Annotated in this window: 54 protein-coding genes (1 of these 54 running past the window's edge); 25 read left to right on the top strand and 29 right to left on the bottom strand. The window is 69.8% G+C overall.

What is annotated here, in order from left to right; genetic code table 11:
* Window positions 1–773, bottom strand: partial view of an acyl-CoA dehydrogenase family protein gene (locus EMA17_RS25080; protein ID WP_126639355.1) — the 5' portion only. Its footprint begins 256 nt before the window's first position; 773 of the gene's 1,029 nt are visible here — the first part of the coding sequence; the start codon lies at window positions 771–773; the stop codon falls past the left edge of the window.
* A gap of 13 nt (window positions 774–786) precedes the next feature.
* Entirely contained in the window at window positions 787–1,929 is a 1,143-nt protein-coding gene (locus EMA17_RS25075; RefSeq protein ID WP_126639354.1) for an acyl-CoA dehydrogenase family protein, read from the bottom strand.
* Window positions 1,930–2,121: 192 nt separating this feature from the next.
* Between EMA17_RS25075 and EMA17_RS25070 the strand changes: the two genes are divergently transcribed.
* A complete protein-coding gene (locus EMA17_RS25070; RefSeq protein WP_126639353.1) occupies window positions 2,122–3,288 on the top strand; it encodes an acetyl-CoA C-acetyltransferase in 1,167 nt (388 codons plus the stop codon).
* Between the two features lie 83 nt (window positions 3,289–3,371).
* On the opposite strand, the gene EMA17_RS25065 is transcribed toward EMA17_RS25070, so the two are convergent.
* The 5 genes from EMA17_RS25065 to EMA17_RS25045 all read right to left on the bottom strand — a co-directional run bounded on the left by EMA17_RS25065 (window position 3,372) and on the right by EMA17_RS25045 (window position 9,355).
* Window positions 3,372–5,573: an MMPL family transporter gene (locus EMA17_RS25065; protein WP_126639352.1), complete on the bottom strand. Its 2,202-nt coding sequence runs from the start codon at window positions 5,571–5,573 to the stop codon at window positions 3,372–3,374.
* A 242-nt stretch (window positions 5,574–5,815) separates the two neighbouring features.
* Complete coding sequence (locus EMA17_RS25060) at window positions 5,816–6,925, bottom strand: NAD(P)H-dependent flavin oxidoreductase (RefSeq protein WP_371863038.1); 1,110 nt, start codon at window positions 6,923–6,925, stop codon at window positions 5,816–5,818.
* Entirely contained in the window at window positions 6,922–7,695 is a 774-nt protein-coding gene (locus EMA17_RS25055) for a CoA-transferase subunit beta (protein WP_126639351.1), read from the bottom strand. The genes EMA17_RS25060 and EMA17_RS25055 overlap by 4 nt, the downstream gene beginning before the upstream one ends.
* Complete coding sequence (locus EMA17_RS25050) at window positions 7,692–8,561, bottom strand: CoA transferase subunit A (RefSeq protein ID WP_126639350.1); 870 nt, start codon at window positions 8,559–8,561, stop codon at window positions 7,692–7,694. Before EMA17_RS25050 ends, EMA17_RS25055 begins: the two co-directional genes overlap by 4 nt.
* A 35-nt stretch (window positions 8,562–8,596) precedes the next feature.
* Complete coding sequence (locus tag EMA17_RS25045; RefSeq protein ID WP_246126873.1) at window positions 8,597–9,355, bottom strand: enoyl-CoA hydratase family protein; 759 nt, start codon at window positions 9,353–9,355, stop codon at window positions 8,597–8,599.
* A 214-nt stretch (window positions 9,356–9,569) separates the two neighbouring features.
* On the opposite strand from EMA17_RS25045, the gene EMA17_RS25040 reads away from it, so the two are divergent.
* Together EMA17_RS25040 and EMA17_RS25035 are read left to right on the top strand one after the other, a co-directional pair.
* On the top strand, window positions 9,570–10,373 hold the full coding sequence (locus tag EMA17_RS25040) for an SDR family oxidoreductase (RefSeq protein WP_126639348.1): 804 nt from the start codon (window positions 9,570–9,572) through the stop codon (window positions 10,371–10,373).
* 4 nt (window positions 10,374–10,377) lie between these two features.
* Entirely contained in the window at window positions 10,378–11,028 is a 651-nt protein-coding gene (locus EMA17_RS25035; protein WP_078976670.1) for a TetR/AcrR family transcriptional regulator, read from the top strand.
* A 600-nt stretch (window positions 11,029–11,628) separates the two neighbouring features.
* Here the strand turns inward: EMA17_RS25035 and EMA17_RS25030 are convergent.
* A complete protein-coding gene (locus tag EMA17_RS25030) occupies window positions 11,629–12,834 on the bottom strand; it encodes an acyl-CoA dehydrogenase family protein (RefSeq protein ID WP_246126872.1) in 1,206 nt (401 codons plus the stop codon).
* Between the two features lie 218 nt (window positions 12,835–13,052).
* On the opposite strand from EMA17_RS25030, the gene EMA17_RS25025 reads away from it, so the two are divergent.
* The 4 genes from EMA17_RS25025 (at window position 13,053) to EMA17_RS25010 (ending at window position 19,032) form a co-directional block, all read left to right on the top strand.
* Window positions 13,053–14,570 carry a class I adenylate-forming enzyme family protein gene (locus EMA17_RS25025; RefSeq protein WP_126639347.1) on the top strand — a complete coding sequence of 506 codons (1,518 nt, stop codon included), beginning with the start codon at window positions 13,053–13,055 and terminating at the stop codon, window positions 14,568–14,570.
* 221 nt (window positions 14,571–14,791) lie between these two features.
* Window positions 14,792–16,987, top strand: a complete 2,196-nt coding sequence (locus tag EMA17_RS25020) for an acetate--CoA ligase family protein (protein ID WP_126639390.1) — start codon at window positions 14,792–14,794, stop codon at window positions 16,985–16,987.
* Window positions 16,988–17,418: 431 nt separating this feature from the next.
* Window positions 17,419–18,288, top strand: coding sequence for an enoyl-CoA hydratase/isomerase family protein (locus tag EMA17_RS25015; protein WP_126639346.1), 870 nt, complete (start codon window positions 17,419–17,421; stop codon window positions 18,286–18,288).
* A gap of 189 nt (window positions 18,289–18,477) precedes the next feature.
* Entirely contained in the window at window positions 18,478–19,032 is a 555-nt protein-coding gene (locus EMA17_RS25010) for a flavin reductase family protein (RefSeq protein WP_126639345.1), read from the top strand.
* A gap of 63 nt (window positions 19,033–19,095) precedes the next feature.
* Here EMA17_RS25010 and EMA17_RS25005 read toward each other — a convergent pair whose 3' ends face one another.
* The 3 genes from EMA17_RS25005 to EMA17_RS24995 form a co-directional block, all read right to left on the bottom strand.
* The gene (locus EMA17_RS25005; protein ID WP_246126879.1) at window positions 19,096–20,757 is read right to left on the bottom strand and encodes a monocarboxylic acid transporter; all 1,662 of its coding nucleotides are present in this window, start codon (window positions 20,755–20,757) and stop codon (window positions 19,096–19,098) included.
* Between the two features lie 53 nt (window positions 20,758–20,810).
* Entirely contained in the window at window positions 20,811–21,236 is a 426-nt protein-coding gene (locus EMA17_RS25000; protein ID WP_246126871.1) for a DUF485 domain-containing protein, read from the bottom strand.
* A 365-nt stretch (window positions 21,237–21,601) separates the two neighbouring features.
* Window positions 21,602–22,027 carry an ATP-binding protein gene (locus tag EMA17_RS24995; protein WP_126639343.1) on the bottom strand — a complete coding sequence of 142 codons (426 nt, stop codon included), beginning with the start codon at window positions 22,025–22,027 and terminating at the stop codon, window positions 21,602–21,604.
* Between the two features lie 285 nt (window positions 22,028–22,312).
* On the opposite strand from EMA17_RS24995, the gene EMA17_RS24990 reads away from it, so the two are divergent.
* Window positions 22,313–23,164 carry a helix-turn-helix domain-containing protein gene (locus EMA17_RS24990; protein WP_126639342.1) on the top strand — a complete coding sequence of 284 codons (852 nt, stop codon included), beginning with the start codon at window positions 22,313–22,315 and terminating at the stop codon, window positions 23,162–23,164.
* Between the two features lie 11 nt (window positions 23,165–23,175).
* A complete protein-coding gene (locus EMA17_RS24985) occupies window positions 23,176–23,367 on the top strand; it encodes a hypothetical protein (protein WP_126639341.1) in 192 nt (63 codons plus the stop codon).
* A 165-nt stretch (window positions 23,368–23,532) separates the two neighbouring features.
* Here EMA17_RS24985 and EMA17_RS24980 read toward each other — a convergent pair whose 3' ends face one another.
* Complete coding sequence (locus EMA17_RS24980; protein ID WP_246126870.1) at window positions 23,533–24,243, bottom strand: DinB family protein; 711 nt, start codon at window positions 24,241–24,243, stop codon at window positions 23,533–23,535.
* A gap of 239 nt (window positions 24,244–24,482) precedes the next feature.
* Here EMA17_RS24980 and EMA17_RS24975 point away from each other — a divergent pair, with 239 nt between their 5' ends.
* Window positions 24,483–25,418 (top strand): ABC transporter ATP-binding protein, encoded by a 936-nt coding sequence (locus EMA17_RS24975; protein ID WP_126639339.1) that lies wholly within the window; start codon window positions 24,483–24,485, stop codon window positions 25,416–25,418.
* Between the two features lie 86 nt (window positions 25,419–25,504).
* A complete protein-coding gene (locus EMA17_RS24970) occupies window positions 25,505–26,368 on the top strand; it encodes an ABC transporter permease (RefSeq protein WP_126639338.1) in 864 nt (287 codons plus the stop codon).
* Window positions 26,369–26,556: 188 nt separating this feature from the next.
* Here EMA17_RS24970 and EMA17_RS24965 read toward each other — a convergent pair whose 3' ends face one another.
* The 9 genes from EMA17_RS24965 to EMA17_RS24925 form a co-directional block, all read right to left on the bottom strand.
* The gene (locus EMA17_RS24965) at window positions 26,557–27,024 is read right to left on the bottom strand and encodes a winged helix DNA-binding protein (protein WP_126639337.1); all 468 of its coding nucleotides are present in this window, start codon (window positions 27,022–27,024) and stop codon (window positions 26,557–26,559) included.
* 134 nt (window positions 27,025–27,158) lie between these two features.
* The gene (locus EMA17_RS24960) at window positions 27,159–27,686 is read right to left on the bottom strand and encodes a hypothetical protein (RefSeq protein ID WP_126639336.1); all 528 of its coding nucleotides are present in this window, start codon (window positions 27,684–27,686) and stop codon (window positions 27,159–27,161) included.
* Window positions 27,683–28,927, bottom strand: a complete 1,245-nt coding sequence (locus tag EMA17_RS24955) for a spectrin repeat-containing protein (RefSeq protein WP_126639335.1) — start codon at window positions 28,925–28,927, stop codon at window positions 27,683–27,685. The genes EMA17_RS24960 and EMA17_RS24955 overlap by 4 nt, the downstream gene beginning before the upstream one ends.
* Window positions 28,924–29,301, bottom strand: a complete 378-nt coding sequence (locus EMA17_RS24950) for a hypothetical protein (RefSeq protein WP_126639334.1) — start codon at window positions 29,299–29,301, stop codon at window positions 28,924–28,926. Before EMA17_RS24950 ends, EMA17_RS24955 begins: the two co-directional genes overlap by 4 nt.
* 184 nt (window positions 29,302–29,485) lie before the next feature.
* Complete coding sequence (locus EMA17_RS24945; RefSeq protein ID WP_126639333.1) at window positions 29,486–30,553, bottom strand: Zn-dependent alcohol dehydrogenase; 1,068 nt, start codon at window positions 30,551–30,553, stop codon at window positions 29,486–29,488.
* A 246-nt stretch (window positions 30,554–30,799) separates the two neighbouring features.
* Entirely contained in the window at window positions 30,800–32,197 is a 1,398-nt protein-coding gene (locus EMA17_RS24940; protein WP_126639332.1) for a hypothetical protein, read from the bottom strand.
* Between the two features lie 114 nt (window positions 32,198–32,311).
* Window positions 32,312–32,644, bottom strand: coding sequence for a helix-turn-helix domain-containing protein (locus EMA17_RS24935; protein ID WP_126639331.1), 333 nt, complete (start codon window positions 32,642–32,644; stop codon window positions 32,312–32,314).
* A complete protein-coding gene (locus tag EMA17_RS24930) occupies window positions 32,641–33,012 on the bottom strand; it encodes a type II toxin-antitoxin system RelE/ParE family toxin (RefSeq protein WP_126639330.1) in 372 nt (123 codons plus the stop codon). Before EMA17_RS24930 ends, EMA17_RS24935 begins: the two co-directional genes overlap by 4 nt.
* A gap of 530 nt (window positions 33,013–33,542) precedes the next feature.
* A complete protein-coding gene (locus EMA17_RS24925; protein WP_126639329.1) occupies window positions 33,543–34,469 on the bottom strand; it encodes a cyclase family protein in 927 nt (308 codons plus the stop codon).
* A gap of 335 nt (window positions 34,470–34,804) precedes the next feature.
* Between EMA17_RS24925 and EMA17_RS24920 the strand changes: the two genes are divergently transcribed.
* From EMA17_RS24920 to EMA17_RS24910, 3 genes are all read left to right on the top strand, one after another.
* Entirely contained in the window at window positions 34,805–35,725 is a 921-nt protein-coding gene (locus EMA17_RS24920; RefSeq protein WP_126639328.1) for an SDR family oxidoreductase, read from the top strand.
* 118 nt (window positions 35,726–35,843) lie between these two features.
* Window positions 35,844–37,028 carry an acyl-CoA dehydrogenase family protein gene (locus EMA17_RS24915; RefSeq protein ID WP_126639327.1) on the top strand — a complete coding sequence of 395 codons (1,185 nt, stop codon included), beginning with the start codon at window positions 35,844–35,846 and terminating at the stop codon, window positions 37,026–37,028.
* A complete protein-coding gene (locus tag EMA17_RS24910) occupies window positions 37,025–37,810 on the top strand; it encodes an SDR family oxidoreductase (protein ID WP_126639326.1) in 786 nt (261 codons plus the stop codon). Before EMA17_RS24915 ends, EMA17_RS24910 begins: the two co-directional genes overlap by 4 nt.
* 152 nt (window positions 37,811–37,962) lie before the next feature.
* Here the strand turns inward: EMA17_RS24910 and EMA17_RS24905 are convergent, their stop codons facing one another.
* Complete coding sequence (locus EMA17_RS24905) at window positions 37,963–38,226, bottom strand: hypothetical protein (RefSeq protein WP_126639325.1); 264 nt, start codon at window positions 38,224–38,226, stop codon at window positions 37,963–37,965.
* A gap of 386 nt (window positions 38,227–38,612) precedes the next feature.
* On the opposite strand from EMA17_RS24905, the gene EMA17_RS24900 reads away from it, so the two are divergent.
* The 5 genes from EMA17_RS24900 to EMA17_RS24880 are packed head-to-tail and all read left to right on the top strand — an operon-like array spanning window position 38,613 to window position 43,120.
* Window positions 38,613–39,794: an acyl-CoA dehydrogenase family protein gene (locus tag EMA17_RS24900; RefSeq protein ID WP_126639324.1), complete on the top strand. Its 1,182-nt coding sequence runs from the start codon at window positions 38,613–38,615 to the stop codon at window positions 39,792–39,794.
* A gap of 13 nt (window positions 39,795–39,807) precedes the next feature.
* Window positions 39,808–40,974, top strand: a complete 1,167-nt coding sequence (locus EMA17_RS24895) for a CaiB/BaiF CoA transferase family protein (protein WP_126639323.1) — start codon at window positions 39,808–39,810, stop codon at window positions 40,972–40,974.
* Window positions 40,971–41,498: an FAS1-like dehydratase domain-containing protein gene (locus EMA17_RS24890; RefSeq protein ID WP_126639322.1), complete on the top strand. Its 528-nt coding sequence runs from the start codon at window positions 40,971–40,973 to the stop codon at window positions 41,496–41,498. The genes EMA17_RS24895 and EMA17_RS24890 overlap by 4 nt, the downstream gene beginning before the upstream one ends.
* Entirely contained in the window at window positions 41,495–41,968 is a 474-nt protein-coding gene (locus EMA17_RS24885; RefSeq protein ID WP_126639321.1) for a hotdog family protein, read from the top strand. Before EMA17_RS24890 ends, EMA17_RS24885 begins: the two co-directional genes overlap by 4 nt.
* Before the next feature lie 12 nt (window positions 41,969–41,980).
* On the top strand, window positions 41,981–43,120 hold the full coding sequence (locus EMA17_RS24880) for an acyl-CoA dehydrogenase family protein (RefSeq protein WP_126639320.1): 1,140 nt from the start codon (window positions 41,981–41,983) through the stop codon (window positions 43,118–43,120).
* 67 nt (window positions 43,121–43,187) lie between these two features.
* On the opposite strand, the gene EMA17_RS24875 is transcribed toward EMA17_RS24880, so the two are convergent.
* The 5 genes from EMA17_RS24875 to EMA17_RS24855 all read right to left on the bottom strand — a co-directional run bounded on the left by EMA17_RS24875 (window position 43,188) and on the right by EMA17_RS24855 (window position 48,356).
* Window positions 43,188–43,868 carry a hypothetical protein gene (locus EMA17_RS24875; protein WP_126639319.1) on the bottom strand — a complete coding sequence of 227 codons (681 nt, stop codon included), beginning with the start codon at window positions 43,866–43,868 and terminating at the stop codon, window positions 43,188–43,190.
* A 30-nt stretch (window positions 43,869–43,898) separates the two neighbouring features.
* On the bottom strand, window positions 43,899–44,993 hold the full coding sequence (locus EMA17_RS24870; RefSeq protein WP_126639318.1) for a S66 peptidase family protein: 1,095 nt from the start codon (window positions 44,991–44,993) through the stop codon (window positions 43,899–43,901).
* Between the two features lie 1,496 nt (window positions 44,994–46,489).
* Window positions 46,490–47,035: an AAA family ATPase gene (locus EMA17_RS24865; RefSeq protein ID WP_126639317.1), complete on the bottom strand. Its 546-nt coding sequence runs from the start codon at window positions 47,033–47,035 to the stop codon at window positions 46,490–46,492.
* Window positions 47,036–47,136: 101 nt separating this feature from the next.
* Window positions 47,137–47,709 carry a GNAT family N-acetyltransferase gene (locus tag EMA17_RS24860; protein ID WP_246126869.1) on the bottom strand — a complete coding sequence of 191 codons (573 nt, stop codon included), beginning with the start codon at window positions 47,707–47,709 and terminating at the stop codon, window positions 47,137–47,139.
* Between the two features lie 86 nt (window positions 47,710–47,795).
* A complete protein-coding gene (locus EMA17_RS24855; protein ID WP_126639316.1) occupies window positions 47,796–48,356 on the bottom strand; it encodes a dihydrofolate reductase family protein in 561 nt (186 codons plus the stop codon).
* A gap of 310 nt (window positions 48,357–48,666) precedes the next feature.
* On the opposite strand from EMA17_RS24855, the gene EMA17_RS24850 reads away from it, so the two are divergent.
* Complete coding sequence (locus EMA17_RS24850) at window positions 48,667–49,533, top strand: AraC family transcriptional regulator (RefSeq protein ID WP_126639315.1); 867 nt, start codon at window positions 48,667–48,669, stop codon at window positions 49,531–49,533.
* Between the two features lie 7 nt (window positions 49,534–49,540).
* Here EMA17_RS24850 and EMA17_RS24845 read toward each other — a convergent pair whose 3' ends face one another.
* Together EMA17_RS24845 and EMA17_RS24840 are read right to left on the bottom strand one after the other, a co-directional pair.
* Window positions 49,541–50,860, bottom strand: a complete 1,320-nt coding sequence (locus EMA17_RS24845; protein ID WP_126639314.1) for a DUF4419 domain-containing protein — start codon at window positions 50,858–50,860, stop codon at window positions 49,541–49,543.
* A gap of 44 nt (window positions 50,861–50,904) precedes the next feature.
* Window positions 50,905–51,684: an SDR family NAD(P)-dependent oxidoreductase gene (locus EMA17_RS24840; RefSeq protein ID WP_126639313.1), complete on the bottom strand. Its 780-nt coding sequence runs from the start codon at window positions 51,682–51,684 to the stop codon at window positions 50,905–50,907.
* A 199-nt stretch (window positions 51,685–51,883) separates the two neighbouring features.
* On the opposite strand from EMA17_RS24840, the gene EMA17_RS24835 reads away from it, so the two are divergent.
* The 5 genes from EMA17_RS24835 (at window position 51,884) to EMA17_RS24815 (ending at window position 56,908) form a co-directional block, all read left to right on the top strand.
* Complete coding sequence (locus EMA17_RS24835; protein WP_126639312.1) at window positions 51,884–52,609, top strand: hypothetical protein; 726 nt, start codon at window positions 51,884–51,886, stop codon at window positions 52,607–52,609.
* 108 nt (window positions 52,610–52,717) lie between these two features.
* On the top strand, window positions 52,718–53,374 hold the full coding sequence (locus tag EMA17_RS24830) for an ArsR/SmtB family transcription factor (protein ID WP_126639311.1): 657 nt from the start codon (window positions 52,718–52,720) through the stop codon (window positions 53,372–53,374).
* A gap of 204 nt (window positions 53,375–53,578) precedes the next feature.
* The gene (locus EMA17_RS24825) at window positions 53,579–55,723 is read left to right on the top strand and encodes an MMPL family transporter (RefSeq protein ID WP_160161537.1); all 2,145 of its coding nucleotides are present in this window, start codon (window positions 53,579–53,581) and stop codon (window positions 55,721–55,723) included.
* Between the two features lie 72 nt (window positions 55,724–55,795).
* Window positions 55,796–56,602, top strand: a complete 807-nt coding sequence (locus EMA17_RS24820; RefSeq protein ID WP_126639309.1) for a class I SAM-dependent methyltransferase — start codon at window positions 55,796–55,798, stop codon at window positions 56,600–56,602.
* Between the two features lie 129 nt (window positions 56,603–56,731).
* Window positions 56,732–56,908, top strand: a complete 177-nt coding sequence (locus EMA17_RS24815) for an e9imm peptide (protein ID WP_307721561.1) — start codon at window positions 56,732–56,734, stop codon at window positions 56,906–56,908.
* Window positions 56,909–57,408 lie beyond the last annotated feature (500 nt).

Below are 57,408 nucleotides of genomic sequence, written 5' to 3'. Positions count from 1 at the left end.
AGCGAGTAGGCCGCGCGCAGCACCACCGGGCGGGCGAACTCCAATTTGATCAGCACATTGGCCAGGTGGTGCTGGACCGACTGGTGCGAACCGATCGGCACACCGCGCTGGACCCGCTGTTTGGCGTACTCGACGGTGATGTCCAGCATCCGCCGGGTCAGGCCGAGCAGTTGCGCCGCGGCGCCGAGCGCGCCCCGATCCGCCGCGCGGGCCAGCGCCCGCCGGGTGTCCGAGGCCACCAGGGTCCGCGCGGTCGGCGTGAAGTCGACCGTGAAGAGCTTGCGGCTGCGGTCGACCGAGCGCCGCGCGGTCAGTACGCAGTCGGCCGGCGTCGCCACGTGCAGGTCGCCGTCGGCCAGGCCGATCACCAGGACGTCGGCGGCCGCGGCCTCGACCGCGAGGCGCTGCCCGGGCAGCAGCACGGAGGCCGCCGCCCGACCGGCCGCGATCTCGGCCAACCACCCGGCGTCGGGCGCGAACTCGGCCAGCAGGCCGGCCGCGACCGCCGATTCCAGCAGCGGCTCGGGCAGCGCGGCCCGGCCGGCCTCGACCAGCACGGCGGCCAGTTCCTCGTCGCCCATGCCCAGGCCGTCGTGCTCCTCCGGGATCACGATGCCGGTCACGCCGACCTTGGCGAGTTCGACCCAGCGCGCGGAGATCGCGGTGTCGGCGGCCCACGCTGCGCGCACGTCGGCCGTGGTGCACCGGTCGGCGAGGAAGTCGCGGACCGTGTCGCGGAACAGTTCCTGGTCTTCGGTGTATGCGAGGCGCATCGTCGGGACCCTTCTACTTCGCTCGGGGCAGGCCGAGGATGCGCTCGGCGATCGTGTTGCGCTGGATCTCGTTGGTGCCGGCGTAGATCGGCCCGCCGAGTGCGAACAGGAAGCCGTCCAGCCAGCCGCCGTCGCCGTCGTCCAGCTCGCCCGCCTCGCCGAGCAGGCGCAGCGCGGTCGCGTGCAGCTCGACGTCCATCTCGGACCAGAAGACCTTGTTGATCGAGGAGTCGGCGCCGATCGCGCCGCCCGCCTGGAGCTTGGTGACCGTGCCGAAGGTGAACAGCCGGTACGCGTCGGCGTCCATCCAGGCCCGCACCACCGCGTCCCGCTCGGCCGGGCGCGGGTCACGCCGGTACAGCTCGATCAGCCGGTTCGCCGGCGCCACGAAGCGGCCCGGGCTGCGCAGGTTGAGCCCGCGCTCGCTGCCGGTGGTGGCGATCATGATCTTCCAGCCCTCGTCCACCCCGCCGAGCACGTCGGCGTCGGGGACGAAGACGTCGTCCAGGAAGACCTCGGCGAAGCCCGGCTCGCCGTCGAGCTGCGGGATCGGTCGCACCGTCACGCCCTCGGCGGCGAGGTCGACCATGAAGTAGGTCAGCCCGCGGTGCCGCTGCGCGCCGGGGTCGGTACGGAACAGGCCGAACAGGCGGTGTCCGTAGGTACCGCGCGAGCTCCAGATCTTCTGGCCGCTGAGCCGCCAGCCGCCGCGCTCCTCGTCCCGCTCCGCGCGCGAGCGCACGTTGGCCAGGTCGGACCCGGCCTCGGGTTCGGACCAGCCCTGGACCCAGATCTCCTCGCCCGCGGCCATCGCGGGCAGGTAGCGGTCCTGCTGCTCCCGGGTGCCGAACTCGAAGAGCGTCGGGGCGAACAGGAAGATGCCGTTCTGGCTGACCCGGCCGGGGGCACCGGCGCGGTAGTACTCCTCCTCGAAGATCAGCCACTCGGTCAGACCCGCCTCGCGGCCGCCGTACTCCCGGGGCCAGGACACCACCGCCCAGCGCGCGTCGAAGAGCTTGCGCTCCCACGCGCGGTGGGCCAGGAAGCCCTCGCGGGTGTCCATCGACGGCAGTGGCTCGGCGGGCACGTTGGCGGTCAGCCACGCGCGCGCCTCCCGGCGGAACTCCTGCTCCTGCTCGGTGAATTCGAGATCCACTGGGCGACTCCCTCGACGGGTGTGAGACCGAGGACACACAGGTCGAAACCCGGTCGGACACGGGTAGCATAACTGACGGGTCGTCAGGTTAGCTGCTGTACGCGGTGTGGCGACAGCGTGCGCGGCGTGTGATCGGACACGCGGACCGAGGCAGGTCGTCCGTGGAAACAACGAGGATCAAAGGAGGCCCCAGTGGCCGAGGCATACATCGTCGACGCGGTCCGTACGCCGGTCGGTCGCAAGAAGGGCAGCCTGTCCGGGGTGCATCCGGCCGATCTGGGCGCGCACGCGCTCACCGCGCTGGTCGAGCGCAGCGGCATCGACCCCGACGTGGTCGAGGACGTGGTCTTCGGCTGCGTGGACACCATCGGCCCGCAGGCGGGCGACATCGCCCGTACCGCGTGGCTCGCCGCCGGCTACAGCGAGGCGGTGCCCGGGGTCACCATCGACCGGCAGTGCGGCTCCTCGCAGCAGGCGATCCACTTCGCCGCGCAGGGTGTGCTCTCCGGCACCCAGGACGTGGTGATCGCCGGCGGCGTGCAGAACATGAACCAGATCCCCATCGGCGCGGCGATGACCTCGGCGAAGCCGCTCGGCTTCACCGACCCGTTCTCCGGCTCCAAGGGCTGGGTGGCGCGCTACGGCGACGAGCCGGTCGACCAGTTCCACGGCGCCGAGCTGATCGCGAAGCGCTGGGACATCTCCCGCGAGGAGATGGAGCACTTCGCGCTCGCGTCGCACGAGCGGGCGATCCACGCGATCGACAACGGGTGGTTCGAGAAGGAGATCGCGCCGATCGACGTGGACGGCACCGTGGTCTCGGTCGACGAGCCGCCGCGCCGGGGCACCACCCTGGAGAAGATGGCGGAGCTGAAGGTGCTGATGGAGGGCGGCCGGATGACCGCCGCCGTCGCGTCGCAGATCTCCGACGGCGCGGCGGCGCTGCTGATCGTCTCGGAGCGGGCGCTGAAGCGGCACGGCCTCACCCCGCGCGCCCGGATCCACCACATGAGCGTGCGCGGCGCGTCCCCGATCGAGATGTTGTCCGCGCCGATCCCGGCCACGGAGTACGCCTTCGCCAGGTGCGGCCTGGGCATCGACGACATCGACGCGGTCGAGATCAACGAGGCGTTCGCCCCGGTGGTGCTGTCCTGGATGAAGGACATCAAGGCGCCGCACGAGAAGGTCAACCCCAACGGCGGCGCGATCGCCCTCGGCCACCCGCTCGGCGCCACCGGCGCCCGCCTGATGACCACCCTGCTCCACCACCTGGAGCGCACCGGAGGCCGCTACGGCCTGCAGACCATGTGCGAGGGCGGCGGCCAGGCCAACGTCACCATCATCGAACGCCTGGGCTGAGCCCCGGGCACGACGAACCCGAAGGGCGCGAGTACCGGGTCCGGTACTCGCGCCCTTCGGGGTTCGCGGGAAGCGCCTGGCGATCAGTAGCGCTGCTGGTACACCTGGGGCTCGTAGGTGGACGGGCGCTGCGGGACGTACTGCTGGGGGGCCTGGACGCGGGGGACGCGGCTGGGCCACCAGTTGGCGCGGCCCAGGATGGTCATCAGCGAGGGCAGGATCACGATCCGGACCACGATCGCGTCGATCAGGACCGCGGCGGCCAGGCCGACGCCCATCTGCTTCATGTCGAGCATGCTCAGCGTGCCGAAGACCCCGAAGACCGAGACCATCACGATCGCCGCGCTGGTGATCACGCCGGCCGAGCTGGTGATGCCGCGCTCGACCGCCGCCTTGGTGGACATCCCCTGCATGGCCGCCTCGCGGATCCGGCTGACCACGAAGACGTGGTAGTCCATCGACAGGCCGAACAGGACCACGAACAGGAACAGCGGCAACCAGGAGATGATCGCGCCGCTGGAGTGGAAGTCCAGGTACTTCTCGGCCCAGGTGTGCTGGAAGACCACGACCAGGAAGCCGAAGGAGGCCAGCGCGGAGAGCAGGTTGATCGCGATCGCGGTGAGCGCGACCACCACCGAGCGGAACGTCACCGACATCATCACGAAGGTCAGCAGCAGCACGAAGCCGATCACCAGCGGCAGCTTGTCCTGCACGTGGTCGGCGAAGTCCTTGTTCAGCGCCGTCTCACCGGAGACCGCGAACTCGGCGCCCGCCACCGTGCCGACGGTGTTCGGCAGCACGCTCGAGCGCAGTTGCTTCAACGCCGTCTTGGCTTCCTTGGAGCTGGAGATGTGCGGCACGATCACGTCGGCCTTGAACGCGCGGCCGTCCTCGGAGACCAGCACCTCGACCGGGTCCTTGGCGAACAGCGGGTTGGTGCGGGTCTGCGCGATCGCCTTGTCCAGCGCGGCGCGGGTCTCCTTCTCCTTGCCGGCCGGGGCGAGGGCGATCAGGTTGTACGGGCTGTGCTTGCTCGGGTAGGCCTCGGTCATCCGGTCGTAGGTCTGCATCGTGGCCATCGAGCGGGGGAAGTCGTCGTCGGAGGTGTTCTGCAGCTTCATGTCGAAGGTCGGCAGGGCCAGCGCGCCGAGGGCGATCACCGACACGAGCAAAGTGGTCTTGGGGTGGTTCAGCGCCGGGCGCAGCATGGCCTTCCACACACGCGGCTCGCGGTCCGCGCGGGCGGTCAGCCGCCACAGGATCGGCACCCGGGGCCGGTCGATCTTGTTGCCCAGCTTGGCGAGCAGCGCGGGCAGCACGGTGAGCGAGCCGACCATGGCGACCGCGACCACGATGATGCCGCCGGTGGCCAGGCTGGAGAAGATCGCGTCGTCGGCGATGTACATGCCGGCCATCGAGACGATCACCGCGATCGCGGAGACCACCACGGCGTGTCCGGAGGTGGCGGCGGCGATCTCGATCGCGTCGATCCGGCCGCGGCCCTTGGCCCGCTCCTCACGCTCGCGCTTGACGTAGAAGAGCGAGTAGTCGACGCCGACCGCCATGCCCATCATCAGGATGATGCTGGACACCGAGCCCGCGTCGGGGAAGACCGTGGAGGCGAGGCCGTACAGGCCGATCGAGGCGCCCACCGCGGAGATGGCCAGCAGCACCGGCACCGCGGCGGCGATCATCGCGCCGAACGCGACCATCAAAATGACCAACGTGATCGGCAGGCTGAACAGTTCGGCTTTGCCGAGGTCCTCGGCGATCTGGTCCTGGATGCCCTTGCCGAGCGAGGCGTCACCGATCTCCTCGACCCGCAGGTCGGGGTGTTCCTTCTGGACGCTCGCCGTCGCCTTCAGCAACGGGTCGATGTGGTCCTTGGCCTTCTCGGCGTCACCCTTCATGGTGAGCGGCACAAGGAGCGCCTTGCCGTTCGTGGCCGGGATCGGCTCGGAGACCTCGGCGACCTCGGGCAGTGCCTTCAGCTTGGTGGTGACCTCGGCCGCGATCTTGTTCGCCGCGGTCCGGTCCAGCGCGCCGCTCTTCGCGGTGATCAGCACGTTCTCGCTCGCCGCGCCGTCCAGGCCGTACTGCTTGGCGATCGCGTCGGCCCGGCCGGACTGGCCGGTGCGCATGTCGGCCTTGGTGGTCTTCTCGGTACCCGCCGCGCCGCCGACGACCAGGCAGATGGCGACGAAGGCGATCCACATCGTGATCGCCCGCCACGGGTGGGTGGCGCTCCATCGTGCGACGCGAACGGTCGCCGGCTGCTTGGCCATTGTCAGGTCCCCTCGGTATCTCGCTCTGCTTCCCGCTGACAGTTCGAGTCTGTCGGCGGACCGCTCGCGGAACACTGCGCCGGGACCCCGAGCAGGGGTGGGTCCAGACCCACCCCCCGGATCGACGAGGGGCGTCGGCGGGGCGGGGGCATCCCCGGCGAACACGGCCGAATACGGCCGGAAATGCCGCCGGCACCGCCCACGGGGGGGGCGGTGCCGGCGAGGAGGTTCGAGGCGTCGGGTCAGACCCGGGCGGCCTCCAGGTCGTACAGGATCGTGCTCGCCTGCGCGGTGATCCGGTCGATCAACTCCGCGCACGAGGGCAGGTCTTCGATCACCCCGACCACCTGGCCGGAGGCCATCACGCCCAGGTCCGGTCGGCCGTCCACCATCGCGGCCTTGAGCAACATCGGCGTGTTGGCCGCCATCAACACCTGCGGCCAGCTCAATCCCTGCGACTTCTTCATCGCCAGGCCCTCGCGGGCCATGTCGGTGAGCCTGGCGCCGCTGAGCCTGCGGAACCGCAGCGCGTTGGCGATCGAGCGCGGATAGCGGGCGATCACCGAGCGCTGTTCGAGTCGCTTGACGAAGTCGGTGGCCAGCACCCGGTGCGGGACGCCGTCCACCTCCTTGGACACCACCGTGCCGTTGACGTCGGTGGCCAGGTAGACGTCCTTGACCGCGTTGCCCACGGGGCTGTCCGAGGTGAGCAGGAAGCGGGTGCCCATCGCGATCGCGTCGGCGCCGTACGCGAGCGCGGCGACCAGGCCGCGCCCGTCGAAGAAGCCGCCGGCCGCGATGACCGTGACCTCGCTGCCCCGGAGCACGTCGGTGACCTGCGGCAGGAGCAGGGTGGTCGGGATCGAGCCGGTGTGCCCGCCGCCCTCGCCGCCCTGCACGATCACCCCGTCGACGCCCCACTCGGCGACCTTCTGCGCGTGCCGCTTGGCCCCGATCGAGGGCACCACCAGCATGCCGAGGTCGTGTGCCCGTGCGATCAGGTCCTTCTTCGGCGCCTGCGCGAACGACGCGACCTTGATGCCCTCGCGACCCATCAGGTCGATCCGCTCGGCCGCGTCCGGCGCGTCCGCGCGCAGGTTGACCGCGAACGGCTTGGCGGTGCGCTTCTTCACCGCCGCGATCGCCGCGACCAACTCCTCGTAGGTCATCGTGGCGGAGGCCAGGATGCCCAGGCCGCCCGCCTCGGCGGTGGCCGCGACCAGGCTCGGGTAGGACACGTAGCCCATGCCGGTCTGCACGATCGGATGCTCGACGCCGAACTTCGCGGTGAAGCCGTTGCGCAGGGCCGGGTGCGGACCGGCCGCCCCGCTCACGCCGTTCGCCCCGCTCACGCCGGCACCTCGCGAAGGCGCATCCCGCGCGGGTCCAACACCTCGCGCACGATCCGCAGTTCCTCGTCCGACGGCACCCGGGAGGTGGGCACCTCGGCCGGGACCACCAGTTCGAAACCGGTCGCCTCGACCACCTCGTCGACGCTCACCCCGGGGTGCAGCGAACGCAGCCGCATGACCTTGGTGTCGGTCTCGAAGTCGAGCACGCACAGGTTGGTGACGACCCGTCGGATCTCGTGGAAACGACCCGCCGAACCCGTCGCCGCGGCCCGGTCGTAGCCGACGCAGGAGACCATGTCCACCTTCGGCGTCAGCACCCGCGCCGAGTGCCTGGGGATCCAGTAACTGGTGGTGTGGTTGATCGTGTTGCCCGGTCCGCCGCGCGAACCGAGCACCTGACGCTTGGGCCTGGCCCAGTCGCCGATCGCGGAGATGTTGGCGTTGCCGTGCGCGTCGATCTGCACCGGGCCCATCATCACGTGCCGGCGCCCGGAGGCGAGCACGTCGAGCACCTGGCGGTACGGGATCCAGCCGACCACGGCGAACTCGTCGGGCTTGGCGCCCAGTCGGGCGTCGCCCTCGAAGAAGTACGACTCGCCGTTGGACAACATCAGGTCCGGCTCGAAGGTCGCCCGGGCCAGTCGGGCGCCGATGGTGGGGATGGTGCCCATCGGGCTGCCGATGATCTCGCCGTCGCCGCGGAAGCAGTCCGCCACGGCGGCCACGCACACGTCCGCGCGCGTCGCCTCGGTCAGGGTGTCGGTGCTCACTTGGCGTTCTCCTTCGCGAATTCCGCGACGGCGGCCTGATACGCCGCTTCGCTCTCGACCTTCAGGAAGCGCCGCTCGAACGCGGCCCACGCCTCGGGGTCGGCGGCGGCCGTCGCGTACGCCTTCTGGAACGCCTCGTCGCGGCCGTACTCCGGCGGACACTCGGTGAAGTGCGCCCCGTTCGGCGCCTCGACCACGCCGTGCGTCATGTAGCGGTGCACGGTCAGGGTGTGTACGCAGCCCGCCGCCTTGAGCAGTTCCTCGCTCGGCACCACGCGCTCGGCCGAGACGTACGCCTTTTCCGCCGCGAGGCAGAACAGGTCGTCCATGAACTGGTCCGGGCCGGTCAGCGCGGCGTTGCCGCGCTCGTCGGCGACGTTGGCGTGGATCAGCGCGACGTCCAGGTTCAGTGCGGGCATCGCGACCAACGTCTCGTCGCCGTACGGCGATTCGATGGTCTTCAGGTGCGGCGAGACGGTGAGGATGTCCGAGCCCAGACCCGCGCGGGTGGGCAGGAACGGCAGGCGCTGCGCGGCGGCGCGCAACCCGGTGAGGAACATGCCCTCGTCGTACTCGACCGCCTCGACCAGACCGTTCTCCCGGACGTGGCGGAAGTTGGGCTCCAGCGGGATCGAGTCGAGCGAGACGAACGCGTAGACGAGCTTGCGCGCCTTGCCGGCGCGGGCGAGCAGTCCGACGTCGGGACCGCCGTACGAGACGACGGTCAGGTCCTTGAGGTCGGATCGCAGGATCGCCCGGACCAGGGCCATCGGCTTGCGCCGCGACCCCCAGCCGCCGATCCCGACGGTCATCCCGTCGGAGAGTTGTGCGACGACCTGATCGGGCGTCATGCGCTTGTCGGCCATGGATGGTTGCTCCCGTCTCTGATGCGAGGTCCGCGTCACTTGGAGGTGTCCGCTTCGCGGCCCTCGGTGAAGGCGTCGCGCAGTTCGTCCGACACGCCGGTCAGGTTCAGCTCGAACGTGAAGCCCTGCTCGTAGCGGTACGAGCGCTTGACGTCGACCGGGTCGATGCCGTTCAGCGACGCCTTCGCGGCGCGGATCACGGTCGGGCTCTTGGCCGCGATCGTGCGGGCCACCTCGAACGCGGTCTCGACCAGCTTGTCCCGGTCGACCAGCTTGTGGATGGAGCCGTACGCGTGCAGTTCGGCCGCCGGGGCGTTCTCGGACGTGTAGACCATCTGCCGCATGCGGTGCTGCGGGACCAGCCGGGCCAGGTGGGTGGCCGCGCCGAGCGCGCCGCGGTCGACCTCGGGCAGGCCGAAGAACGCGTCGTGCGAGGCGACCACGATGTCCGCGTTGCCGACCAGGCCGATGCCGCCGCCGACGCAGAAACCGTGCACGGCGGCGATCACCGGCACCTCGCAGTCGTACACCGCCGCGAACGCGTCGTAGCAGCCCTTGTTGGCGCCCACGAGCGCGTCGAAGCCCTCGGCGTTCGACATTTCCTTGATGTCGACGCCGGCGTTGAAGCCGCGTCCCTCGGCCCGGAGCACCACGACCCGGACCTGCCGGTCGCGGCTCGCCTCGCGGAGCCGGTCCGCGAGTTCGAACCAGCCGGCGACGGTGAGCGCGTTGACGGGGGGTGCGTCGAGCACCACCTCGGCGATGCCCTCACGCACCTCGTAACGGATAGCCATGGCAACCAGATCCATTCGGCCGCGTGCGTCGGATCGGCCGGTCATGCGCCCGGTACCGGCGGGTGCGGCCGACGCGGCCGTCCGGTCGTGAGAGGCACATCACCACCCGATCTGACTGATCGTCAGATTTCTGCCACCATAGTTGACCCCGAGCGACCCACGCCAGACGAACCGAGCGTGGCGCCCACGACACCGCAGACCTCCGGGAGCCGCCATGACCTCCGCCACCGACCCGCTCGACATGGGCGGACGCGTCGTCCTCGTCACCGGTGGCGGCAAGGGCATCGGACGGGGCATCAGCGAACGTTTCCTGGCCGCCGGCGCGGACGTGGTGGTGTGTTCGCGCCAGGCGCCGGACACGCTGCCGAGCGTCGGCGGGCGCGGCGCCGTGTTCACCCCGGCCGACGTGCGCGACCCCGACACCGCGTTCGCGGCGGTCGCGTTCGCCGAGGAACGGTTCGGCCGGCTCGACGTACTGGTGAACAACGCGGGCGGCGCGCCGCAGACCGACGCGGCCACCGCGTCGCCGCGTTTCTCCCGCGCGATCATCGAGTTGAACCTGCTCGGTCCGCTGTATTTCGCCCAGGCCGCCCACCGCTTGATGCACCGTCAGGAAACCGGCGGGGTGATCGTGAACATCTCCAGCGTGAGCGGCGTACGCCCCTCGCCGGGCACCGCGGCCTACGGCGCGGCCAAGGCCGGGATGAATTCGCTCACCCGCTCGCTCGCCGTCGAGTGGGCGCCGAAGATCCGCCTCAACTCGGTGATCGTGGGCCTGGTCCGGACCGAACAGGCCCACCTGCACTACGGGGACGAGGCCGGCGTGCAACGCGTCGCGGACACCATCCCGCTCGGACGTATGGCCGATCCGAGCGATGTGGCGGACGTATGTCTGTTCCTCGCGTCGCCGATGTCACGGTACGTCAGCGGAGCGGAACTGCTCATGCACGGCGGCGGGGAAATGCCCGCTTTCCTCCGTGCGGCGGACAGCGGTACGGATCATGCGCCCGTAAACTGACGGCATGACAGGACAAGTTCGCACCGTCGACGGCCGCGTCGCCGGGCGACGCGGACAGGCGACGCGGCAAAAGCTGCTCGACTGCCTCCGCGAGATGCTCGACACGTCTCCGTACCGGGACGTCAAGGTCATCGACGTCGCCCGTATGGCAGGCACCTCTCCCGCCACCTTCTACCAGTACTTCCAGGATGTCGAGAGCGCGATCCTGGAGATCGCCAACGACATGGCCAAGGACGGCCAGCGGCTGAAGACCCTCGCCGAGGACCAGAGCTGGGCGGGCAAGGGCGGCTACGCCGCCGCCGAGGCCCTGGCCGACGGATTCCTGGAGTTCTGGCGGGACTACGAGCCGATCCTGCGCGTCGTCGACCTCGCGTCGGCCGAGGGCGACAAGCGGTTCTACAAGGTGCGCCAGAAGATCCTCACGGCGGTCACCGGCTCGCTCACCGAGGCGATCGAGAACATGCAGGCCAAGGGCAAGGTCGGCGAGGAGGTGCACGCCAACGCCATGGCGGGCACGCTGGTCGCCATGCTGGCGGCGGTGGCCGGCCACCAGAAGGGCTTCGAATCCTGGAACATCAAGATGAAGGACGTCCGCCCGGCACTCTCCACGCTGGTGTACATGGGCGTCACGGGCAAGAAGCCCCCCACGCGGTAGACCCACGCGTCCTCGAGCGCCGGACGGCCCGATCCCGTCCCGCCCGACGCTCGAGGACAACCGAACACACCCACAACCCTCGCCCCCAAGCCGAGCAACCCCAGCCGGCCCGGCACTTGAGGACAACCGGGCGCAACCGCAACCCTTGAATCGGAACCGGGCAACCCCAGCCGATCCGGCGCCCGAGAACAACGGTTTCGACCACAACCCTCAGATCCAAGCCGAGCAACCCCAGCCCGTCCGGCGTTCGAGAACAACGGGTGCAACCACAACCCTCGGATCTGAACCAAGCAACCCCAGCCGATCCGGCGCCCGAGGACAACGGTTTCGACCACAACCCTCAGATCGAAGCCGAGCAACCCCAGCCCGTCCGGCGTTCGAGGACAACCGGGTGCAACCGCAACCCTCGGATCGAGGCCGAGCAAACCCAGCCGGTCCGGCGCCTGAGGACAACGGTTTCGACCACAACCCTCGGATCCGAACCGAGCAACCCCAGCCCGTCCGGCGTTTGAGGACAACCGGGTGCAACCGCAACCCTCGGATCCGAACCGAGCAAACACCCAGCCCGTCCGGCGTTTGAGGACGGCGAGCGGGACTCGGCTAGATCCCCGCGAGCGCCGCGATCCGCTCGCGCTGCAACCCGCGCTCCCCGAGCAAGTGCGCCGACGTGATCGCCCGCTTCAGATACAGATGGCAGTCGTACTCCCACGTGAACCCGACGCCACCGTGCAACTGGATCATCTCCTCGGCGACATGCCGATACGCCGCAGTGGCCGTCGTCATCGCCAACGGCGCCATCACCGCCAACTCACCCGGCGAGGCCAACCCCGCGGCCTCCGCCTCCGTGGCCGCCCACGCCGCGTAGTACAGCGCCGAGCGCGCCGTCTCGACCTCGACGTACAGATCCGCGCAGCGGTGCTTGATCGCCTGGAACGACCCGATCGGCCGCCCGAACTGCACGCGCCCCTTCGTGTACTCGACGGTCGCCTCCAGGCACCGCCCCGCCCCGCCGACCGCCTCCGCCGCCACCGCGATCTCGGCCAGCGCCAGCACCCGCTCCAGGGCCGCGTCCGCACCGAGCACGCCCAGCAGCCGGGCAGGCGTGTCCGCGAAGGTCAACCGAGCCTGCTTGCGCGTCTGGTCCAGCGTCGGCAACGCCGTGCGCGTCAGCCCGGCCGCGTCCCGGTCCACCGTGAACAGCGCAAGGTCGCCGCCCACCCGTCGCCCGCCCCCGCCCTTGTACGGAGTCGCTGCGCTCCCGCCCTCGACCCGTGCGCCCACCACGATCAGATCCGCGATCAGCCCGTCGATCACGTGCGTCTTGACGCCGTCCAGCCGCCACCCGTCGCCGTCGGCCCGCGCCGCCATCTCCACCGCGCGTACGTCCCGCCGCCCCGGCTCGGCCAGCGCGAGCGCCCCGAGCGTCTCGCCGGCGGCCAGACCCGGCAGGTGCTCGGCCCGCGCCGCCTCGTCACCGGCGTGCAGGAGCGCGTACGCGGTCAGCACCGACGACGCCAGGAACGGCGAGGGGAAGAGCGCGCGGCCCATCTCCTCCATCGCCACCACCAACTCGGTGAACCCGAAGCCGACCCCGCCGTACTGCTCCGGAATCGCGAGACCGGCCAATCCGGTCTGCTCGCACACGCGTCGCCACACCTCGGCGTCGTAGCCGGTCTCGGTGGCCATCACCGCCCGGACGGCGGGCGAATCGCTGTGCCGATCGAACACGTCCCGAAGCGCTTTGCGAATCTCCTGCTGCTCGTCGCTGAACTCGACGTCCACGTGGCGCAACTCCTTGGCACTCATGTCGCGCGGGGTCCGGGTCGGTCGCCCGGCCCGAGTTCCGGTCGGCCCCATTGACGATCCGGCAGCCCGCGAGCACCAGTATCTGACACACCGTCATACCTTTAGAACATTGCTTTCGTCACACCTCCGAAACGTCGCCTTACCCCGGGCGTGTCGTGTTGTGTGGCATACACCACCCCCCACGCCGATACTTCGCGCGCAGGCCGAAGGGACCCGTTGTGACCGTTCTCGCCCAGGTGCTTCGTGAGGCCGCCCGACGCTTTCCCGAGCGGCGGGCCCTCGTGCACGGCGGAAGCGGGTTCACCTACGGCGGCCTGGACGCGGTCACCGATCAGGTCGCATCGGGCCTGGCCGGACGCGGTGTGCGGCCCGGGCATCTGGTCGCCCTCGTGCTCCCGTCCGGGCTCGAGTACGTGATCGCCTACACCGCCCTGGCCCGGCTCGGCGCGATCACCACCGGGGTGGGACCGCGCTACACGCCCACCGAACGCGCCGCCATCCTGGAGCGCGCCGCGCCGGACCTGGTGCTGGCCGGGGAGGACCTGCTCGACGGCGTCCCGGCCGGCCCCGAGGTCGTGCGCTGCGTACCCGCCGCCGACGCGGCGGACGTCTGGGCCGAGTTGCGGCTCGACACGATCCCGCCCGCGCCGCCGGTGACGGGGGATCAGAACCCGGACCTGCCCGAGACCGTCGTGTTCACCTCGGGCACCACGGGCACTCCGAAGGGCGCCCTGTTCACCTCCCGGCAGATCGCCGCGATCACCGCGATGGACACCGGCGACCGCTGGGGCGACGGTGGCCCGCAACTGATCGCCACCGGCCTGCCGCACGTCGGCTTCATGACCAAGCTGGCCGGCTACCTCAAGACCGGCGCGACCCTGCACATCCTCGGCCGCTGGCGGGCCCAGGACGCGTTGCGCGTGGTGGCGCGCGAGCGCATCCCCTATCTCGGCGGCGTCGCCGCGCAGGTCTCCCTCCTGCTCGGTCGACCGGAGTTCGAGCGCTACGACCTCGCCCACGTGCGCGGTCTGATCGTCGGAGGCGGGCCGTCCCCCGCCCCCCTCGTGCACGAGGCCCGGACCCGATTCGGGGCGGGCTACTCGATTCGCTACTCCTCCACCGAATCCGGGGGGCTGGGCACGCTGACCGCGTTCGACGCCCCCGACTCCGAGGCGCTGTACACGGTCGGCCGCCCCCGACCGGGCACCGCCGTGGAGATCCGCGACCCGAAGACCGGCGCGATCCGACCCGCGGGCGAGGAGGGGCAGATCTGCCTGCGCTCGCCCGCCGTGATGGCGGGCTACTGGCGCGACCCCGCGGCGAGCGCCGCGGCCCTCGACGCGGAGGGCGGGCTGCGTACCGGCGACCTCGGCCGGATCGACGAGGCCGGCTGCCTGCGGATCACCGGGCGGATGACCGAGATGTACATCCGCGGCGGATACAACGTGTATCCGCAGGAGGTGGAGGCGGTCCTGCTCGACCATCCCGATGTGGCCTCGGTCGCGGTGATCCCGCGACCCAGTCGGGTGATGGGCGAGATAGGGGTCGCGGTCGTGGTGTCACGTGCCGCATCCGAGCCGTCACTGGCCGCGTTGCGCGCGTTCGCGGCCACGCGACTGTCCGCCCACAAGCTCCCCGAGGCGATCCGCATCGTGCCGGCACTGCCGTTGACCGGCATGGACAAAGTGGACCGCAGATCCCTGACCCAGCAGGAAAAGTCCTTCGGGGACGTTTAGTAACCGCGCGATGACCAGCAGATATCCGCAACATGTTTGACCAAGTCAGCAAATGTCCAGGTGATCGGACAGATGCGTCGGGACCGGGCCGGTGAGACAGTGGACAGCCCTGACGTCCCATCAGCAAGCTAACTGACTAACCGTCAGCTCGATTCCGGCCTCGATCGGGCTTCGATCGGATCTGGCGGCGACGAAAGATCGAAAAAGGGACGGGCGCGATGATGCTTCACGACAGCAGAGGACACCACTTCCCGGGGCACACTCGAACCAGCGTCACCGCGAACGCGGATCCGTCGGCCGAACTCGACGTGACCGGCCGACCACTCGCGCTCCGCCCCGCCGACCTGGACCGCTTCTTCCGACCCCGCACGGTGGCGGTGATCGGCGCCTCGGACACCGAGGGCCGACCGGGAGCGCGGATCACCGCACAGCTGATCGCCTGGGCCGAGCGGGTCGGCGCACGGTTGTTCCCGGTCAACCCCAAACACGAACGCATCGCCGGCCGGCCGTGCCACGCGGACATCTCGGCGGTGCCCGAACCGGTCGACCTCGCGGTCGTCCTGGTCGGCGATCCGGCCGAGGTGCTGGAGCAACTGGCGGGCGCAGGCGTGGGTTTCGCGGTCGTGTTCGCGGCCGGCTTCGCCGAGGCGGGCAACGCCGGGGCCGAGGCCCAGGCACGGCTGGCCCAGCTCACCTCGGGCGGCTCGCTGCGGCTGCTCGGGCCGAACACGAACCTGAACGCGTTCGAGGAGTTCCGCACCGACCTCGACGGTCCCGCGATCGCGCTCATCACCCAGAGCGGGCACCAGGGCCGACCCGTCTTCGCGGCGCAGGAGATCGGGATCCGGGTCTCGCACTGGGCACCGGTGGGCAACGAGGCCGACCTGGAGATCGCGGACTTCGTACGGCACTTCGCCGACCAGGAGGAGGTCGGGGTGATCGCCGCCTACGTCGAGGGGTTCAAGGACGGGCGCACCTTCGCGCTGGCGGCCGACCACGCGGCGCGGCAGGGCGTACCGGTGGTGGTGGTCAAGGTCGGCCGGACCGAGACCGGCGCGCGGATGGCCCAGTCGCACACCGGCAAGCTGACCGGCGGCGACCGCACCGCCTCGGCGGTGTTCCGCCAGTACGGGGTCACCCGGGTCGACGGCCTCGACGAACTGATCGACACGTCGCAGTTGTTCGCGCGTACCCGCACTCCGATCGCGCAGGGTGTGTGCGTGTACTCGATCTCGGGCGGTACCGGCGCGCACATGGCCGACCTCGCCGCCGCCGAGGGCCTGGCCGTCCCGCAGTTGGAGCGGGCCACGCAGGAGAAGCTGCACGAGTGGATCCCGCCGTATCTGACCGTGTCCAACCCCGTGGACAACGGCGGGCACCCGGCGGGCGACGAGCGCGGCCGGAAGATCATCGACACGATCCTGGCGGACCCCGCGATCGGCGTGCTGGTGTGTCCGATCACCGGCGCGTTCCCGCCGATGAGCGACCGGCTCGCGCAGGACCTGGTGGACGCGGCGGAGGCGACCGACAAGGTGGTCTGCGTGGTCTGGGGCTCACCGGTGGGCGACGAGGACGCCTATCGCGAAATCCTCCTCAAGTCGAACAAGGTCGTGGTCTTCCGCACCTTCGGCAACTGCGTCCGGGCCCTGCGGGCCTACCTCGACTACCACCGCTTCCGCACCCAGTACTCGTCCCCGTTCGAGGACGTGCCGCGCACCGCCTCGCCGGCCGCGGCGAAGGCGAAGCGGCTGCTGTCCTCGGGCAAGCCGCTGTCGGAGCACTCGGCGAAGCAGCTGCTGCGCACGTACGGGATCCGGGTGCCGCGCGAGCAGCTGGTCACCTCGGCCGCCGCGGCGGTACGGGCGGCGGGGCTGATCGGCTACCCGGTGGTGATGAAGGCGTGCGGCCCGCAGCTGCCGCACAAGAGCGACCTGGGCCTGGTCAAACTGAGCCTGCGCTCGGCGAGCCAGGTGCGGGACGCGTACCGCGAGATCACCGACGCGGCCAAGGAGGCGGGCGCGGGTCGCCTGGAGGGCGTGTTGGTCTGCCAACAGGTGGACCGCGGCGTGGAAATGGTGGTCGGCATCTCACACGACGACCTGTTCGGCCCGACGGTCTCGGTCGGCCTCGGCGGCATCTTCGTCGAGGTCTTCGACGACATCGCCATCGGCGTCCCGCCGTTCGGCGCCTACGAGGTGAAGCGCATGCTGGGCGAACTCCGCGGCCTCAAGTGCCTCCAGGGCCTCCGAGGCCAACCCCCGGCCGACCTGGACGCGCTGGTCGACGTGGTCATGCGAGTACAACGCATGGCCTTGGAACTGGGCGACGAGATAGCCGAGTTGGACATCAACCCACTGATGGTCATGCCGAGGGGCGGCGGCACAGTCGCCTTGGACGCCCTCGCAGTGGCCCGCTGAAACCCAAGCCCCACCACACCCACGAGCCCGCCCGGCCGACCGCGCCCAACGAAGCCGAACAGCTTCACGAGGCCAACGACGCCGGGCGGGCGGCACAGCCCGGCCGACACATGAGGGCCACTCAGCCCGGCCGGCGTTTGAGGCCAACCCAACCAAACCAACACCCAACGTCGGACACAAACCTTCCCAGCCCGGCCGGCGTTTGAGGCCAACCCACCCAGACCAACGCCCAACGTCGGACACAAACCTTCCCAGCCCGGCCGGCGTTTGAGGCCAACCCACCCAGACCAACGCCCAACGTCGGACACAAACCTTCCCAGCCCGGCCGGCGTTTGAGGCCAACCCAACCAAGCCAATACCCGACGTCGGACACAAACCCTCTTCCAGCCCGTCCGGCGCTTGAGGACGACCAACCACACACAGGAGCCACCATGACCACCCCCGACCAGGACCTGCTGCACAGCGTGCGCGCCGGCGTCCTGACCCTCACCCTCAACCGCCCCGCGGCCAGCAACTCCCTCACCTGGGCCCAACGCGAACTCCTGATCGAGCTCCTGGCAGAGGCCTCCGCAACGGAACAGATCCGGGCCGTCATCCTCACAGCCGCAGGCCAAAAGCACTTCTGTACCGGCATGGACCTCCGCAGCAGCCCCGGCACCAAGTCCCTCCTGGCCGCCGCCGAAGACACGACCACAGACGCGGGCGCGGACGCGGACACCCCCCAACCCCCCGCCCGCCCCACCGGATACGCCACCCGCATGATGAAGACCGGCGTCCAGCGCCTGACCAACGCGATCCTGGACTGCGAGAAGCCCGTGCTCGCCGCGGTCAACGGCACCACCGCCGGCTACGGCATGAGCCTCGCCCTCGCCTGCGACCTCGTGATCGCCGCCGACTCGGCCCGCTTCATCCAGATCTTCACCCGCCGCGGCCTGGTCCCGGACGGCGGCAGCGCCTACCTGCTCCCCCGCCTGGTCGGCCCGCAGAAGGCCAAGGAGCTCATGTTCTTCGGCGACGACCTCCCCGCCGCCGAGGCGCTCCGGATCGGCGTCGTGAACAAGGTCGTCCCCGCCGACGAACTCGAAGCCACCGCCCGCGAATGGGCCGAGCGCCTGGCGACCGGCCCCACCCGGGCGTACGCGTTCACCAAGCACCTGGTGAACCGATCCCTCGAAAGCGACCGCACGACGGCCTTCGACGAGGAGGCCCGCATCGTCGAGGCGAACATGACCTCGCGCGACGCCAACGAGGGAGTCGCGTCGCTGATGGAGCGCCGCAAGCCGGAGTACTACGGCTGGTAATCGAACGCCGGCGGCCGGCCGAGGCCCCCCACCACGGCCCGCCGACGGGCGGATGTGCCTTACACCACAAGGCAACTGACGAGTCGTCAGATGTGACGAAGGACCCCCTCTCCTTTGATTGACGCAAGGAAATCGGGTGACGTAGCGTCACAGACCCGACGCCCCTAGACACCTGCGAGGAAGTCCATCATGGGCAAGATCGACGCAGCGAGCACGAAGCCGGCGGATCCCGCCGCGATCGCCCTGCCCGAGGGCGACGGCATCGTCGAGGCCGCCACGTTCCGCCACGTCCTCGGCCACTTCGCCAGCGGCGTGACGGTGATCACCGCGCTCGACGGCGACACCCCGGTGGGCTTCGCGTGTCAGTCCTTCGCCTCGCTCTCGCTCGACCCGCCGCTGGTCACCTTCTTCGTCGCCAAGACCTCCACCACGTGGCCGCGCATCCGCCCGGGCGGCCGCTTCTGCGTCAACGTCCTCGCCGAGGACCAGGAACGCCTGTGCCGCGCCTTCGCGGTCAGCGGCGCCGACAAGTTCGCCGGCGTCTCCCACGCCCCGACGCCGACCGGATCGCCGAGGCTGGCCGACGTACTGGCCTGGATCGACTGCACGCTGGAGAGCGTGGTGGACGGCGGCGACCACGAGATCGTGATCGGCCGGGTCCAGGCCCTCGACGCGCCCCGCGTGGAGTGCGCGCCGCTCCTGTTCTACAAGGGCCGCTTCGGCCACCCCAGCCGCAACGGGTAGCCACGATCCCGGACCCGGGCGCGAGCCGCCTGGACCGGAGTCCGAGACCGTGGCGGTGCGCGATCAGTGCGCGCCGGCTCCGGTCAGGGCCCTGACCTCGAGTTCGGCGAACTTGCGGTCGTCGTCGTCGGTACGCCGGCGGCGGGCCGACATCGCGCCGATCGCGGCGCACGCGAAGCCGACCGGGATCGAGATGATGCCCGGGTTCTCCAGCGGGATCGGCGCCGGCGTCGTACAGCTGAACAGCGCCGTGGCGTTGCCCACATCCTTGCGGTCCTTCGAGACGTCGCAATCGGACGCCTGCTTGGCCGTCAACTGCTTGATCGCGGGCTTCGTATCGGAGGCCCCGCCCCAGCAGATCGGGGACAACAACACCACGAGCACCGAGGTGACCAGGCCGCCGTAGATGCCGAACACCGCGCCGCGCGTGTTGAAGTTCTTCCAGAACAGCGAGAACAGGATGGCCGGCAGGTTCGCCGAGGCGGCGATCGCGAACGCCAGCGCGACCAGGAACGCCACGTTCAACTCGCGGGCGAACACCGACAGTACGATCGCGGCCGTACCGATCACCAGCGCCGAGATCCGCGCGACCTTGACCTCGTCCTTGTCGGTGGTGCGGCCCTTGCGGAAGACGTTCGCGTACAGGTCGTGCGCGAACGACGAGGACGACGCGAGGGTGAGCCCGGCCACCACGGCCAGGATGGTCGCGAAGGCCACCGCGGCGATGAAGGCCAGCATCAGCGCGCCGCCGGTGGTGCCCGCGCCGCCGCCGAGGTGTTCGGCGAGCCGGGTCGCGGCGGTGTTGCCGCTCGGATCGGCCTTCTTGATCTCCTTGCTGCCGATCAGCGCGGCAGCGCCGAAGCCAAGGATCAGGGTCATCAGGTAGAACACCCCGATGATGCCGATCGCCCAGGTCACCGAGCGGCGCGCGACGCGCGCGTTGGGCACGGTGTAGAAGCGGACCAGGATGTGCGGCAGGCCCGCCGTACCGAGCACGAGGGCCAGACCGAGCGAGATCAGGTCGATCTTCGACCAGCCGTCGGTGGCACCGTACTTGAGCCCCGGCTGCAGGAACGACTCGCCCGAACCGGACTTGCTCGCCGCCGTGCCGAGCAGGTCCGCCACGTTGAAGTCGAACTTGGCCAGCACCCACACGCACATCACGAACGCGCCCACCATCAGCAGGCCGGCCTTGACGATCTGCACCCAGGAAGTGCCCTTCATGCCGCCGACGGTGACGTACACGATCATCAGCGCGCCCACCGCCGCGATGACCGAGATCTGCGCGGCGTCGCTCTTGACGTCGAGCAGGAGCGAGACGACCGAGGCCGCGCCGACCATCTGTGCGATCAGGTAGAAGATCGACACCACGATCGTGGACACGCTCGCGGCCGTTCGCACGGGACGTTCGCGCATCCGGTTCGCCAGCACGTCGGCCATGGTGAACCGGCCGGAGTTGCGCATCGGTTCGGCGACCAGGAGCAGTGCCACCAGCCAGGCGACGAGGAAGCCGATGGAGTACAGGAACCCGTCGTAGCCGGACAACGCCAGGATGCCGGCGATGCCGAGGAAGGACGCGGCCGACATGTAGTCGCCGCCGATCGCCAGGCCGTTCTGGAGTGAGGTGAACGAGCGGCCGCCGGCGTAGAAGTCCGCCGCCGTACGGTTCTTGCGGCTCGCCCAGAAGGTGATGCCGAGAGTCACCACGACCAGTATGGCGAACATCGCGAACGTCCAGCCTCGGTTGCTGGACTTCGCGGCGAGGTCGAGAGAAAGATTCACGCTTCGAGTTCCTCTCGCAGTTCGGTGGCGACGGGGTCGAGTCGGGTACGCGCGAATCGCGAATAGGCCCAGGCGATCAGGAACGTCGACACGAATTGGAGCAGACCGAACACCAGGGCGACGTTGATGTGGTTCATCAGTTCCTTGGCCATGAAGTCGCGCGCGTAGGCGGACATCACCACGTACAGCAGGAACCACGCGAGGAATGCGGCGGTCACCGGGAAGATGAAGGAACGTTGACGCCGTTTCAGCGCCCCGAATCTCGGATCCTGTTCCATCTCCAGATACCCGGTGCGATCGTCGACGTACGGCACGCGCGGAGCCGGGACGGAGGCGGAGTCCGGTTCCGGCTCAAGCTCGGCGACCAGCTCGGAAGCGGGCTCGGGGGGACGATCGTGCGGATCTTCGTGCGGAGTCGGCATGAGGCGGTAGGGCTCCTCTCCAGCGGACACCCCGCGCGTGGCCCGAGGCGCCGATCGGGTACCAAACCGCGGTCCGTGGGACCTGGGGCCGCAGCGGAGCGAGTTTAGAGGCGCCGCCGGGACGCGCGGAACCTATCCGATCAACTGAAAGCGGGACTGACGGGTTACGCGGATAACCCATGAATTCCCACATCCCACGGAATTGATCGAACTTGGCACCGATTCCCCGAACTTCGACCGAACCACCACCCAAGTCGCCTATTCCGGAACACGTTTGCCAATGTCGGTCACACTCGAAACTCCTCGATCACCATCCCTTGATCCGGATATTTCCCATCCAACCCGTCGAGCCGGCGCACCGCCGGTCACCGCCGCCGCATCCCCACCACGACCGACTTGCCGCACCCTGGCCGCGCCACCACGGCCCACACGTCGGCGACGCGGTCCACCAGCAACAACCCACGCCCACCGCAGTCCCGCCGCCCCGGCGAGCCGACCCGGGGCCGCCCGGATCCGTGATCGGAGACGGCGAGCCAGAAGTACCCGTCCACAAACCAGAGCACCATCTCGACCGGCCGCCGCGCCCCGTAGCGCACCGCATTGGTCACCAACTCGGAGGCCAAGAGCACCAGTTCATCCACCATCTCGGCCGAACAGCCAGGCGGAAGCGCCCCGACAACAGCCCGCCGAGCACAACGCGCCGAGGCAGGCTCGGCGGGAAGACTCCAATGCGACGGAACAACCGGAATCGGAGGCGAACATCGATCGTCGGAACAGAGGGTCTCGGACATGGCCAACTCCTCGACAAAACAGCCGTGATGGGAACAGGACGCGCCGAACACGCGCCGCCGACGACCCCGGTGGCCTACCTCCCGAGCGCGACACACCCACCCCGGAACAGGCGAGCATGCTCACGCGGTGCACTTCCGGCATCGCCGTGCGTAGGTTGATCAATACCGAGCGTAGAACACAGCGGGGCAAATTTGCCACCTAATCAAGAGTAATCACCCAATCTTGGCTACGGTCACACCCAGCAACAGGGCAGACTGCTCCGGACGGCGGAGAGAAGGAGCGGCATGGCCTCCAGAACAGTGCTCACCGAGCGCCAGAAGCGCTTGGGCAGCGAACTGCGGCGGATGCGAACCTCGGCGGACATGTCTGCCGAGTACGCGGCAGGGCTGCTGGGCGTGGATCGGGGGAAGATTTCCAACATGGAGTCGGGCTCACGTTCGATCAGCGCCGAGCGGCTGCGAACCTTGGCCTGCAACTGCGCCTGCACCGACGAGCGTTACCTCGAAGCGCTGGTCGCGATGGCACAGTCCGATGCCAAGGGCTGGTGGGACCGCTACCGGGGAACGCTGCCCCAAGGCTTACTGGACATCGCCGAGTTGGAGGCTTTCGCGATCGGGATGCGTGTCGCGAACACCGTGCACATTCCCGGGCTCCTCCAGACGTCCGACCACGCGCTCTCCGTCTTTCGAGTCGCAGTTCCCGTGCTTCCCGATCACGAGATCGGACTCCGTCTCGCCCATCGCGCCGAACGGCAACAGGTCTTGGACCGACAAGATCCACCCACGTTTCGGGCGGTGGTCCATGAAGCGGCGCTTCGGATGCGATTCGGCGGCGGCAACGTCGTGCGTGCGCAGCTGGCACATCTGATTGAAGTTGCCGAGCGACCCAACGTCACCCTGCGTGTCATCCCGTTCGAGGCGGGCGCGTTCCCTGGCGCCGGTCAGAGCGTCCTCTACGCCGAAGGTCCGGTTCCGCTGCTCGACACCGTCCAGATCGACAGCTCACACGGGCCGACGTTCATGTGGGCCGAGAACCAGCTGGCCAAGTATCGAGCGCAACTGGACTGGTCCGAGCATCTGTCCCTGTCCCCCGAGCAATCCCGCGATTTCATCCACAAGATCGCGCGCCAAGTGTGAGGAGATCATCAATGCCTGACATCACCTGGGAAGACCCCTTCTGCGCCGAGGGCAACTCCTGCTTCCGCCTCGGCACCGACACCGAAGGCAACGGCTACATCGCGGTCGCCGGGCACGAGGACACCTACCTCACCGACACCGTCGACGCCCTCCGCACCCTCATCCGCGACATCAAAGCCGGCAAGGCCGACCACCTGCTCTAGCGGATCGGGACAGGGGCCTGTGCGTGCTCGGCTGCCCGGCCATGCGGTCCGGAGGATGCCGACGTCGACACCCGAACAACGGCGCCGGCTGCCGTGGCGTCGGGTTGGCGCGCCAGTGGGCGGCCACCGACAAGACCCGGTCCTCCGTCGCAACAAGGAGCCGGCTCAGCGTTCCTGCATGTCGAGGTCACGGACGCAGAACCCGTGGTGTGCCCATTCCTCGTTCAACACCACCCGCAGGCACTCGACCACGGACTTGCCCACGGCATACGGCGGCCAACCCGGTCCCGCGGGAACGGGAGCGACCGCGGACAGCTCGTCGACCGTCACACTCGCCAGCCAACGCTCCAGCTCGGCGGACTGTTCGTCCCGCACGGCCAGAACCTCGTCGAGACCAGGGGTCGCCGCTCGATCGAGGCCCTGTTCCTCCTGATCGGGCACGAAGTCGGATGCCAACCCGATCCGAGTGAAAGGCTGGGCCGATCCCAGGCAGCAACGGCGAAACCACGAGTCGTGCACGAAAACCAGGTGGCGCAGGGTCTCCACTGCCGACCACTCGTCGGCTACACGCCGGTGTTCGGAGCCCGCGTCCATCGCACGGAGCCGCTCGACCGTCCTCGCCCAGTCATCCCGTAGCCGTCGATGGGCCAACCGCAGATCGGCCGGCTCATCCGAGCGCATCAGCAACCGAACCGGATACCGGCGGTCGAGCTCGGCCTCGATGTAGGACGTCACCTCCACGCCGTTGACCACCATGTTGCCGACCAGCCCGTCGATCACGACGTCCCGCATCACCACGCCGATCAGCCGGGCCCGGGTCAGGTCGCACTCGCGAAACTCGGCGTCGGTCAGATCCTGATTCTCGAAACTCACCATGCCGCGCATTGTGCAACGACGGGTCGACACCGGGCGGCAGACCGGGTGGAGGGCCGGGTGGGTGGAGCCGGGCGCACGTGTGTCAGGGGCACGTAGGGGGTGCGTCCGGGGAGTCCCTTAGGCCGCCGGGCCGAGGTGCCGATCTCGAGTCTTCTCCAGAGTTGAGGTCGACGACGCCGGGCACATGACGGGCGTCGCGGCTCCTCATCCTTGACTCTCCGATACCCGACGAGGACTCGATGATCGAAGCCCAGGGCCTGACGAAGAGGTACGGCGACAAGCCGGCGGTCGATCAGCTCTCCTTCCGCATCCGGCCGGGCACGGTCACCGGGTTCCTGGGCCCCAACGGCGCGGGCAAGTCCACCACGATGCGCATGATCCTCGGCCTGGACTCCCCCACCGCCGGCCACGTCCTGGTCAACGGCCGCCCCTATCGACACCTGTCCGCGCCTTTGCGCGAGGTCGGCGCGTTGCTGGACGCCAAGGCCATGCACGGCGGGCGCAGCGCCCACCACCACCTGCTGTGTCTGGCGCAGAGCAACGGCATCCCGAACCGCCGCGTCGACGACGTCCTGAACATGGTCGGCCTCACCGCGGTCGCCAAGAAGCGCACCAAGGGCTTCTCCCTGGGCATGGGCCAGCGCCTGGGCATCGCGTCCGCGCTGCTGGGGGACCCCGGCATCCTGATGTTCGACGAGCCGGTCAACGGACTGGACCCCGAGGGCATCCTCTGGATCCGCAACCTGATGAAATCCTTGGCCTCGGAGGGCCGCACGGTGTTCGTCTCCAGCCACCTGATGAGCGAGATGGAACTCACCGCCGACCACCTCATCGTCATCGGACAGGGCCGGCTCATCGCCGACACCTCCATGCGCGACTTCATCGAACGCAACTCCACCGCCCACACCGTGGTCCGCTCCCCGCAGGCCGACAAGCTCGCCGAGCTCCTCGCCGCCAAGGGCGGCCGGATCACCCCCGAAGGCGACACCGGAGGGCTCCGCGTCACCGGCCCGGACACCGCCGCCATCGGGGACATCGCCGCCGAACACGGCATCGCCCTCCACGAACTCTCCCCCCGCTTCGCCTCCCTCGAAGAGGTCTACATGCGCCTCACGCAGGACGCCGTCGAATACCGCTCGAACCGGCCCGGCCGGATCCACGGAAGCGAAGGCTGAGCACCATGGCGATTCCCACCCCACGGCAGGCACCCACGAGCGTGACGACGGGCGCCGAAGACGACGGCAGCGTGCCATCCGCGCCTGTGAACGGACGCACGAGCGAGCGGGGTTCGTACGATCCGGAGCACTCGCAGACCTCGGGCTCGTTGCGGCTGTACCGGCAAAAGCCGGTCGGCAGCCTCCACTTCACGCGCATGTTGCAGTCCGAGTGGACGAAGATCCGCACGGTCCGCTCCACCATGTGGTCGCTGATCGTCATGGTCGTGCTGATCGTCGGCATGGCGGCCGTCCTCGGCGCGACCATCATCACCCCGGACGACGACGGCAAGGACCCGACCGTGTCGCTCGCGCTGGCCGGCACGGTGGTCGCGCAGATCGCGGCCGCGACGCTCGGCGCGCTCACCATCTCGGCCGAGTACACCACCGGCATGATCCGCTCCACGATGACCGCGTACCCGCGCCGCATCACGGTCCTGGCCGCCAAATCGGTCGTCTTCGGCCTGCTGATGTTCGTGGTCGGCCTGGTCTCGTGCTATCTCGCCTACCTCGTCGCCGACGGGATGTTGTCGCGCGCGGTGGCCGCCGACTCCACCAACCGGGAGATCCTCAAGGGTGTCGTGGGCTCGGCGACGTACCTGGCGCTGCTCGGCCTGTTCGGCCTCGGTGTGGGCACCATGCTCCGGCACTCGGCCGGAGCCATCACCGCGGTCCTCGCCATCGTGCTCGTGCCGACGATCTTCGGCGGGTTCATCCCCGGCAAGTTCGGCGACTGGGTCGTCGTCTACTCGCCCACCGCGCTGCTGACCAAAATGGTGGCGCCCTACGGGGACGTGGAGGGCGGCATGGCAGGCGGCCTCGGCCCGTGGCCCGGCATGGTCCTGATGACCTGCTACGCCGCCGCGGCACTGGCCGGCGCCGCCACGCTCATCAAGTCACGCGACGTCTGACCCGAGCCGCTCCGAAGTCCCGTCCACCGCCTCCCGGACGGGACTTCGCCTCGTAGTCGCGGATCAGACGGCGGTGCGGAAGGTGCGGCCTGCGCAAAGGCCGACGGTGCCAGAGGTCGGGTGCCCCGCGCGCACGTCGACCAAAAGAGGGAGGCCCCACCGACCCGCCGGGTCCGGGTCCGGGTCCGTCAGGCGACCGGGCCGCCCGCGTTGTGGATCAGGCGTTGGAGCACCTTGAGCGTCGTGACGTAATCCGCGTCGTCGATGCCCTCGTGGAGGGCCGCGCGGATCGCGGGGGCGTTGCGGGCGAGGTCGACGCGCGCCTGTTCACCGGCCTCGGTGAGGAGCAGGCGGTCCTCGGCGTCGCGGGTCAACCAGCCGCGCTCCACGAGCACCGCGGACTCCGCCGCCAGGTCGTCCTCGGGGCGGAGGTAGGAGGCCATCGCCACCCGCAGTTCCGGCACGGTCATCGCCGCGCCGTCGGGCGAGATGTCGTTCACCGACAGATTGCGCAGCAGCCAGAACTGCGGCTGGGTGTAACCCTGTTCGACCTGCCGAGCCCGGATGTACGCGATCAGCGCCTCGTAGGCGACACCGGTCCAGTACGCGGCGGGCTGCCCGGCGAGTTCGGCGTCGGAGATCTGCGGGGTGGTCATGGGACTTCCTCCTGGCACTTCGCTGCGAACCCTGCACTCCATGCAGGTCATGCGGCGACCGTAGGACTTCAAGCTCACTTGAAGTCAAGGGCGCGCATCGGCGCACCCCGGGACCGTCGGGAAAGCCGCCCGGGTCAGTTGAAGGCGTCCAGGTACACGGAGCAATCCGCCGCCGCCGGCGGCGTGTTCACCAGGGCCGTCGTGGGCCACGTCTTCGTGTCGGTGAGCGCCGTGGTGGTGCCCGCGTCGGGGCGCCAGCCGTGGCGTTCGGCGAACCGGCGGACGTTCTGCGCGCCGCCGGCGTCCATCGCGACGGGGGTGGTCAGTTTCGCGTCCGCCAATACCCCCGGGACCGTGCCGCAGGGGATCCGATACGTGAGCTGTACGAGCGTCCCGCGCACGTTCGCCTTCACGTAGTACCGCACGTTCGTGGCCCCCGGCGGCAGCGTGAGCCCGGTCAGCCGCAGCGACTCGCTCAGCGAAACGTCGCCGCTCCCCGGGTCGGCGCGCGCGTCACGATCGTCGTCCGACCAGGGGTGCCACAGGAACAGGCGCAGCACCCCGTAGACCAGCAGGCCGAGAATCAGCATGCCCGCGCAGAAGACGCCCGCCAGGAACAGGGCCCGTCGGGCGCCCTCCCTCGCCACGCCCCCAGACGTCATCCGGCCAGCCCCGGGGCCGCGTACCAGGTCGTGCTGCCCACGATGTCGAAGTCGTGGGCCAGACCCGTCTCGTTGAGCCGGGCCAGGTCGTTCTGCGACACGCCTTTGATGTCGCTTCGGGGTACGCCCCCCTCGGGGTTGCCCCAGTTGTAGCGCTTGTAGATGTCGACCCGGATCGTGCCCTCCGGATGGCCGTTGACCATCTTGAAGTCGGTCCCGACGATCCGATACTGATAGCCGTTCATCGTGTAATAGAAGTCCTGCAACTCGGGCGTGACCGGTCCGTTCTGCATGTCCCGGGCCACGCTGCCGCCCTTCCATCCGGTATCGAAATCACCACTCGGCCCATTCGCCCGTATGGTGTCGTTGAGGATCTGCTGAAACCCGGGATCCGCCTTCAGGAACTCCTGCGCGTCGAACTGGACGTCCCGCCCGTTGCCTTCGAGCCAGTACTTCATGTAGGAGGCCGCGCGGTCGTTTTCGAAGTACCCGTCTTGCCCGGCGACCATGGCCATTGCCGCCAGTTCGGTCGCGCGATCCTTGGCCGTGGGATCGGTGACGTCGAAGTCGCGCTTGGGGCCGGTGTCCTCGGGGTTGACCGGCGGCTTCGTGAAGTAGGGCGGGATGAGGTTGGAGCCCCCGAAACTCGTCGTGTTGCGATCCGGCGGGTGGTCCGCGATTTCCCGGATGCGCTGGGCGACGCTCCGGGCGGATTCGTCGTGTTGGCTCTTCAGGTCCTTCGCGGAATCGATGATCAGGTCAAGCGCGTCCTCCGCCTGTTCCAGCGCCTTCTTCGCCTCCGCGTGGCGCGTGAGCAGCGCCTCCTGCTCCTTGCCGGATGTGGTCATCACCTCGAAAACGCGAAGATCGACGTCCGGGTTCCCCTCCATCTGCTTCACCCGGGCCCGCGCCGCCACCGCCTGTGCCTCCAGTTCCGTACGCGAACGCTGATATTCGGCGAGCAGGAACGACCATTCGCCGATGGTGCGTTCGACGCCGGACAGGGCGTCGTGCATGATCCACACCTCGGGATAGATGTGCTGTACCGCGTCGTGGCAACTGCCGCCGGCCAACCCGCTCCAGGCCCCGGGGTCCCGCAGCGCCTTCTCCATCTCGGTGCGCACGTTGCCCACCTGCCCCGAGGCCTGGCGCACCTTCTCGGCCAACAGCGCGAGCGCCGGCAGCAGCCCGGGCGCCGGGTCGAACCGCAGCCCCGGAAACTCCTTCTCGGCCGAGCTCACGCGAACGCCTCCCCGATCCGGCTCGGCGTGGTCTCGGCCGTCGCCCCGGCCGGCGCGGAGGAGCCGTTCGGGGCCAGTGCGGATCGCAGCGTGCTCATGGACGTGGCCGTGTGCTCATCGGTCACGGCGTAGGCCTGCTTGGACAGATCGACGGCGGTACGGAATTCGCCGATCCGGTCCTGGAAATCCTTGACCCGCTTCGACCACTTGTCCTTGAAGTGATCGCAGGCGGTGTCGAGGTCCTTGTGCCCGGTACGAATCGGGCCGGTCTCGTGGAGCGCGTCGAGCGCCCATTTCGTCGCCTGGACCGAGCCGTCGAACCCGGATATCAGTGTATCCAGCCACGCGAAGTCGACAGAGAACTTTTCCGCCATCGCAATCCCCCCGGTTCGCAGCGTGGCAGAAACTATATCCCGTCTGTTGTAGAGGGCAATGAAAAACTCGGGAATCGGTCGTGATCAAAAGGAGGAAGCGCGCCCCTCGATCACGAGGGACGCGCTTCGACACGGCGACGATCGCTGGCGGAGGCCGGCGGGACGCCGGCCGGGGAGACCGACGTCAGAAGACGAAGACGCCTCGGGCGACCTTGCCCGCCTCGGCGTCCTCCACCGCCTGGTGGAAGTCGTCCAACGCGTAGGTCCGGGTGACGAGTTCGTCGAGCTTGAGCGCGCCGGTCCGGTACAGGTCGGCGTAGCGCGCGATGTCGTACTGCGGGCGCGAGGAGCCGTAGCGGCAGCCCATGATCGACTTGTCCAGGAACATCGAGGACACGTGGAACGACGCCTCGGCGTCCGACGGCGCCACGCCCAGGATGATCGCCTGGCCGGCCCGGCCGAGCATGTCGATCGCGTTGCGGATCACCGCGACGTGCCCGACGCACTCGAACGCGTGGTCCACGCCGCCCGGGACGAGTCCCTGTACCGCCTTGACCGAGTCCTCCACGGCGCGTGCGTCGACGAAGTCGGTCGCGCCGAACTCGCGCGCCACCGCCTCCTTCGCCGGGTTCGCGTCGACGGCCACGATGCGGACCGCGCCCGCGAGCTTCGCGCCCTGGATCACGTTCAGCCCGATGCCGCCGGTGCCGATCACCGCGACCGTGTCGCCGGGCTGTACCTTCGCCCGGTTGAGCACCGCTCCCACACCCGTCAGCACCCCGCAGCCGATCAGCGCGGCGGAGGCCAGGGGGATGTCCTTGGGGATCTTCACCGCCTGGACGCCCTTGACCACGATCTGCTCGGCGAACACCGACAGGCCCGCGAAGTTGTAGACCGGCTTGCCGCCGCGCGTGAACGGCTGGTTCAGCTGGCCGAAGCTCTTGGCACACATCGTCGGCCGACCCCGGTCGCACTCACGGCACGCGCCGCACGAGGCCAGCGTGGAGAGCGCGACGTGGTCACCGGCCTTGACGTGGGTCACCAACTCGCCCACGGCCTCCACGACTCCCGCGCCCTCGTGCCCGAGCACGACCGGGGGCGGGAAGGGGATGGTGCCGTTGATCACCGAGATGTCGCTGTGGCACAGACCGGCCGCGCCGATCTTCACCAGGACCTCGTTGGCCCCGGGCGCGCGCACCTCCAGGTCGTCGACGATCGAGGCTTCCTTGCCGTCGAAAAGAACGCCCTTCACCGGTTCCTCCTCCATCGGAAATGGGCTGACGAGCCGGGGCGCTCGACGGCTGACCGACCCGACCGTCTCCGGAACCGAATTCCGAGCGCGCACGCGTACCCGCGCGGCACTCTAGCCCGGAACTGATGAGCAGTCAGCTGGTTGTGACAGTCCTCTCGTATCACCCCGACACCACCTCTGAGCAGCCCGTAATCACACACGTGTCACCTCCACTCGCGGTTCACCACCGGTGTCGCGGCGGCGACTTCACGGCAGCCGCGGCACCCCGGCGGCATCGAGGATCCGATGCATCACCGCGACCGGAAGCGCGGGATTGGCCGCCGCGCTCGGCCCGAGCTCCGGATCGTCCAACACCGCGAGCAACCGCTCGCCCGCCAACGCCGGATGCCGCGCGAGGGCCGTTCGCACGCACCGCTCCGGATCGGCGAGCAACGGTACGACCACCTCCGCCGGCGCATCCGGATCCCGCAGCACCAATTCCCGCATCCCGGGATCCGGATCGTCGGCGAACCGGGCGAGCCCGTGCGTAGGAAACCCCGGACGCCAGGTCAGCCGACCCCGCCCCCGCCCCCGGAAGTCCCGATACGCCCGCAACAACACCTCCGGCGCCACCCCCGCCTGGTGACGACAGGTCAGCACCCGCACCCCGAGGTCGGAGTCCCCCACCAGGACGTCACGCGCCTCCCCCGACAGCCCACCCGAACACGCCGCGATCCGCCGCACCCCGGCATGCGCGGAACGCGCCCACGTATCGGGCGTGCCGGCCATCGGACGCGCGTCGTAGCGAGTGGCGTCGTCCAGATCCGCCAACTCCGGCACCCGGTAATCGATCGCCGCCCGCTGACCCTCCGTCATCTCGGATCGCATCGACACCCGGTAACGCACGGCCGGATCGGCATCACGCCCGAGCACCGCCACCAGATCGGCCGGCAGATGCGGATTCCCGGCGGCGTAGTACCGATAGCGCGCCGGCGCCTCCCCCCACACGATCCGCTCGGCATCGGCCCGGGCGAGCAGCCGGTACGAAATCGCCGACTCGCTGCCGCGCCCGGTCGGCGCCCAGTCGATGTCGGTCAAACACGAGCGGGCCTCGATCGCCACCCTCCTGGCATGGCCACGCACCCCGGGCACCGGGTCCAGCGTCAAAGCCACCCGCTCGGCGGCGGAAAGCCCCCTCCACCACTGACACGACACAAGCCGCAGTTCCGCCTCCGGTCGTCGGCAGAACGATCGAAGGACGTGCACGGGCGTGTCCTGGGAAGAGATGAACTCCCCCAGCACCTCGTCCCGGGTCAACATCCCACCGCCATCGCCCTCACACGACATCACCCAGGACAGACCCCGCGCGTATGCCTCGTCCGTCAACGGACGCGGATCCCCGTCCGAATGCCGCCGTCCGGCCACCGCCCGCGCCACCACGACCCAATCCGGATCCGTCACCAACCGCGCCCGCTGCACCGGATCGACGTGTGAATTACCGGCAACCGCGCTGCGTACCCGACGATCGGGATGTCCGATCATCGCCTCGGCCACATCTCGTGTCAGTTGCGCGGTGTCACCGAACGCCCACCAGACCTGTTGTCGATCGACCGCGGTCAACGCCCGCAACACGACCCCGGCGGGCGCCCCCGGATTCCGCACCACACCCGCAACCAGCCCATCGCTCCCCGACACACCCCACCCCCACTCACCCAGGATGACCCCGGCGTCCGCACAGCCGGAGGTTCCACGCCCGGCGCCTTCGAAAGCCCGGGCGTGTCAGGCGGCGTGCGGGACGAAGACAGCGGCCGCCACGTCTCCGTCCAACGCGATGTTCATCGACGCGTCGAGCGCCTTCGCCAGCCGAGCCAACAGCGGGAGCGTCGGTACCGTCCCACCGAGTTCGAGCTTGGAGATCTGCGGCTGGGTCATGTTCGCCCGCCTGGCCAACTCCGTCCGTGAGATCCCCAGTTCGCTCCTCCGGTCGTACACGGCCTGCCCGAGGTCGAAGGCCATCCGAATCTCCATCCGCACAGCCTCGACCTCGGCCGATTCCGTATCGTCGCTCAACAGCTTCCGTTCACGGGCGAGCTTCCACCTCGTGTGGCTCATGGGGTTTCTCCCTTCCCGACGTCTCGAACGAACTCCTCATGCGCGGACACATGTTCGGCCTCGCACGCCTTCCGCGCCAGTCTCGCTCGTCCAACCTCGCCCTCCTCGCGCATCCGCGTCTTGCGGAAGACGGTCAACAGGACAATGCGACGCCCCGGTGCGAGCCAATACGTCAGACGTATGCCGTTGCCGTCGTGGCCCAGGATGAAGCGCAACTCACGGAGACCGTCGCCGAGATGACAAGCGAACGGCCCCGCGAGGGTCGTGGGCGCCGCCGAGAGGCGTTCGGCGGCGTGCTCGGCGTGCAGATAATCACGGTCGGACACAGTGCACAGCCACAGCCGCACCTCCGGTTCGATCTCGATCACCCAGGTTCATCCATATATTCAAGTAGATGACCCGCTATTCGAAAACGACCGGCGTGCGACCGGGGGCGCCCTGTGGGTACCGGTGGAGCGGCTCGCGGGCGACCGCGGAAACGGAAGGCTTGGCGGTCGGTACGGCGGGGTAACGCGAAGCGAGTGCATGTGTCGGGTCGAGATGATCCGGCGCGACGATGCCCTCGCGGCTGTGCCCGTCCGATGGGGCCGGTGGTACGGAAGGTGCTGCCGTGGTGCCGTGGCGGCGACGCAGACGAATCGTGATCTGTCGCGCGAAATCGGCGCCCCGAGGGTGTTGACGGGCCGTCCGACACTGATCACCCTGAGTGTGGCGGTCGTTCGCGAGGGGACGACGAGGCGCCCGGGACGTGCCCCGGGTTTCCTCGACGAAGTGGGACCGCCGCCGTTCCGGGCCTCGTCGCGGTGCCCGGAACGCACGCGGACCCCGGGACGGGCCGATCCCGTCCGGGGTCCGCGTGCCGTGCGATCTACGCGTGTTCGGGACGCGGCCGGCCCGCCTACTTCACGGCCACCGGGTTCACCGGCGTCCCCACGCCCCCGACGAAGGGCTCCGGCGACGCCTCCAGGAAGAACTCGTACACACCGTCCGCCGCGCAGTCCTCGGACAACTCCTCCAGGTTCCAGTTCTGGCCCTGGAGCATGCCCATCTCCACCAGGTGCAGCGCGTGCACCGCCATGAAGCAGTCCTCGATCTCCGGCGGGAAGACCTCGAACGTCACGGTGTCGTTGGCCACCGCGGCCACATCGCGCGCGTGGAACCACTCGGGCGTGCGCACCGACAGACCGGGGCCGTAGAAGTACATGTCCTTCTCGCCCGCGAAGTACTGCCGGATCTGCCCGGTGCGCACCAGCACGATGTCGCCCGCGCGCACCTTCACGTTGCCGAACTCCTCGGCCGCCTCCAGGTCCGCCGGGGTCACCGCGTACTCCGGCGCCAGCATGTCCACGCCCTTGGCCCGCGCCACGTCGAGCAGCACCCCGCGCGAGACCAGGGTCTTCACATTGTGGATGCCCAGCCTGCGCGCGCCCTCCTCGGCGGTGACCGTCTCCTTCGCCGAGTGGCCGTTGTACAGCCGGTCGTCGTACGTCGCGTGGGTCAGCCCGTCCCAGTGCGTGCCCGCCTGGATGCCCATCGTCACCGCGTCGTCGCTGGTGGCCACCGTACCGGGGCCGAAGACCTCGTGGTTGACCAGGAACGTGGTGCGCTTGGGATTGTCCCGGCCCGGGATCATCCCGTTCTGGATGCCGTCCTCGCGCAGCTCGACGGCCAGCGAGAAGCGCTTGCCGGTGCGGACACAACCGGCCGCCGCCCGGACCACGTCGTCCGTGATCAGGTTGATCGTCCCGATCTCGTCCTCCCGGCCCCAGCGGCCCCAGTTGTTCACGCGTGCGGCCAGTTCGTGGAACTCGGGGGGCAGCGACATGGGGGCCTCCTCCAGGCGGTGGTGACACGTGCCGACGGGCACGAATACCGGCGGGCACATTCTCGAACGAATCCGGGAAGCGTGCGCCGCGCTGTGTGCTGCGGCACTCTACCCAGGAAAACTAACGGATCGTCAGATAATGTCGAGAGGGCGTTCTCACAGGCCGCGCACCTTGCGTACGCAAGGCCGCGAGGCCGGGTACGCCCGCGCCCGGCGATGCCGGCGGCCCAGGCCGCAACGACCGACCCGGACGCGCCACGACCGACCCGACCTGGGCCTCGGCCCTCGATTCCCGGGGCCTACTGGCGAGGCCACCGACAAGGAGCGGACAACACATGGGTGACTTCCTCACGGGCAAGGTAATCGCGGTCACCGGCGCCGGCCGGGGCATCGGCCGGGCCGTGGCGCTCGCCGCCGCCGCGCACGGCGCCAAGGTCGTCGTGAACGACTACGGCGTCGCCATGGACGGCAGCGCGCCGACCAGCGAGGTCGCCGACGCCGTGGTGAAGGAGATCGAGGCGCTGGGCGGCGAGGCCGTCGCGGTCGCCGACTCCGTGGCCACGATGGAGGGCGGCGCCCGCATCGTGCAGGCCGGCGTCGAGAAGTGGGGCCGGATCGACGGCGTCGTGACCGTCGCGGGCAACCTGCGCGAGCGCATGCTCTTCAACATGACCGAGGACGAGTGGGACAGCGTCATCGCCACCCACCTCAAGGGCACCTTCACCGTCGTACAGGCCGCCTCCAAGGTGATGAAGACCCAGGGCTTCGGCTCGATCGTCGGCTTCACCTCCGGGGTGTACGCGCTCGGCTCGGTCGCCCAGGCGAACTACGCCGCGGCCAAGGGCGGCATCGTCTCCTTCGTGCGCTCGGCGGCACTGGGCCTGAACAAATACGGCGTCAACGCGAACTGCGTCGCGCCGGTGGCCCGCACCCGGATGTCCGAGGGTGTCCCGCAGACGCTCAAGGAGATCGGCGACCCCGAGGACGTCGCCGAGCTGGTGGTCTTCCTGCTCTCCGACCACGCCAAGAACATCACCGGCCAGGTGTACACGACCGCCGGACCCAAGATCGCGCTGTGGGACCAGCCGCACGAGATCAAGACGATGTACTCGGCCGACCGCTGGACGGCCGAGGAGATCGCCGAGAAGCTGCCGACCCAGATCGGCCAGGACCCGATGCCGGTGCTCGCCCAGCTCAAGGAGTACGCGGCCGCCGCGGCGAAGAAGAAGGCCGCCGAGGCCGCCGCCGGCAACTGACGCGACCCCCGACAGGCGACGCGCGCGGGGTCGGTGCGCACCGATCCGGTCCACCGCCCCCGCGCGCGCGGCCGTCGTCCCGTTCCGACGACGACGAGGCGACGAGATTGGACTGGCTGTGGATTTCCGGTACAGCGCCGAAGACGAGGAGTTCCGGGCCGAGGTCCGCGCGTGGCTCCGGGAGAACCTTTCCGGTGAGTTCGCCGCGGCGGTCGGTACCGGCGGTCCCGGCAGCGAACACGAGCACTTCGAGATCCGCCGGGCCTGGGAGCTGCGCCTGGGCGAGGGCGGTTGGATCGGCCTGGCCTGGCCCCGGGAGTACGGGGGCCGCGAGGCGTCGCTGATGCAGCAGGTGATCTTCGGCGAGGAGTACGCCCGCGCCCAGGCGCCCGGCCGGGTCAACCACATGGGCGAGAACCTGCTCGGCCCGACCGTGCTCGCGTTCGGCACCGACGAGCAGAAGGCCCGCTTCCTGCCCGCCATCGCGCGCGGTGAGGAACTGTGGTGCCAGGGCTACTCCGAGCCGGGCGCCGGCTCCGACCTGTCCAACCTGCGCACCTCCGCCTCGGTCGACCCCGAGTCCGGCGACTGGCTGATCACCGGCCAGAAGGTGTGGACCTCGCTCGCCCACGAGGCGAACTGGTGCTTCGTGCTCGCCCGCACCGATCCCGGCTCACAGCGGCACCGGGGCATCACCTTCCTGCTGGCGCCGATGGACCAGCCGGGTATCGAGATCCGCCCGATCGTGCAGCTCACCGGCACCAGCGAGTTCAACGAGGTGTTCTTCGACCGGGCCCACGCCCGCGCGGAGCACGTGGTGGGCGAGGTGGGCGCGGGCTGGGGCGTGGCGATGGGCCTGCTCGCGTTCGAGCGCGGGGTGTCCACGCTGGCCCAGCAGATCGGCTTCGAGATCGAGCTGGACAAGGTGGTCGCCGAGGCGAAGGCCAACGGCGCCATCGCGGATCCCATCCTGCGCGACCGGTTGTTGCAGAGCTGGATCGACCTGAAGGTGCTGCGCTGCAACGCGCTGCGCACGCTCGGCTCGCCCGATCCCGGCGCCGCCTCGGTGGCCAAGCTGGTGTGGGCCGGCTGGCACCAGCGCCTCGGCACGCTCGCGATGGACGTGGCCGGCGTCGAGTCCACCCTGGCCGCCGCGGCACCGTACGAACTGTCCGAGGCGCAGCGCCTGTTCCTGTTCACCAAGTCCGACACCATCTACGGCGGGTCGAACGAGGTGCAGCGCAACATCATCGCCGAGCGCGTCCTCGGCATGCCCCGTGAACCGCGAGGAGACGCCAAGTGAGCCCCACCGCCGCCCCCACCTACGTCGAGGGCCACGGCCTGCTGACCGGCAAGACGGTCCTGATCACCGCCGCGGCGGGCACCGGGATCGGCTTCGCCGCCGCCAAGCGCGCCGCCGAGGAGGGCGCCGTGATCGCGATCAGCGACAAGCACGAGCGCCGCCTGGGCGAGGCCGCCGACGAACTCGCCAAGCTGATCGGGTCGCGGCCGTTGGCCGTGCCGTGCGACGTCACGGTCGAGGACGACGTGCAAAACCTGATCGACACGGCCGCGCGCGAACTCGGCGGCATCGACGTGCTGATCAACAACGCCGGGCTCGGCGGCGAGGCGAACCTCGTCGACATGACCGACGCGCAGTGGGACCTGGTGATGAACGTGACCCTCAACGGCACGTTCCGCTGCACCCGGGCGGCGCTGCGGCACATGCGACCGCGTGGCAAGGGTGTGATCGTCAACAACGCGTCGGTGCTGGGTTGGCGGGCGCAGAAGGGCCAGGCGCACTACGCGGCGGCCAAGGCCGGCGTGATGGCGCTGACCCGCTGCTCGGCGGTGGAGGCGGCGGAGTTCGGGGTACGGGTCAACGCGGTCGCGCCGAGCATCGCGATGCACGCGTTCCTGGCGAAGGCGTCGTCGGAGGAACTGCTCGACGAGTTGTCCTCGCGCGAGGCGTTCGGCCGCGCCGCCGAGCCGTGGGAGGTGGCGAACGTGATGGTCTTCCTCGCCTCGGACTACTCGTCGTACATGACCGGCGAGGTCGTCTCGGTCAGCTCACAGCGCGCGTAGGACATCGCGACGGCGCGCGGAGCCCGTCGCGGCGTCGGCGCATCGCGGCGCGCGGGCTCACCGCGCGCCGCCCGTTCTTGACGCAGCGTCAGCCCTGGCGCCGGGACCGTCACCGTCGCCGCGGGATCCGGCGCGGTGCCGCTGACGCCCCGTCAACACCCGTTCCTGGGACGGGGTATCAGCCCCCGCAGCGACCCGACCGGGCGTCGGCGCGCGCCCGCCCAGTCGGGCCCGCGGCTGCCGCGGGCGAGGAAGTCGAGGATGTCGGGCAGGAGTTCGGAGACCCGGTAGGGCGGGCCGTCGGCGTCGGTCTCGTCCGGGTCGGGACGGGTCGCGTCGTCGGGCTCGAACGCCGACCACTCGACCTCGCACCACGGGTGCTCCCGACCGCATTGCGGGCAAGCATTTCCGCTCATGTCCACCCACGATAGGTGGTCGATCGCGGACGCGCCGTAACTTTTCCGGACTTGTCCAGAACCGTTTCGTCGGCCCTGGCGTGATCATGCCCACCCCGGAGCCCCCGCACGCCCCGGCGCATACGCGGGCGCCGGATCGTGCGCGCGCCGGGAACCGGGCGCGAACCAGGGCGCAAACGCGCCGAAGCCGAACCGGAGCCGTCCCGGGAACGACCCGCCCCGAATCCGACGAGACGGGGCCCACACATCATTTGCCGACCGCCACTCGAAATGAACCCAGGCCGGTGTTACCTTGATCTGACTATCCGTCAGGTTCTGTGCCGGCTGCCTCACCTGCACGTACACAGGTGAGGCAGCCGGCATGGGCGCGCCCCGAAAGGCGACCCGTGGACTTCGACTTCTCCCCCGACCAGACCGCGTTCAGCGAGACGGTCGAGCGGTTTCTCGACGCCAATCCCGACTCCGAAGTGTTCGATGTCACCCGGGAGAACATGGCCCAGGTCGTCGACACCCCCGCACGCCGCGCCTACATGCGCAAGATGGCCGACCAAGGCTGGCTCGGCATCACCTGGCCCGAGGAGTGGGGCGGCCAGGACGGCGACGGGGTCTACGAATACCTGCTCAACGAAGCCCTCGCCGGGCGCGGTGGACCGCAGATCGGCAAGGGCGTCGGCATCATCGGCAAGACCCTGCTCGCGCACGGCAGCGACAAGCTCAAGGCCGAGTTCCTGCCCAAGATCCTGAACAACGAGGTCGAGTTCGCGGTCGGCTACAGCGAGCCGGAGGCCGGCTCCGACGCCGCCTCGATGAAGCTGCGCGCGGTCCGCGACGGCGCGGGCTGGCGGCTCAACGGTCAGAAGACCTGGACCACTTCCGCGCACTTCGCCGAGTGGTACTGGGTCGGCGCGCGCACCGACCCCGACGCGCCCAAGCACCACGGCATCACGCTGTTCCTGGTGCCGATGGACCACCCGGGCATCACCGTCCGGGCGATCTGGACGATGGGCGACGAGCGCACCAACGACGTCTTCTTCGACGATGTCTGGGTCTCCGACGAGTACGTGGTCGGCGAGCTGAACAAGGGCTTCCAGTACATCTCCCAGGCGCTCGACCTCGAACGCTTCACGATGTTCTCGTTCGCCCCGATCCAGCAGCGGCTGAACGTACTGACCGAGTACGTCAAGGAGGCCACGCGCGACGACGAGCCGCTGCGCGAGGACCCGATCGTGCGCAAGCAGCTGGCCACGCTGGTCACCGAGGCCGCCGTGGCGCGCCTGCTCGGGCTGCGCGTGGTGGCCGCCGCGGCAGGTGGCGGAAAACCGCCCACGGTCGAGGCGTCGGGCTACAAGCTCTACGCCACCGAGCTGTCCAAGCGGCTCGCGAACGCGTCGATGGACATCGCCTCGCCGGGCACCCAGCTGCGGGTGGGCACCGAGGACGCGCCGATGACCGGTCGCGCCGACTCGACCTACCGCTACACCGTGCTCGACACCATCGGCGGCGGCACCTCCGAGGTGCAGAAGAACATCATCGCCCGGCGCGGTCTCGGCCTTCCCAAGAACTTCTGACGGGGCCGAGGTCATGTCCGGAGAGTTCCTGCAAGGCGTCACCGTATTGGACCTGGCGAGCGTGGGCCCCGCCGCCCGCGCCTCGCGCTGGCTGGCGGACTACGGCGCCGACGTGATCAAGGTCGGCCCGGTCCCGGCCCGGAGCGGCGTGCAGATCACGCCGCCCTACTACTCGTACAGCGCGCACCGGCGGATGCGGCGCGTGCTGCTCGACATGAAGGCGCCCGAGGGCCGCGAGGCGTTCCTCACCCTGGTCGAGGGCGCCGACGTGGTGATCGAGAGCTTCCGCCCGGGCGTGGTGGACCGCCTGGGCATCGGCCCGGACGCGGCCTCGGCGCGCAACCCCTCGATCGTCTACTGCTCCACGTCCGGCTTCGGTCAGGACGGTCCGTATGCCCTTCAGGCCGGGCACGACCTGAACTACCTGGGCGTGGGCGGCTTCCTGCACGTATCCGGGCCGGGCGCGGACGGCGGACCGCCGATCCCGGGCGCGACCGTCGCGGACAGCGCGGGCGGCGGGATGCACGCGGTGATCGCGATCATGGGCGCGCTGCTTCGCCGGCAACGCACCGGCGACGGCGCCCGCCTGGACGTCTCGGTGGCCGACGGGATGCTCGCGCTGATGGCGCTGGGCGTGGACGAGTATCTGGCCACCGGCGTCGAACCGGAGCCCCGGCACGGCATTCTGACTGGCCGTTACGCGTGCTACGACACCTACCGCGCGCGGGACGGCAAGTGGCTGGCGGTGGCCGCGATCGAGGGCCGGTTCTGGGCCAACCTGTGCCGGCTGACCGGGTTGGACAAGTGGGCGTCGCGCCAGCTCGACGACGACGCGCAGGACGCGATCCGGGCGGACCTCTCGACGGTGTTCGCCGGCCGCGACCGGGACGACTGGGTGGCCGAACTGGCCCCGGCCGACACCTGCGTGTCGGCCGTGTCGTCCGTACCGGAACTGCTGGCCGACCCGCAGTATCTGGCCCGCGGCGCGTTCACCACCGCGACCCACCCCGCCCAGGGCGAGTTCCGCCAGGTGGGCCCGGTACTGGCCGGCCAGCAGGCGCCGACCGAACCGTACCCGGTCCGCGAATCCGGGATCACCGACACCGACGAGCTGCTCGCCTCGGCCGGGTACACCTCCGACCGGGTGGCCGAGCTTCGTGCTTCAGGAGTGGTCGCATGACGGCACAGGACACCACGCTGCCCGAGGACGTGGCGGCGCTGATCGGCAAGGTCCAGTACGAGAAGCGGGGTGACTTCCCCGCCGAGCGCGGCTACATCTGGACCTCGTGCGCGTCGGTGCAGAACGGCAATCCGCTGTTCTGGGACGACGCGGTCGCGGCGGAGCTGACGGGTGGTCACATCGCCCCGCTCAGCCTGCTGTCCGCGTGGGCCCGCCCGCACTACTGGGCGCCCGGCGCGGAGGGCGAGCAACTTTCCCTCCAGGTGCACTTCGACCTCAAGATCCGCTTCGAACTGCCCGAGGCGATCATGACCGACAACACCAACGTGTTCTACGAACCGGTACGCCTCGGCGACATCGTGACGTCGCGTCAGGTGCTTCGGTCGGTCAGCCCGGAAAAGCGCACCAAGCTCGGGATCGGCCGCTTCTGGGTGATCGACGTCGAGTACCACAACCAGGACGGCGCCCTGCTCGGCACCGAGTCCTACACCGGCTACGGCTACCGGCGGGAGGCCACCGCATGAGCGACCTGACCCTGGACCGGTTGGCCAAGGGCGACGCGCTGCCGACCTTCGGCGTGGACGTCACCGCGACCACGGTCATCCTGGGGGCGTTGGCCAGCCGCGACTGGCGGCCGATGCACCACGACTACAAGTTCGCGGTCGAGCGCCAGGGTGTGCAGGACATCTTCCTGAACACCCCGAACCAGGCCGCCTGGTTCGAGCGCTACCTCAACGACTGGACCGGCCCGAAGGGCCGGATCGGCCGGATGGTGTTCCGGATGACCAAGCCGGTCTTCCCGGGCGACCACATGCTGCTCACCGGCACGGTGGACGACGTCTCGGTGGACGAGACCGGCTGCGGCTGGATCCGGGCCGAGATCTCGCTGACCGTCGACGGCGCGGTCCGGACCACGGCCACCGCGCGAATCGCGTTGCCCACCACCCCCGACGACAACCCGTGGGACCGGCGCGGCGAGCGCTGGAAGCCCTAGAGGAGACGCGCGATGGACCTCGATTTCACCCAGGAACAGGACATCCTCCGGGAGACCGTGCGCGGCCTGACGGCCCGGCACGCCGACCTCACCGTCGTTCGCGAGTTGGAGAACGACCCGGTCGGCTACCCCGAGGACTTCTGGAAGAAGCTCGGCGAGTCCGGCCTCACCGGTCTGACGCTGCCCGAGAAGTGGGGCGGGTCGGAGATGACCACGCTCGACGCGACCGTGGTCTACGAGGAGTTCGGCCGCTCCCTCGCGCCGACTCCGCACTTCGTCAGCTCGGTGCTGGTCGGCGGTGTGCTGGCCGCGGCCGGATCCGACGAGCAGCGCGAGAAGTACCTGCCGGGCATCGCGGCGGGCACCACCATCGCGAGCGTGGCATGGCTGGAGCCGGACCGCGGCTTCGGCGGCAAGGGCGTCGCGCTGGCGGCCCGCGCGGACGGCGACGGCCACCTGCTGTCCGGCACGAAGCGGCACGTCGCCTACGCGGCGGCGGCCGACGTCCTGCTCGTGCTCGCCCGGACCGGCACCGCGGGCACCCCGGGCGACCCGGCCCAGGGCGTGTCGCTGTTCCTGGTCGACCCGAAGGCGGACGGGGTCACCACGACCCAGCAGCAGACGATCGCCTCGGACACCCAGTACCGGGTCGAACTCGCGGACGTGCGCGGCGAGTTGGTCGGCACGGCCGGGGCCGGCTGGCCGGTCTGGTCGGACGTCCTGCACGACGGCCTGATCCTGCTCGCGGCCCAGGCGGTCGGCGGCGCCAAGCGCGCCCTGGAGATCACCGTCGAATACGCCAAGCACCGCAAGCAGTTCGACAAGCCGCTCGGCGCCTTCCAGGCGATCGCGCACAACCTGGCCGACGCCTCGACCGCCGTCGACGGCGCCGAGACCCTGGTCTGGGAGGCCGCCTGGTCCCGCGACAAGGGCCGCGACACCGCCCGCCTGGCCCCGATGGCCAAGCTCTTCGCCGCCCGCACCTACCGCGAGGTCACGGACCTGGCGGTACACGTCCACGGCGGGATGGGCTTCACCCTGGAATGCGACGTACAGCTGTACTTCCGCCGCGCCAAGTCCCTGCAACTCAACTGGTGGGACGACCGCTACCTGGAGGACCTGATCGCGGCGGACGTGCTCGACAAGGGCTGACGCCCCTGGCCGTGTCACGTCACCGAACCGAAGGCGGCACCCGAGACGCGGGTGCCGCCTTCGGCCGTCACAGGCCGGGCGGGGGCTTCAGGTCGATGGGCTTGTCGAGTTCGGTGATGTCGGTGCTCAGGCGGGTGATCGGGGTGCGCTGCGTCCAGCGGCGAAGGTATCCGGTGTCGTCCGGCGTGAAATAGGCGATCAGCGTGCCGCTTTGCACGCCGAAGCAGCGCACACCGTCGATCTTGACGGGCTCCACGACGGTCAAGGTCTCCGGGTGGGCGGCGGCCTGTTCGTAGAGCGACTGGGCGAAGGTCGGTATCGCGGCGACTTCCCCGCTCGACATCGACGGGTGCTCCGGGTCGACGGCGTAGCGCTCCCACGGGCCGTAGCCGTCACGGCTGAACAGGTCCGTCCCGATCACGATCTCCTCGATCGCGAAGTCGCCCTCCCGAAGGCTGGTGCGACTGCCCTTGCCCGTGACCAACCGCAAGTCCATCACGGTCGGCGAACCGTCGTCGCTCTCGGCGGTCTTGACCATGTGCAACGACGAGGCCGAGCGCACCCGTTCGATCCCGGTGCGCACGATCCGAGCCACGTCGGCGGACGGCGTGGTCCCTGCCGCACCGGGAGCCGCCTCGGCGGCCACACTCGGAGCCGCCGAGCCCCGGGCCGACGGGGCCTTCTCGGCGGCGCACCCGGCAACGACCAACGCGACGGCGCCCACGACGGGCACCATGAACAGGCGCAACGATTCCTCCAGGAAGGCAACGCGCGTCGACTACGCGCGCGTTGAGCCTACGACCTGCGCATTCCACGCCCCGAGGCACCGGCACCCCGAAGTCGGCCCGGCAGGCATCAGCCGCCCCGCACCGCCGTCGCGCGGCCCAACCGCCGGTTCCAGCAACGACAAGGCCCGCTCGCCCGCATCGAGGCCGGCACGAATACCCACCGGCATCGGGAGATTCGGGCCCGCGTGTCCGAACTCGACGTTGCCCAGCACCGGGATGTCCCGGTCGCCGAGGACGTCCAGGACGATCTCGGCGAGGGTCGGCGAGGCGTCGGCCGATTCCAGTCCGCCGATCGCCGTCGGTACGCCGACGACCATGCCCGCGATCCGGTCGAGGATGCCGCAGTGCCGCAGCACCTGGAGGTCGCTCCACACCCACGACGCCTGGCCGCCCAACTCCTCCCAGAACAACACCGCGCCGTCGAACCGTTCGAGCGGCAGCGCGAAGCGCGTGGCCTGGGCCCGCACGATGCGGTTGAGCACCCCGCCGACCAGCGGCCCTTCGGCGCGCCCGGCACGCCAACACTCCCACGAGGGCCCGGTCGGCAGCGGGCCGATCGCCTCGGTGCCGGTCAGCAGCGTCGAATAAAGACCCTCCAGTACCTCCCTGCGCGCGGCCGGCGCGGCCTGCCACGCCTCGCCGATACCGGGCGTGGCCAGGTCGGCGTGGAACCCGACCAGGCCCGTGCGCGAGTGCAGCACCAGGTGCAGCAGCGAGATGTCGCTGTACCCGAGAATGGGCTTGGGGTCGGCGACGATCGCCTCGACGTCGATCAGGTCGAGATAGCCGAGCACCGTCTGCCCACCGTCATGCGCGACGATCGCCCGCACCTCGGGATCCCGAAGCAAAGTGTTGAACTCCGCCGCGATCTCCGCCACCGGAGCCGAACTCCACCAGTGCCTCCGCCCGGCTTCCAGCAACGGCGCACAACGCACCCGGAACCCCATACGTTCGAGCACGACCACCGCCTGCCGAAGTCCGGGCACGTGCTCCTCGTCGAGCGGCCCCGACAACGACGCGATGACCACGAGATCGCCGGTGACCAGGGCAGGGGGCCGAAGCAGTGGAGGCATCGCACGGGTCATGCGAGCAGTCTTCCGTCCACCCCACCCACACGCCACACCTTTACCACCGGCCACAACACGCGAGACAAGCCCCCCAACGACTCCCACCCGCCGAGAGGCGGAGGGCAACCGAGTGACCCCGCACAAGCCATCACACGGGAGTGCGCAACGGGATCCGTACGACACAACCCGCACGTCGCCCTTGCCTCGGTTTGGGCCGGGACAGGTCGGATCGAGTCCCGTGCAGAGCTCCGAGACTCGAAGCTCTCGACGAGACGGGCGCGTTGCTCGGCGAAAGCCGGCCGGCAGCGGCGGACAGGGCAAGGGGTCAGGTCGAGTCCTCCGGGGAGGCTTCCCGAATGGGCCACGCGTTTTCGGCAAGCGCCACGCCTTGCGTTGCTTGGGCCGGTGCGGGGCCGGTCTGGGTCGAGGAGTGGGCCACCGCCGGCGTGCAGGGCTCCGAGACTCGAAAGTCGCGACGAGACAGGCGTGTTGCTCGGCAGGAAAACCGGCCGGCAGCGGCGGGGAGGGTGCTCGGGTCGAGTCTGTCGGGGCCTTCTCAAGTGGGTCGGGTGGTTTCGGTGTGTGGTGGGTGTGTGGGTGACGGATGGTTCACGAACCCGGATCCCGTTGGGTGTCGCAGCCTTCGCGTGAGAGAAAACCGCAGGTCAGCACCGATGGGACTGCTTCCGGTGGCTTCGGGATCCGGTTTCGAAACCCACTGGGCACTTTCGGTCTCCTTGACGGCCTCCGTGAGGACGCAGCACGCGAGGCCGACTCCCACTACGCAGTTTCGGCCTCTTCACCGGCGTCGAGGGGTCTGGGCGCACGAAACCGGCACTCGACACCCCGACTTGCCACCCCGACCGCACAAAACCGCAGGTCACCGAGGTGCGAAGCGCAAAACCACCCACCGAGATCCGGTTTCAAGCCCCAACTCCTCCCCCAACACCCCCGAAACGACCCGTCCCACCCTGGAAGTCGCCCCGGAAGACTCGACCCGAGCACCCTCCCCACCCGCCGCTGCCGGCCGGTTTTCCTGCCGAGCAACACACCCGCTTCGTCGGAAGCCCCGCCTCTCGCAGCCCCGCACACCGGCAGCGGCCCACCACCGACCCGGACCAGCCCAAGCTACGAAAGGCGCGGCGCTCGCCGAAAACGCCCGACCTACTCGGGAAGGCTCTTCGGAAGACTCGACCTGACCCCTCACTCTTCCCGCCGCTGCCGGCCGGTTTTCGCCGAGCAACACGGCCGTCTCGTCGGAAGCCCAGAGTCTCAAAGCCCCGCACGCCGGCAGCGGCCCGCCTCACGACTCAGGCCACCCCGACCCGGCGCCCCGCAACCAAAGCGCAACACTCAACGGAAATCGACCGGCGCCGATCCGGCCCGACCGTCGTCGTCAACGGCGACGTCATCATGGGCCCGACCCCACACCCCCGGAAGCCCGCCCGACCCAACGCGAACGGAAACGGAAACGGCAGTCGACCGTCTCCGACGACAGCGGCAGCCGCCGTCGGTCAACCCGCGACGCGGGCGCTCGTCAGGTCGGCCAGGATGTGGTCGACCGTCCGGTCCGGGGTCAGGTCGGAGGTGTCCAGCCACAACCCGAGACGCGGGGTGTCCCGGCGCAGGGCCCCGTCCAGGGCGTCCACCGTCCAGGGCCCGCCGTAGCCGGTCTTGGCACGGCCGGCCTCCCGCCCCGTCACCGCTTCCGGGCTCGGGGCGAGCACGACGACGTACAGGGGCCGTGTGGCCACGGCGTCCACGAACGCGGCGAGGTGTTCGCCGAGCACTACGTCCTGGACGACGACGGTCCATCCCGCCTCGGCGTAGATGTCCGCGACCGCCGCGGAGGCGCCGTGCCGCAGCCGCAGTTGCTCCGTCGCCTCGGCGGTCGGCCGAGGGGTCACCTCCTCCCGGCCGGACACGATCATCCGCCGGAAGGTGTCACCGCGCAGGTGTACGGAACGCGGCAGCCGCTCGGCCAACAGCTGGGCGACCGTGGACTTCCCGGCCGCCATGACACCGGTGACGAGCACAATCGCCGAATCCAGCTCCCGCACCGCAATCCCCCTCGTAGTGAGCCTTCGTCCGAACCTCCCGAAAGCGCGGCCGGAAACCGACAACACCGCAATCCGTGCCGACGCGAAGGGAGTTCGGTCCCTCAACCGCCCGCGACACCCCCGTCGGCGCACGCCGCAGGGCGGTCCAACCGCCAGACCTTGTCGATCCCGGTCCCGGACGGGGCCACCGGCGGCGTCCCCGGTTCGCGCCGGATCTCGGTGAAGCCCAACCGACGCGGTATCGCCTCACTGGCGGCGTTGGCCACGTCGTGCGTGATCTCCACGTACTCCAACTCCGGCAGGGCGAACATCTCTTCGACCAGTGCCGCGGTCGCCCTCGTGGCGAGGCCCTTGCCGGTGGCGGCGGGATGCAGCCAGTAGCCCATGCGCCGACCCTGGGGCTCGGGTGCACGGTAGGTCTGGCACATGCCCACGGGAGTGCCGTCCTGGGTGATGGCGTAGTTGTACACGTCCCCGTTCGCCCAGCCCGTCTCGAACCGTTCGAGCAGCTTCCGGGTGTACTCCTCGCTGTGCTGCGCCACCCACGGCTCCCAAGGGCGAAGGTGGTCCACGGACTCGTCGATCAACGTGAACGCCGCGGCGAAGTCGTCCTGCGCCCGCCAACGTCGCAGGACGAAGTCTCCACATTCGATGATCTGCCTCGGTTGCGCCATGACCGCCATGATCGTTTGCACAACGCCGCTTCGCAACGGGCGTACATCGGCCCTGCCCTCCGCCCGCCCCTCACCGCCTCGCCGTCTCAGCGGACCTGATACCGCAGCAGCGCGACCCCGTTCCCGAAGGACCGGTTCTCCACCAGTCGCAGGTTCGTCTTGTGGTCCGTCGGCCGGAACATCGGCCTGCCGCGGCCGATCAGCACCGGGTAGACGTACACCACATACTCGTCGATCAGGCCCAGCCGCTGGAACGTAGCCGCCAGGTCCGCCCCGCCCACCACCATGTCGCCGCCCGGCTCCGCCTTGAGCGCCATGATCTCCTCGGGCACCACTTCCCGCTTGATCGTGGTGTTCCAGTCGGTCCGCTCCCACGTGCGCGAGAACACGATCTTCGGCATGTCCCGCCAGATCGAGGCGAACTCGACCATCGGCCCGGTGCTCTCCGGATCGGCGTCCGCCGTGGGCCAGAAGTCGGCCATCAACTCGTGCACGACCCGCCCCTGGAGAAAGGCGCCCATCTTCCCCAGCCGCTCGTTGATGTGTTCGTGCAGCTCGTCGTCGACCAGATGCCAATCGATCTCCCGATTCGGCCCCTCCATGAAGCCGTCAAGGGACATCGACGACCAATACACGATCTTCCGCATCGCACACCTCACCGAACTCGTCGTCGACCGGACAGGACCACACCGCACGCACAGCCCGCACAGCACGCCGCACGCCGGAACCGGCACAATTCACCTCAGCCGTTCCCCCGCGCAGATCCCCACACGCGGCCCGCCCCACACTCCCAGACACCGACGACACCACCCGGCCCGCCGACCCACACACCCACCCACCCACCCGACCGAACCGGGCACAGGATGTCGGGTCCGCCCCACCCAACCCTTCCTAACGTTGTCGACTCGACGGAAGAACACAGGACACAAACACGCGGAGGGAAAGAAGGAACCCGCAGTGCTGGAGCAGCTGAACCAGGCCCTGGACCACATCGAGTCGCACCTCGACCGGGACATCGACGTGGCCGAATCGGCGCGGATCGCGATGACGTCGGAGTACCACCTCCGCCGCCTGTTCTCCGCGTTGGCCGGGATGCCGCTGTCGGAGTACGTTCGACGCCGACGGCTCACCCTGGCCGCCGCCGAGGTGCTGGTCGGCGAGCGCACCCTCCTGGAGGTCGCGGTCCGCCACGGCTACTCCTCGGGCGAGGCGTTCGCCCGGGCGTTCCGCGCCATGCACGGCGTGGGGCCCGGCGAGGCCCGGCGTACCGGTGCGGCCCTCAGCGCACAGCCGCGGATGTCCTTCCGACTCGTCGTCGAGGGAAGCAGCAGCATGCGATATCGGATCGTGCACAAGAACGCGTTCCACGTGGTCGGCAAGAGGGCCCGGGTCCCGCTCGTCCACGAAGGCGTGAACCCGGCGATCGCCGAGTTCGTCGGGGGCATCGACCGGGAGACGAGCGCCCGCATCAAGACCCTGTCCGACCAGGACCCGGACGGGATCGTCGCGGTCACCGACGACCTCGACCCCAGCCGCGCAGAGGGCACCGAACTCGACTACTACCACGGCGTCGTGACGAGCAATCAGGTCCCCGACGACCTCGACGCACTGGCCGTGCCGGCCGGCACCTGGGCGGTCTTCGAGAACTCCGGCCCGTACCCGCAGGCCCTCCAACACCTGTGGCGCGACATCTTCACCCAGTGGTTCCCGTCCAACCCGTACCGCAGCCGCCCGGGCCCGGAAATCCTCCGCGTCCGACCCACCGAGGACGGCACCCGAGCCGACGCGGCCCTGTGGATCCCGGTGGAACCCACCGCGTCCTGAACCGAGTTCAGCAGTACCGCAGGGCAAGGCCGAGATCCGGACCGCAGCAATCCCAACACTCGATGCCACCCGCGGCCGAGACGACGTCGCCGACATACCAATGACCGGCCGCGTCCCGAACGACCTGCCGGCCCTCCACGTCGATCACACAGTCGACGTGGAGGGTCCGGCCGTTGTAGGTCGCAGTGCCGGGCGTGTCCGGAATCCGGGCATCGGGACAGCCGGTGAGCCGCCGGATGTCGGTCAGCGTCCAGGGGTGGGGCAACCGCTCGTCCCGGTCTTCGGCATCGGGAAGGAACTCGACCACGGCGGTGCCGAGTCGGGGTCGGATCCACTCACCGTCGCGCTCGATGCCCAGAACTCCACCGAGGAAGCCCATGTCGAACGTGCCGGCGAGGGTTTCCCACCGAAAGGGCACCTTGGAGACGTGTGAGGGAAAGTGGCCCGCGGCCGTGCGACCCGCTCCGAACTCGTCCTTCGGCACGGGCCCGCTGTCGCCGTACCGGTGGGCGAGGAAGGCATTGATCCATCCGGTGACCGAGGCGCCGCCGGAGGCCGACCGATACTTGTAGATCGACCGCCAGAATTCCTCATCCACACCATCCCCCGAGACGGTCGCGGCGATCGTGTCCAGCACCGGGCACAGGCCCGCGAACCACGCTCGCAGCCCCGCGAACCGCTCGGCCAATCCGCGCACCCGGGCGGCGAGCAGACGCCAGTCCTCGTCCGTACCCTCCAGCCGGATCCGCGGAATGCCGCACAGTGTCGTCCAGTGGAAGTCGTAGTACGGACCGACCACATCCATCAGCGCCACCAGCACGGCGGTGGCATCGGCGGCGGTGGTGGTCGAGAAGGACGGTTGGAAGAGATCGGCCGTCGCCGTCCCGATCCGCGCCCGCAGCGGTCCCCGCACCAGGCCGATCGACCGCCCCCAGTCGAGCGGCGCCGCGTCGTCGCGCACGACGATGGTCCGCCGCTGCCCCGGGGTGTCGGTGAACAACTCCGCGTAGGTTTCGGCATCGAGCCGCACATGGACGGCCACCTCGTGCACGACGACGTACCACAGCACATCAGGCGACAGGGCGAGCGGCAGGTGGGCCGAGAAGCACATGTGCATGGCCCGCAACAACAGACTGGCCGACGATTCCGTGACCTCCGGAGCATCGGACGGTCGGCCCACCATGCGATCCGTGTCGAGGTAGTGGAAGCGCGCCGAACTCCCCGCCACCGCCCGCAGGAACCGCCCGTTGCCGATCTCGGCGAGCTCACCGGCCCACTCGGCCGCCTCGGCATCCGCACCCAGCGGCAGGTCGATCTCGAACGCCATGTGCTCTCCTCGATCCGGGCCCGATCCGGGCCGGGTCCGGTCTGTCAGACGCCGTAGCCGCCGTCCACGTCCAGTTTCTGGCCGCTGATGAAGCCCGCTCGGTCGGAGGCCAGGAAGCAGACCGCCTCGGCGATGTCCGTCGCGCCGCCGAAGCGTCGCAGCGGGATGTTGCGGCGGGCCACGTCGAGCGCGCGGTCGTCGAGGTCGCCGCTGTCGATCAGCCGCGCGGCCATGCCGTCGGTGAGCATGCCGGGCCCGACGCAGTTGGCGCGCACCCCGAAGCGGCCCTCCTCGGCCGCGATACCGCGCACGATGGCCTCGACCGCGCTCTTCGTACAGGACGACAGGCCGTCCCGCACCGGGAATCGGCTGGTGGCCGCCGTGGTGACCGCGACCAGGCTCCCGTTGCCCGCCGCGCGCAGGTGCGGCAGCGACGGGTGTACCAGGTTGAAGAACGCGGCGGCGTCGCCGTCCAGTTGCTCGCGGTACTGCGCCGGCGTGACCCGACTCAGGTGCAGCATCGGTACGTGCGGCCCGGCCGCGTACACCACCGTGTGCACCCCGCCGAACTCCGCCGCCGCCTCGGCCACGAACGTCGCCACCGCGTCCGCGTCGGTCAGATCGACCCGCCACGCACGAGCCCGCCGCTTGTACTCGGCCCGGGCCTCCTCGGCGACGGCCTCGGTCGCCGCGGCCCCGTTGCGATAGGTGACCGCCAGATCAGCCCCCCGCGCGGCGAACATGCGGCAGATCGCGGCCCCGATCCCACCCCCGGCCCCGACGACCACGACCGCCCCGTCCCGGCTCCCGAAGTCACGCTCCATGATGACTGGCTCCCTAGCTGCCGAGCTGATCTGACGATCAGTCAGGAATATCCCCGGCCTCGCGAACTGTCAACGGACCACCGCCCTGATCAGCACAAACGGCGACTGCGATACTGAGCCGGCCGCGCCCCACCCACCACTTCCCGCAAAGGTTCGTGCATTGGTACGTGTTCGTCCGCACCGGATGGTCGGCCCGCTCGTGATCACCCTTCTCGCCGCCGCGACGGCGTGCGCGAGTCCCGCCGAAGAGCTCGCCGACGCCTCCTCGGTGAAGCCACGCACCCTGACGGTCCCGACACCCGGTGCGTCGGGCGCCGACCCCGGCACCGGCGGCGCCTTGTCGAAGGCGGAGCTCAAGCGGATGCTGCTGAAGAAGACGGACATGCCGGAGGGTTGGCAGCTCGACGTCGGCTCCGACCGGGACGACGAGGAACCGCCGGCCATGTCCGACGACTGTGATCGGCTGGGCGCACAGAGCAATCCGACGTCCGGGATGTATCACGTCCTGGCGAAGGCATCGATCGTCACCCACGATCCCGCCCCCGGCGGCAAGGCATACGCGATTCTCGGTGCCGGCCTGACCTCCCTCTCGGCCGACGACGCCGGAAAGGTCATCCCCACCGTCCGCGACCTGCTTCCACGATGCGTGAACCAGCGTGTGACGAAGGACGGCATGTCCGGCCTTCTCACCTACCGAGCCTTCGACTTTCCCCACCTCGGTGACGAGACCCTGGCCTTCGAGGCCACCTCACGCACCGACACGGGGCAGGCCTGGGTGCACTCGATCGTCCTGGTACGCGTGGGCACCACTCTGATCCGCATCGCGCGCGTCAATCTCACCGGCACCACGCCACAACACCCGGACGAAGCACTGGTCCGCAAACAGGTCGAGCAGGTTCTCGCCGGTCCGAACAACGCCGGCTGACGCCCGGGCCGCTCCGCCTCCGGCCGACCCCGCATCCAGCGCGCAGAGATGCAAAACTTCTTTGCAAAAGCTCTTTGCAACTCCTGCGCCCGCGCATAGGCTCGCCATGTGACCACCTCCCAGCCCCCGGAGCGCCAGGAGATCACCGACCTCGACGCGCTGCGCCTGCTCGCGCATCCCCTGCGCTACCGGATCGCCCGCGCGCTGCGCGACGGGCCGGCCACCTCGACCTCACTCGGCCGCGCCCTGGGCCTGAGCAGCGGGTTGGCGAGCTACCACCTGCGGCAGTTGGCCGAGCACGGGTTCATCGAGGAGGCTCCGGAGCTGGCCAAGGGCCGCGAGCGCTGGTGGCGCGTGATCAAAACCGATCGACGCTTCCCGATGCGCAGCGAGCAAACCACCGAAATGCGGGCCGTCTTCGACGAGATGACCCGCCTCGACCTCGCCGCCGACCTCGAACAGCTGGCGCGGTTGCGGATCGAGGGCACCGACCTGCCCGGCGAGTGGGCCGACGCGGTGCCGTTCTCGCACAGCGAGATCAAGGTGACCTTCGACGAACTCCTCGAATTCTTCGAGGAGTACATCAAGCTGCTCTACCGCTACAAACGCTCCCCCGAGGACACCCCACCCGAGGCCCGCACCGTCCTGACCCGCTTCTTCGCGTTTCCGGAGCCGGCGGACCCGGCGGACCCGGCGGACCCGGCGGAATCACCGGAACCACCGGAACCACCGCAGTCGCCGGAGCTGCCGCCCACCCGAGCCTGACCCGAAGCACCCACGAACCAATACCCGAACCAATACCCGAGCCGGTACCCGAACCAATACGCACACCAACACCCGCGCCCGGCCCCGCAACGACTCCGGGCCGTCGAGTTGCAGCTCGACGGCCCGGATGGCGGAGGCCGCACCCCACGTCCGCGAGGACGTGTCTTCACGAGCGCGCGCATCCACCCACGAGGAGATCATCCCGTGTTCCGCACAGGCAAGTCGATCGCCCCTGCCCGCAACCACCCACCGGGACGGGACCCGGCCACCGATCGAGCTCCCGGGCCGCCGACCGGCAGGCGCCACACCTGGCCGGCGCTCCTCGCCTGGCTGATCCTGATCGCCATAGCCATTCCCCTCGCCTCCCAACGCGCGCCGCACTCCCGCGACAACGCCACCGTCGAACTTCCTCGCGGCGCCGAATCCACCCGAGTCGCCGAACTCACCGACCGCTTCCCCGACGGCGACCTCGCGGACGGCATCCTGATCTACGCCCGCCCCGGCGGCCTCGGCCCCGCCGACCTCGCCAAGGTCGAGGCCGACCGCGCCGCCCTCGCCCCGCTCGCCCGCGGCCCGATCCCCGCCGCCGGCCGCTCCGTCGACGGCGCCGCGATCACCCTGGTCGTCCCGCTCGACGCCAAGGCCCGGGACGGCCGTACCCCCGCCGACCAGGCGCGCAAGGTCCGCGACCGGGCCCGCGCCGAGCTGCCGGCCGGCCTGACCGTACGACTGACCGGCCCGGCCGGCAACGCACTCGACGCCGAGGACGCGATCGAGAGCACCGGCCGCACGCTGACCCTGGTCACCGTGCTCGTGGTGGCCGTCCTGCTCCTGTTCACCTACCGCAGCCCGATCCTGTGGCTGCTGCCCCTGGTCTGCGTCGCCGTCGCCCTCCTGCTCAGCCGAGCCGTCGGGCACCTCCTCGAACGCTTCGCCCACCTCACCGTCGACGACGGCAACACCATCACCGTCACCGCGTTGCTGTTCGGCGCCGGCACCGACTACGCGATGCTCCTCCTGGCCCGCTACCGCGAGGAACTGCTCCGGCACCCCACCCCGTACACCGCGATGCGGGTCGCGCTGCGCCGGGCGCTGCCGTCGATCGCCGCGTCCGCCGCGACGGTCGCCGCCGCGCTGCTGTGCCTGCTCGCCGCCGACATGGGCTTCAACCACACCCTGGGGCCGGCCGGCGCCATCGCGATCGGCTGCGGCTTCGTGGTGACGGCCACCCTGTTCCCGGCCCTGCTCGTAGTCCTGGGCCGCCGGGTGTTCTGGCCGCTCATCCCGCGCCACGGCGCCGAGCCGACCGCCCGCCGCTCGATCTGGCCCCGCCTGGGTCGCGGCGTGGCCCGCCGCCCGCGCCTGGTCTGGATCGGCACGAGCCTGGCCCTCGGCGTACTGGCCGTGGGCGCCCTCGGCATCGAAACCGGCCTCGACGACGCGCACACCGTGGTCGGCGAACCCGACTCCGTCGCCGGGCAGGAACTGCTGGCCGCGCACTTCCCGGCGGGCCGGAGCCGCCCGGTCCGCATCGTCGCCGACAGCGCGTCGGCGGAAGCCGTCACCCACGCGCTGCGTACCGTCCCCGGCGTCGGCACACCCGGCGCCCCGCTCCGCTCCACCGACGGCACGCTGGTCGAGATCCGGGCCGTGCTGGACATCCCCCCGGACAGCGCCGCCGCCGCCGACCGGCTGTCCGCGATCAAGGCCGCCGTACACGCCGTCCCGAACGCCCACGCCCTCGTCGGCGGCCCGACCGCGACCGGCGTGGACAAGGCGACGGCCCAGGCACACGACCGGCGCACGGTCATCCCGTTGGTGATCGGCGTCGTGTTCCTGATCCTGGTCCTGCTCCTGCGCGCCCTGGTCGCGCCACTGCTCCTGATGGCGACCGTACTGCTGTCCTACCTCGCCGCCCTCGGCGTGAGCCGGCACCTCTTCAGCCACGTCCTGGACTTCCCGGCGATGGACGTACAGGTCATGCTGGTCGGCTTCCTCTTCCTGGTCGCGCTGGGCGCCGACTACAACATCTTCCTGATCCATCGCATCCGCGAGGAGGCCCGAACCCGCACCCACGAATCGGCGGTGCTGAGCGGCCTGACCGCCACCGGCGGCGTGATCACCGGCGCCGGCGCGGTCCTGGCCGCCACCTTCGCCGCGCTGACCGTCGCGCCCCAGGTCGCCTTCATCCAGATCGGCGCCATGGTCGCCCTCGGCGTGCTGATCGACACCTTCCTGGTCCGCTCGATCCTGGTCCCGGCACTGGCCCTGGACGCCGGACGGGCCTTCTGGTGGCCGGCCCACCGCCGCCCGAAGACCGCGGACCCGCGCAAAGATCCCGTAGCGTAGTCCGCGCCGGACACACAGCGACCGGCAACGACAGAGCGATCAGCGGGTGTTCCACACCGGGAGGCCAAACCGATGGCGTTGCCACCGTCCGAAGCCCATTCGTCCGACGACCCGATCCGCGTTCTCGACGTGACCACCGACGACTACCGCCGAGCCTTCGAACTCTTCCTCGCCGGATCCGACGAAAAGGCCGTCACCCACGCCCACCTGCTCGCCCTGGTCGAACAGCTGCCCCGGCGCTCGGTGTTCCTCGACATCGGGGCGGGTTCCGGGGCGACCACGCGGTACCTGGGAACGCACTTCGAGCGCACCATCGCCATCGAACCCAGCAAGTACATGCGCGACGCCCTCCGCCTCACCTACCCGGAGGCGGAGGTGCTGAGCGACCCCGTCGAAACGGCCGAGCCGCCCGCCCTCGCCGACTTCGCGCTGTGCTCGCACATGTTCTATTTCCTGCCGGAGTCGCAGTATCTGCCCACGGTACGCAGGCTGCTCGGCTGGGTCCGCCCGGGCGGCGAACTGGTCCTCGCCCTACAAAACCCCGACAACGAATGCATGCGCCTGGTACGGCACTTCTTCGACATCCGCTTCGACCTGGCTCCGACGGCAAAGGCACTCGGAACCGGCCACGAGGACCTGGTCGAGTCCTGCACCCTGGAAACCCTGCCCGTCCGCTTCCACGCCGACAACCTGCCGGACGCCCTCGCGGTAGCCGAGTTCATGGCCAACGTCCCGGACCTGGCCGAACGAGCCACGCGCCCCACCCACCGGGATCTCGAAGACTACGTCACCACCCACTTCGCCGACCCGACCGGCACCGGCTACACCATCGACCACGACCACGACATCGTCCGCATCAAACGACCCGAAACCCCATGACAGTCCCGCCCACCCCAACCAACGCCCTTGTCCGACCGCTCGAACCGGTGGCTACGCTGATCCTCACCGGAGGGGGCGGCTGCGATGGCGATGGCTCGCGAGACTGCTGTGGCGATGGTGCAGAGGATCATGGACTCGGTCCACGCCGACGACGCCGAGTTCGCCCGGGCCACGGAGGCGCTGGACCTGGCTCTCGGCTGCCCGAACGGCTATGTCAGCGGCTTGATCTTCTGGCCGGAGGGACCTGAGCCGACGGCCGAGGAGGTCGTCGACAAGGCCCTGGAGTACCGACCCTTCGCACTGTGAGGATGACCAGGGCCACGCCCGTCGTGGCAAGTCGCGACCACCCGGAGGCCCTTCGGCTTGTCGGTTGCGCTTCCCGTCCCACCCCTCGCCAAAGCCCGCCGGCCGCCCACCTCGAAACCCCTCACAAAGGCGGGCGGCCCGGCCGGCGCCCTTCTCCGGGATCGCGTGGCGGATGCCGCGCTGCCGCAAGTACCGACGGCAGGGACCGTTGCCATAGACCTCGTCCGCCCGCGACGCCGCCAGGCTTCCCGCGAGCCGATACGGGGGGAACGAACCAAACACAGTCGCCCCGCTCCCCGGACATAACGAGGGACGACGCCAGGCGCCAGCAGCCGTCCACATCAGGTGGATCTCGCCGGTAAAGCCACCGCACCAGCAGCCCAGACCCTCACCTCCCAATCAGCCACTGAGGCCACACCACAGACCACCAAAGCCCAACACCCCAACCGCCGCCCAAACCCAACCAACCCGGCAACACCCGAGCCCAATCACCCCGGCCG

This window comes from Embleya hyalina (assembly GCF_003967355.1).
Taxonomy (GTDB): Bacteria; Actinomycetota; Actinomycetes; order Streptomycetales; family Streptomycetaceae; genus Embleya; species Embleya hyalina.
This window is presented reverse-complemented; position numbering and strand designations above follow the sequence as displayed.

Bases quoted from the DNA above. Each gene is read 5' to 3' on its own strand.
- EMA17_RS25040 (WP_126639348.1), top strand. From the start codon at position 9,570: ATGACCTCCGCCACCGACCCGCTCGACATGGGCGGACGCGTCGTCCTC.
- EMA17_RS25030 (WP_246126872.1), bottom strand. From the start codon at position 12,834: ATGAGTGCCAAGGAGTTGCGCCACGTGGACGTCGAGTTCAGCGACGAG.
- EMA17_RS24845 (WP_126639314.1), bottom strand. From the start codon at position 50,860: ATGGCGTTCGAGATCGACCTGCCGCTGGGTGCGGATGCCGAGGCGGCC.
- EMA17_RS25015 (WP_126639346.1), top strand. From the start codon at position 17,419: ATGACCACCCCCGACCAGGACCTGCTGCACAGCGTGCGCGCCGGCGTC.
- EMA17_RS24820 (WP_126639309.1), top strand. From the start codon at position 55,796: ATGGCGTTGCCACCGTCCGAAGCCCATTCGTCCGACGACCCGATCCGC.
- EMA17_RS24855 (WP_126639316.1), bottom strand. From the start codon at position 48,356: ATGCGGAAGATCGTGTATTGGTCGTCGATGTCCCTTGACGGCTTCATG.
- EMA17_RS25005 (WP_246126879.1), bottom strand. From the start codon at position 20,757: ATGTTCGCCATACTGGTCGTGGTGACTCTCGGCATCACCTTCTGGGCG.
- EMA17_RS24985 (WP_126639341.1), top strand. From the start codon at position 23,176: ATGCCTGACATCACCTGGGAAGACCCCTTCTGCGCCGAGGGCAACTCC.
- EMA17_RS24860 (WP_246126869.1), bottom strand. From the start codon at position 47,709: ATGGCGCAACCGAGGCAGATCATCGAATGTGGAGACTTCGTCCTGCGA.
- EMA17_RS25045 (WP_246126873.1), bottom strand. From the start codon at position 9,355: ATGGCTATCCGTTACGAGGTGCGTGAGGGCATCGCCGAGGTGGTGCTC.
- EMA17_RS25010 (WP_126639345.1), top strand. From the start codon at position 18,478: ATGGGCAAGATCGACGCAGCGAGCACGAAGCCGGCGGATCCCGCCGCG.
- EMA17_RS24980 (WP_246126870.1), bottom strand. From the start codon at position 24,243: ATGGTGAGTTTCGAGAATCAGGATCTGACCGACGCCGAGTTTCGCGAG.
- EMA17_RS25065 (WP_126639352.1), bottom strand. From the start codon at position 5,573: ATGGCCAAGCAGCCGGCGACCGTTCGCGTCGCACGATGGAGCGCCACC.
- EMA17_RS24815 (WP_307721561.1), top strand. From the start codon at position 56,732: ATGGACTCGGTCCACGCCGACGACGCCGAGTTCGCCCGGGCCACGGAG.
- EMA17_RS25020 (WP_126639390.1), top strand. From the start codon at position 14,792: ATGCTTCACGACAGCAGAGGACACCACTTCCCGGGGCACACTCGAACC.
- EMA17_RS24990 (WP_126639342.1), top strand. From the start codon at position 22,313: ATGGCCTCCAGAACAGTGCTCACCGAGCGCCAGAAGCGCTTGGGCAGC.
- EMA17_RS24950 (WP_126639334.1), bottom strand. From the start codon at position 29,301: ATGGCGGAAAAGTTCTCTGTCGACTTCGCGTGGCTGGATACACTGATA.
- EMA17_RS24925 (WP_126639329.1), bottom strand. From the start codon at position 34,469: ATGTCGCTGCCCCCCGAGTTCCACGAACTGGCCGCACGCGTGAACAAC.
- EMA17_RS24870 (WP_126639318.1), bottom strand. From the start codon at position 44,993: ATGACCCGTGCGATGCCTCCACTGCTTCGGCCCCCTGCCCTGGTCACC.
- EMA17_RS24960 (WP_126639336.1), bottom strand. From the start codon at position 27,686: ATGACGTCTGGGGGCGTGGCGAGGGAGGGCGCCCGACGGGCCCTGTTC.
- EMA17_RS24935 (WP_126639331.1), bottom strand. From the start codon at position 32,644: ATGAGCCACACGAGGTGGAAGCTCGCCCGTGAACGGAAGCTGTTGAGC.
- EMA17_RS24885 (WP_126639321.1), top strand. From the start codon at position 41,495: ATGAGCGACCTGACCCTGGACCGGTTGGCCAAGGGCGACGCGCTGCCG.
- EMA17_RS24840 (WP_126639313.1), bottom strand. From the start codon at position 51,684: ATGGAGCGTGACTTCGGGAGCCGGGACGGGGCGGTCGTGGTCGTCGGG.
- EMA17_RS24880 (WP_126639320.1), top strand. From the start codon at position 41,981: ATGGACCTCGATTTCACCCAGGAACAGGACATCCTCCGGGAGACCGTG.
- EMA17_RS24965 (WP_126639337.1), bottom strand. From the start codon at position 27,024: ATGACCACCCCGCAGATCTCCGACGCCGAACTCGCCGGGCAGCCCGCC.
- EMA17_RS25000 (WP_246126871.1), bottom strand. From the start codon at position 21,236: ATGCCGACTCCGCACGAAGATCCGCACGATCGTCCCCCCGAGCCCGCT.
- EMA17_RS24905 (WP_126639325.1), bottom strand. From the start codon at position 38,226: ATGAGCGGAAATGCTTGCCCGCAATGCGGTCGGGAGCACCCGTGGTGC.
- EMA17_RS24920 (WP_126639328.1), top strand. From the start codon at position 34,805: ATGGGTGACTTCCTCACGGGCAAGGTAATCGCGGTCACCGGCGCCGGC.
- EMA17_RS25050 (WP_126639350.1), bottom strand. From the start codon at position 8,561: ATGGCCGACAAGCGCATGACGCCCGATCAGGTCGTCGCACAACTCTCC.
- EMA17_RS24895 (WP_126639323.1), top strand. From the start codon at position 39,808: ATGTCCGGAGAGTTCCTGCAAGGCGTCACCGTATTGGACCTGGCGAGC.
- EMA17_RS24995 (WP_126639343.1), bottom strand. From the start codon at position 22,027: ATGTCCGAGACCCTCTGTTCCGACGATCGATGTTCGCCTCCGATTCCG.
- EMA17_RS24975 (WP_126639339.1), top strand. From the start codon at position 24,483: ATGATCGAAGCCCAGGGCCTGACGAAGAGGTACGGCGACAAGCCGGCG.
- EMA17_RS25035 (WP_078976670.1), top strand. From the start codon at position 10,378: ATGACAGGACAAGTTCGCACCGTCGACGGCCGCGTCGCCGGGCGACGC.
- EMA17_RS24890 (WP_126639322.1), top strand. From the start codon at position 40,971: ATGACGGCACAGGACACCACGCTGCCCGAGGACGTGGCGGCGCTGATC.